Genomic DNA, 57,671 nt, shown 5'->3' with positions numbered 1-57,671 from the left:
ACAACAACGGCATGCGAGGCGGCAGGATCCGCGTGCGCGCCACCATTGAGAAGGTGGACAAAACCATGCTCATTATCCGGGATGTACCGTATGGCATCACGACCACAGGTCTGATGGAGTCGATCGTGAAAGCGAGCGAAAACAACAAGATCAAGATCAAGAAAGTGATCGATAACACTGCCGCCGATGTGGAGATACAGGTGCACCTGCCGGCCGGCGTGTCACCTGACCTGACCATGGACGCCTTGTATGCCTTTACGGATTGTGAGGTTTCCATCTCGCCGAACACCTGCGTGATCATAGAAGACAAACCGCACTTCATGAGTGTGGATGAACTGCTGCGGATTTCTACCTTCAACACCGTGGAGTTGCTCAAGCGTGAGCTCGAGATCCGGAAGGGCGAGCTGGAGGACAAGTGGCACCACTCCTCGCTGGAGAAGATATTTATTGAGAACCGCATTTACCGCGATATTGAGGAGTGTGAGACCTGGGAGGCCGTGCTCACCGCCATAGATAAAGGGCTGGACCCTTTTAAAAAGCTCCTGCGCCGTCAGGTAACAGAGGAAGACCTGATCCGTTTGACCGAGATCAAGATCAAACGCATTTCTAAATTCGATGCCTTTAAGGCCGATGAGTACATCCGGAAGCTGGAAGAGGAGATGGCTGAGGTAGACGATCATTTGGCAAACCTGATCCGTTACGCGATTTCATACTTTGAGAATCTGCTGAAGAAGTATGGGCAGGGGCGCGACCGCAAGACACAGCTCAAAACATTCGACGTGATCACGGCGCAGAAGGTCGCCATTGCAAACCAGAAGCTGTACATGAACGCTAAGGATGGCTTTATCGGCACCAGCTTGCGCAAAGATGAGTTTGTATGCGATTGCTCGGACATGGATGACATCATCGTGTTCCGGAAGGACGGCAAGTTTATGGTAACCCGGGTGGCGGACAAGACTTTTGTGGGCAAGGACATTCTGATGGCCGGCGTTTACAACAAGAACGACGAGCACATGGTCTACAACATGATCTATGTGGATGGGAAAACAGGCGTGTCTAACGCCAAGCGCTTTGCCGTGAAGTCCATTACCCGCGAGAAGGAATACGACCTGACCAAAGGCAACAAAGGCTCCAAGGTGCATTACCTAACGGCTAACCCGAACTCCGAGTCTGAGGTGGTTACCGTTACACTGGCACCCCAGTCTACGGCCCGTATCAAGTCGTTTGACTATGATTTTGCAGAGCTCATGATCAAGGGCAAAGGGTCGAATGGCAATATCGTGACCAAGTACCCTGTTAAGAAGGTGGTTCAGAAAAGCCTGGGCGACTCGACACTGGGAGGCCGCGAGATATACTATGATGAGGTGATCGGGCGTTTGAACACCGAAGGCAGGGGCCGTTACCTGGGCTCTTTCAACACCGACGATACGATACTGGTGGTGTTTGAGGATGGCAGCTATGAACTGACCTCCTTTGACCTGGCCAACCATTATGCCGTAGAAAAGATCAAGGTGCTACAAAAGTTTGAACCGGATCTGGTGGTGTCGGCTATCTATTTTGATGGCGAGAACAAGACCTATTATGTGAAACGTTTTAAAGTGGAGACTACCACGGTTGCCAAGCGCTTCACCTTTATCTCAGAGAACAAGAATTCAAGGCTTGAAGCCGTGTCGACACATCCTGAGCCCCTGGCTACCATTAAGTATAAGCTAAGCCTGCGCGGCGAAAAGGAAACTGAAAAACTGTTGCTGAGCGACTTTATAGATGTGAAGGGCTGGAAGGCGATGGGCAATAAGCTCAACTACTTTAAGATCTACGATGTGGAAGTACCTAAAATGGGTGTGGTAGATCAACCACAGGACGACAAGGGCAAGGCAAAAAAAGCAGCCTCTCGCAAAGCGCCGGTTAGCTTGCCTACGGAGTTGAGAGAGCTGGCAGAAGAGGCTGCCAGGAGCAGCAGCTCTCAACCTCATGGGGCCGATGCCGTAGAGAATAGCAGTGAGGAAGAGGCAGAAAAGAAAGCTTTAAAAGCAAAGAAACAGTTAGATCTATTCTGATGCCTTAAAATTCCTTTTGCGAAAGTCTTGAAAATTCTGTAGATTGATGGGAGCCAATAGCTTATGAAGAGACTTAACCTAGCATATTTGTTGCTTCTGTTCTGTTTAGTATGCCCTGCTGCCATGGCAGACGGCAATGTATCAGAAAACGAGAAGCTGTTGCAGCAGGCAGGTATGCTGGTGCATGCTTACAAAGATAGCGAAGCACTGCAGTTGTATGAACAAGTAATTGCGGAGTCGGCTTCTAATTACGAAGCGCTTTGCAAGGCCAGTTTCCTGCATTGCCGGATCGGAGACCGTTACGCTGACGAAACGCAGAAACACAATCATTTTACAAAAGCAAAGGAGTATGCCCAAAGGGCTTATGCTCTAAACCCTACAGATGCAGAGGCCAACTACGTTATGGCCCTGTCAATTGGGTGTAAAGCCATGATTGCAGGTCCTAAAGAGAAGCTGACAGGTATCTACCAGGTCAAATCGTTTCTGGATGCGGCCCTGCTATCTAACAGCCACCACGCGGGCGCCTGGCATATTCTGGGGCGCTGGTACTTTAAAATGGCGAATCTTAACTTTGCAGAAAAGACTGCCTCCAGGTTTATGTTTGGCGGCGTGTGTGAGACCGCCACAAATAAAGATGCGGCTGATGCTATTGAGAAGGCCATCATGTATGATCCGAACAATATCAGATATTACCTAGACCTGGCCAGCGTGTACCACGAGATGAAAGAGAATGCAGCTTTTCAAACCACTTTAGAAAAGGCCCTTACGCTTCAGGTTGTTACCACTGAGGAGCTTGAAATGAGCCGACGTTGTAAGGTCATGCTGCAGGAGAAAAGGAAAATCTGATCATTAGGGCATAAAAAAGAGCGCCTGCTGCCTTTCCGGTGGCAGGCGCTCTTTTTTATGCCTTTGCTGGCCCGAATCAGGCTGGAGTGTTTCAATTAACCTAAAATGTTTTAATTTAGCGCAAATTAGTGGTGCTGGCCGCCAGTATGTTCATATGCCGATAAAGGGAGTAACGTTTTTGTTTTTGTTAGTGGCTTGCATAATGTGTAGCTGTGAGCGGCATGAAGGCAAAAGCGAAAAAATGGTTGACCTGAACGAGGTGAAGGACAACCCGGCAGCGCAACTGGCCAGCTTGAATGCTTCGATCAGGCAATCGAAAGGTGATGGGAGCCTGTATGCCAGAAGAGCAGTTTTGCTTTTGCGGAAGGGAGAGCTGCAGGATGCACTGAAGGATGCCGATGAGGCGGTGCGCCTGACCAAAAGTGAGCCGTTCAGTCTCTTTGTGAAAGCGCAGGTATTACGGGCCATGGGCAAACCGCAGGAGGCATTGCCTTTTGCCCTGCAGGCAGAAAGGAATTTTTACCAGAACAGTTCGCTGTATATCCTTTTAGGTGAGCTATACCTGCAACAGCACGATTATACACAGGCAAGGGCATACCTGGAAAAAGCACAGCAAATGTCGCCGAACGATGCATTTGCTTTTTATTACAAAGGCAGGGTTGCTGAGGCAGTACATGACACCCTACGCGCCGTACGGAACTACAAGGCAGCCTTACAGCAGAAGCCAGATTTTAAGGAGCCGATGCGGGAGCTAGCAGGTATTCTGATCTCTCAGAAAGATTTTGCCGCGGGCAGGCTTTATTTGGATCGGGTAGCGGTGCCTGCCGGAAAGGACGCTTTGGCGTGGTATTACAAGGGTTTACTGTACCAAGGGGAGCAGAAGCCGGATAGCGCACAACTATTTTTCCGAAAAGCGGTAGCTTTAAACGACACCCTGCAAAGGGCACATTATAAGATCGGGCTTTGGAAGTATAACCATGAAGAGCCTACAGCGGCGCTGGATCATTTGCTTACCGCTTACCAGCAGTATAAAAACAGGCCGCCGTATCTCGTTACACTGGCAGGGGCATACGAACGAACCGGACAAACAGTAAAAGCGTTAGAAACATACCAGCTCCTGATGCAGCTGGAACCCCGCAGCACGCTCGGGAGCCAGGCCATCAACCGTCTGAAGTATAAAATAGCAAAACCAATACCTGATTCCACAACTGTGGGGCAGGACGAACCAGAACAACTAGATTAAGGATACATGATTAACATCACACTGCCAGATGGCTCTGTACGGCAATACCCAAAAGGCGTAACGAGTCATGAAATTGCCCAAAGCATTAGCGATGGCTTAGCCCGGAACGTGCTTGCTGCCAAAGTGAACGATACCGTTTGGGACAGCACACGCCCAATAGAGCAGGATGCTACCGTGCAGTTGCTTACCTGGAATGATGAGCTGGGTAAAAATACATTCTGGCATTCTTCGGCTCACTTGCTCGCCGAGGCATTAGAGGCGCTCTACCCGGGTGTGAAGTTTGGCATCGGTCCCCCGGTGGAGAATGGCTTTTACTACGACATCGATTTGGGGGACAAGACTTTCTCGCAGGATGATTTTGTCAAAGTAGAGCAGAAGATGCTGGAGCTGGCCCGAAATAAAAGTGAGTTTATACGCCGCGACGTGTCTAAGGAAGAGGCTCTGGCATACTTTACTGAAAAAGGGGATGAGTATAAGCTGGACCTGATCAAAGATCTGGATGACGGCACCATCACGTTTTATACGCAGGGCAACTTTGTGGACCTTTGCCGCGGGCCACACCTGCCCAATACGGGTTCTATAAAAGCTGTTAAGCTTATGAACGTTGCCGGCGCTTACTGGCGCGGGAACGAAAACAGCAAGCAGCTGACTCGCATCTATGGCGTCACGTTCCCGAAGCAAAAGGAGCTGAACGAATATTTGGAAAGGCTGGAAGAAGCTAAGAAGCGCGATCACCGGAAGCTGGGCAAAGAAATGGAGCTTTTCGCTTTCTCTGAGAAAGTGGGCATGGGTCTTCCGCTCTGGCTGCCGAAAGGTACTTTGTTGCGGGAGCGTTTAGAGCAGTTTATGCGCAAGGCGCAGGTAAAGGCGGGTTACCAGCCCGTGGTTACGCCGCACATTGGCAGCAAAGAACTCTATGTTACCTCAGGGCACTACGAAAAGTATGGGGCTGATTCTTTCCAACCGATCAAAACGCCGAACGAGGGCGAGGAGTTCTTCCTGAAGCCCATGAACTGCCCGCACCATTGCGAGATCTATAAAACCCGGCCACGGTCTTACAAAGAGCTTCCTGTGCGCTATGCTGAGTTCGGTACCGTGTACCGCTACGAGCAAAGCGGCGAGTTGCATGGCTTAACGCGCGTGCGCGGCTTTACCCAGGACGATGCGCATATCTTCTGCCGCCCGGACCAGGTGAAGGAGGAGTTTTTGAAAGTGATCGACCTGGTGCTTTACGTGTTCAAGGCCTTGGGCTTTGAGGATTACACGGCACAGATATCGTTACGCGACCCTGAAAACAAGGCCAAGTACATCGGAAGCGACGAAGCATGGGAAAAAGCTGAGGGTGCTATTATAGCGGCTGCCGCAGAGAAAGGCCTTCGTACTGTAACCGAACTGGGCGAGGCCGCGTTTTACGGACCTAAGCTGGACTTTATGGTGAAGGATGCGCTGGGCCGAAAGTGGCAGCTGGGAACTATTCAGGTGGATTATAACTTACCGGAGAGATTCCAGTTGGAGTACATTGGGGCAGATAACCAGAAGCACCGGCCCGTGATGATTCACCGTGCACCTTTCGGTTCGCTGGAGCGCTTCGTTGCCGTGCTGATAGAGCATTGTGGGGGTAACTTCCCGCTTTGGCTAAGCCCGGAGCAAGTGGTTATCCTGCCGATCTCTGAGAAATACCACGACTTTGCCCAGGAGGTTTACAACCGCCTGCAGGAAGAGGATATCAGAGGCTCCATGGATAACCGCGATGAGAAGATCGGACGCAAGATTCGGGATGCCGAAGTAGGAAAAGTGCCTTACATGCTGATTGTGGGAGAGAAGGAACAGGAGAACAACGCTGTTTCGGTTCGGAAACACGGCGAGGGCGACTTGGGCACGATGGCGCTTGACGAGTTTATTAGCTTCTTTAAGCTTAAAATAGCCGAAACGCTGAATAATTAAGAAAGATATTTTCTTTTTGATAGATAAAGTGCGATATTCGCACCCTAATTGTAGAAACTTTAAATTTTAAGGAGGTACAACCATAGCTACGCAGAACAGGCGCTACATCCCACGTGGAAAGGTGGAGGAGCCATACAAAGTCAACGATAAAATAACTGCCCGAGAAGTCAGGTTAGTAGGTGACAATGTTGAGCAAGGAGTATACTCAACCCGAGATGCTCAAAGGATAGCGAATGAGCAGAATCTTGACTTGGTTGAGATTTCACCAACAGCTAATCCACCCGTATGCCGGATCATCGACTACTCGAAATTCAAGTACGAGCAGAAGAAGAAAACGCGTGAGATGAAGGCGAAGGCGCAGAAAGTCGTGATCAAAGAAATTCGTTTCGGTCCTAACACGGATGATCACGATTTTGAGTTTAAGCTGAAACACGCCAAGGCTTTCCTGGAAAGTGGTTTTAAGATCAAGTCCTATGTGCATTTTGTCGGAAGAACGATCGTGTTCAAGGAAAGAGGGGAGATTCTCCTGCTTAAATTTGCACAAGCGCTGGAGGACCTGGCCAAGGTAGAGCAACTGCCCAAACTGGAGGGAAAGAGAATGTTTCTGATCCTTTCTCCGAAAGTGGCACCTGCAACAAAAGGTTAATTTTTTAAATCAATTATATAATCATGCCAAAAGTAAAAACTAAATCTGGTGCAAAGAAGCGTTTTTCTTTGACAGGTACTGGCAAAATTAAGCGTAAGCACGCTTATAAGAGCCACATCCTTACCAAGAAGACGACGAAGCAGAAGCGTAACCTTACGCACATTGGCCTTGTGAGCTCAGCTGACACGGACAGAGTAAAAGCAATGCTTAACATTTAATTATTTTAGGTTAACTATTTAGTACGAACCCAGTGCCTGGTCTTTTTGAAGATTAACCCAATCACCAGTCGCTAAAACTTTAAAGAAATGCCAAGATCGGTAAACGTCGTAGCAGCACGACACAGAAGAAAGAAAATGATGAAGATGGCCAAAGGTTACTTTGGTCGTCGTAAGAACGTTTGGACAGTTGCGAAAAACGCAATTGAAAAAGGTTTGGTTTATGCTTACCGCGATAGAAAAGCGAAGAAGAGAGACTTCAGATCTTTATGGATCCAGCGTATCAACGCAGGTGCGCGTGAGCACGGCTTGTCTTACTCTCAGTTAATGGGCGCTCTTAAGAAAGCAAACATCGACCTGAACCGTAAGGTACTTGCCGACCTGGCTATGAACCACCCGGATGCGTTTAAGAGCATTGTAGATAAGGTAAAGTAATTTACTAGCTATATAAAAACAGAAAGGGCTTAGCAAACGCTAAGCCCTTTCTGTTTTTATATCATGCGCGAACTAAACTTAAACACGTAAGTACTGTTATGCATAGAGACATTTTCTGAATGTAACACGTGTACCTAAAAATAACCCTATGAAAGCCAGTAGTATCTTGCTGAAAAGCAGGCCCAAGGGAATGCCGGAGGAGAGTATCTTTGCGCTCGAACACGTTCATGTGCCTGACCCGAAGGAAGGAGAGGTGTTGTTGAAAGCACTCTACATCTCCGTGGACCCTTACATGCGGGGACGCATGAGCGAGGCAAAGTCATACATTCCGCCATATACTTTAAACGAACCGATCGTGGGTGGCGTAGTTGCTGAGATCATAGCAAGTCGCCATCCGAAATTTAAAAAAGGGGACGTGGTTTTAGGCAACTTGCCCTGGTCCAACTACGCTTTATCCGATGGAAAAGGCCTGACGGTAGTCAATCCTGCCATTGCCCCATTAAGCTATCACCTGGGCATACTCGGCATGCCCGGCCTCACCGCGTACTTTGGGCTGCTTTACATAGGCCAGCCTAAAAACGGTGAAACGGTTGTGGTGTCGGGCGCGGCTGGTGCAGTAGGCACCGTAGTTGGGCAAATAGCCAAGCTAAAAGGCTGCCGGGTGGTGGGCATAGCAGGCTCCGACGAGAAACTGGACTACCTCACCAAACAGCTTCAGTTTGATGCGGGCATTAACTACAAAACGACCAGCAACATACAGGAGGCATTGGAAAAGGCTTGCCCCGACGGCATAGACATATACTTTGACAATGTTGGGGGCGAGATTTCTGACACCGTTTATACTTTATTAAATAAACATGCCCGGATTGCCGTTTGCGGCCAAATTGCCTTGTATAATGCTACGTTGACTCCTGTAGGGCCACGCGTAGAGCCGACCTTGCTAAAGAAGAGTTGTTTGATGCAAGGCTTTATCGTGAGCGACTATGCCGAAAAATTCGGTGAGGCGGCTACCGACCTGGCTGCCTGGCTGGCGGACGGGAAGTTAACGTACGAGGAAAGTATCACCCACGGATTCGAAAATCTCCCCAAAGCGTTCCTGGGTTTGTTTAAGGGAGAGAACACTGGCAAACAATTGGTTAAAGTAGCAGATCTATCAACTAAAGACTAATATATCAACGAATGAATAACTTCACATTTTACAACCCGGTTAAAATTCTTTTTGGAAAAGGGCAGATTGCTGCCATTAAGCAGGAAATTCCATCGGATGCCCACGTAATGCTGACGTATGGTGGCGGCAGTATCAAAAAGAACGGCGTATATGAGCAGGTCATGGAAGCCCTGAAAGACCATACAGTACTTGAGTTTGAGGGTATTGAACCTAACCCGCACTATGAAACACTGATGCAGGCAGTTGAAATTGCCAAAAGACAGCAGATTGATTACGTACTGGCCGTTGGCGGCGGATCAGTAATTGATGGCACCAAGTTTATCGTAGCTGCGATGGCCTACGAAGGCGATGATCCCTGGGATATCCTGGCGAAAAAAGCCCCCGTTACCCATGCCGTTCCATTTGGAGCCGTGCTTACCCTGCCCGCCACCGGATCGGAGATGAATTCAGGCTCTGTTGTTACGCGGGTAGAAACGCAGGAGAAACTCGCTTTCGGAAGTCCTTTTACTTTCCCTCAATTCTCGGTGCTTGATCCGGAAACAACCTTCACGCTGCCATTGCGCCAGATAAGTAATGGCATTGTGGATGCGTTTACGCATGTACTGGAGCAGTACCTGACTTATCCAGTGAATGCCCCCCTGCAAGACCGCTTGGCAGAATCTGTGTTGCTGACATTGGTAGAGGAAGGGCCGAAGGCATTGCAAAACCCGAAGGACTACGACACGATGGCAAACTTTATGTGGTGTGCTACTATGGCCCTGAATGGCGTGATTCGCGTTGGGGTGCCCACCGACTGGGCTACCCATTATATTGCGCACGAGCTCACAGCTCTACATGGCATAGACCATGCCCGTACCTTAGCTGTTGTGCTGCCTTCGTTGTTACGCTACAAAAACGAGTCTAAAAGAGAAAAACTGTTGCAGTATGGGGCCCGGATCTGGGGCGTGGACACCGGCACGAGTGATGAACGTATAGAGGCTACGATACAGGCTACGATAGCCTTCTTTGAATCATTGGACATACGCACGAAGTTGTCGGACTACGAGGTGGGCGAGGACACGGTGAAAACCATTGTGCAGCGCTTTAAAGAAAGAGAAGTTAAGAACCTGGGAGAGCGGGCCGATATTCAAATAGAGGACGTGGAAAAAATCCTGATGCAAAGCATTTAGGCAATTCCTGTTAGTGATCAAATAGAACTTATAAATATAGGAGGCCTTTGGTACTAAAACCCAGAGGTCTCCTGTTTTATTTTGACTGGTGCCCGTGGTTATTTTCTAAAATACCATGAAAGATGATATTTACCAATCCACCAAAAACATTTTCAGGGGTGGCGGGCATTCTGCTTGTAAGTTCCAGCGGGATCTGGTGCGTGAAATCAGGATTTAGAATAGTTTCCAGGGCACTGGCATACAGCAGAACGGCCAGCGAGATGTTAATGTCCTTGTGCACGAAGCCTTTTTGCATCCCCTCATCCAGTAACTTGTGAAAGCGCAAAAAAGCGGCCGACGCTTTGTAATCCTGCAGGAGTTGCCAGCTACGAGGGGAGTTATCCCTAATGTCGTTGAGCAGATAGGGGTTAAGCACATGCAGTTTCGTGCCTACGTATCGAAATATCTGGCTCACTTTTTCAGGAAATTCCAGGTCTACGCTAGCCATTAGTTTCTCCACGCCATTCTGTACTTCCAACTGATATTGTTTGATCACTACATGCAGGAGTTCCTCTTTCCCAGCAAAGTGTTGGTAGAGTGTTTTTTTGCTTATGCCCAGTTCTTTGGCTATGTGAGCCATTAAAACTTTTGTATATCCGTTCGCAAAAAAAAGGCTGCGGGCTTTACTTATTATTTTTTCTCGCGGTTTTGAGGGTGTTTCCATTAACTCTGTTTTAACAAGCGGAAAACGAATGATATGAATTCCATCTACATATCAGCCATGTTCAGGTTGAAGTTAAAAAGAATGTTAGAACAATTAAAGATAATAGAAGAAAAATAACTCGCTGCACGGCCTTCATTCTGTTATAATGAAATATATAGGGGTATATTAGGTCAAATACAGCACTAAAAAGAAATCTTTAAGATTTAAAAAAATTAGATTGAAAAATTACAAAAAAAAAAGAATTATAAAGTACTAATAATTATAATAATATAAATATAAAATTTTTTATTTATATATTTTTATATCAAATAAAAGTATCTGTATAGCAGCGGAAGTTTGGTCCACTTTTCGATATTTTAATCTTTTAAGGACTATCAAGGATGTATTGGTGCAACTTCCTCTATTTATAAGTACTAAGAATTCTTAACTGATAAATCAGCGACCTATGATTATGATATTATTAATTAATTGATATAAAAATTTGACATTGAGTAATCTGTCTGTTATCTTGCATTAAGCATATCGGTAAAAAGAGCTTATCTAAGTGTGTCAGAGAGAAGAAGTTGTTGATAGTTAGGTTTTGTTTTTCGGATTTAATAGCTGGCAATTTTCTCAAGTAATTAAGCTTATTAAAATTTTCGCAAATGATAGACATCATCAATTTTGTAGCGCTTTCAGGCATATTCAATGTTTTGTTTTTTTGGTACGCCTCTACCAAAATGCAGTCGAAGCCTGATCCTATCAAAACCTTGATTGTCTCATTTGTGTTTTCCATACCCCTTAGCTTCTTGTTGATCGGTGTGTACACCACGATGTTGGTCTATGCTGCCAAATCAGGCACCAACGAGGATGCTATGTGGGAGTTTATGGAACAGGAAGAAGTTCATTAGATTTAATTATTCCCTTAAATACAAAACGCCGCCGGAACCACGGCGGCGTTTTGTATTTAAGGGAATAATTATTTAATGGCTTCCTGCACTGCTGCCTATGTCTGAGCCGCCATCCTGCACGTCGGCACTTCCGCGGCTACCGCTTTTTTGCGAAGGCGCCCCGCCAACTTTCCCTTTTTTTATCTCTTCCTCATCTACGATCTCTGCTTTGCCGGTTGGGTTGATGTTTGGTACTTTGTTGCCCGTGTTAATGGTTTCGCTAAGATCTTCGTTCTTCAATTTTGTCTTATCTGCTTTGTCGGTTTTCATATTATTTGGTTATAAGTTTCTGGTTAATTTAACTTTATAAAATTTATACTTGCAGGTTGTCCGTTAATCGTTGCCGCCCTGATTTGAGTGATCAGAACGATAACGGCTTGCATTCTGCGTGTATTGGCCCGGCTCTGGGTGTCGGCTGGTGTAGTTGCCATGGTAGCTTCTTCGGTGGCCGCTCAGCGGATCGTATTGGCTGTTCCAATCGGGGTCATAATTGCTGCCTCCGTCGTAGCCATAACTTAAAGAACCGGCCATGTTGCCATAATTATCACCGCCTCCATTGCCGTAATGGTCAGGGCCATAATTCGCATTAAAGTTTCCGGCCCCATACGGGTCACGGTCCTCAATGCGGTTGTGCACACTCTGGTGCTTCTGAGAGCCTCTAGATCTGTTTTCGTAACTGTTGCTTCCTTGCCGGTCCCAATCATTCCAGTCGCTTCTGTTGCTGCTTCTATAGCCCTGATCTTCATCGCGGTAACGGCTGTCCCTGTTATAATTGTCAGGGTCGTACTGGCTGGGGTTTCCCGAATTATAGTTTCGGTTATAGTCCCGGTTGTAGTTCCTGTTGTAGTCCTGGTTATAATCCGATGAGCGGGAGCGGTAGTTTTTGGTGCTGCCATACCCATCCCAGGTAGACTCGTTGCGGTGATCACTGGAATTATCTAACCGATAGGCACCGCGGTATTGGTTCTCGTTTTCACGCTCGCCCTGATAGTTGTAGGGGCGGTCTCTATTTTCCCGTTCGCTCGGGTGCTTATAATCTTGATATCTGTTCATAGTCTTGGATTCGTTTTGTTATACTTTTAACGCACGATCAGGGCTTGGGTTTATCTCTTGCATCATTACACGGCTGAGAATTAACCCAATGCCCATCAGCTCCCGTAATTAAGTATACAATTATTTGATAACCTAAAGTAGCTAAGCGATGAGAAACGACAGAAATGAAAATTACAGAAACAGGGATTTTGAGAATGAAGATAGAGAGGCGCGGTGGCTGCATGGGCATCATAGCGGACAAAACTCAGACCGTGGCAACTATACCGTAGACACTCATTTTAACCGGGGGTATGGCGAGAGCGCTTACAGTCAGTTTGGCGTCGACAACAGTTTTAACAGCAGAGCCGACCAAAGCCAAATGTCGGGCCAAGGCCGGTTCTCGCCAGGTGGGGCGCACTACAGTGGGCAGGATTATACCAGAGGGAGAGATGAGGACGAAAATCCATATGGCATGTCTTATTTCCGCGATGACTCCTTTAACTCAGGCAGGCACTTTGACGCCCGGGCTGATTACAGTGACAATGACTACCGCTTTAACGAGAAGGAAACCCCAGGCGGCAATGATTACAGGAGGCGGGATGAGCGTTTTGGGCATAGTGTACGGCACGGCGGGGATGCAATGAACCAAGCCAGGGCCTCTAGGGGAGACTATGAATCTTACAGGCGCAATGAACAAGGCAACCCAAATTACGACAACAATTATAGTACCGGATTTTCGGGCCGCAATTATGCGCGAGGTAAAACCCATTATGGCGAAGGCAGCTATAATAGCAACCTGGATCGTTGGGAAGCATCAAATGACCGACCGTATGAGCGTTATATGCGTGAACGTGACAGGCGCAGCTAATCGTTCAAGCGATGCGGTCTCTAAAGCAACATGTAAAAAAATCTTACGACTGAAAACAATGAAAAACGATAAAAAGACAAATTACGGTAGCTATAGCCGACAGTATAACATGGAAGGCGCACACGATAGGGGCCCTTTTGATGGCAGGCGGCATGCTTATCTGGGTGACACCCGGCACGAGCCGCACGAGGATTACCGCTTGCAGCAAAGCCGTGAGTACGGCCAAAGGGGGGGAGAAGCCGGGATGAAGGAATTACGGTATCGCCAGATGTATGATATTAGTAACTATTCGGCCCAACCACGGCAAGAGGAGTATGGCCTGCCGGGAGCGGCAGAGAACGATCTGGATAGTATAAAGCATTATCCATATGCTCAGGAAGGGCAGTATGCGCCAGAAAAACGCCATTACCGCTACAACATGGGATACAATCCAAACTATGATAACCCAGAGGAAGGCGACCGGTACCGCGATTTTGAAAGCCGCGGGAACCATGGGTACAGACACGATGCCTCTTATGGAAATGAGGATGCTTTCCGCGATTTCGGCGACGACCACTACGGGAGCCGAGACAGAGTAGGAAGCCGTAACTACGGACATTTTTTTAGGTTTAACAGGTAATGCTATACTTTAGCTGATCTGTTAAAGGTTCTAACAATGCGATGCCTGCAGCCAAAGAGGTTTGCAGGCATTGCAGTGCTAGAGCGGAACTGCCTGCGCTCCTGTTGTTTCAAACACGGCTGCTTTTTGGTAGAGTTCACCCCTTTTAGCGCCAGCAGACAGAAATAGCGCCACGCGTGAGGTTTGGTAATGGTTTGAAAGATCTAAAAGCAGGTCCGGGATGCCATCCTTGTCTAGGTCACCGGCCCACAACAAGACATATATGGAGTCCTCAAAAAACGCATCCTCAGCCAGCTTCTGCTCAATTCTCTTCCCTTTTTTAATACCACTTACTTTCCAGCCATAATTTTGGTAGCTGTAATCGTTTGAAGGCTGCCGAATGCTGTCGCCGTAGGCCTGTATGGAGTAGGTTTTGCCTTTAAAAGAATATTGAAGGCTTTTGTTAGCCGGCAATACATTGGCGCTGTAAACGGCGGAGTCGATGAAGCCCTCCATTAGATTGCTTTGTCCGGTCAGGAAGAAAAGCGTGTTCGGATGCTCGCCTATCACCTCCCTCCCCGAAATTTTCTTTTTCCCGTTTGCCAATGCGCCCGCATCCAGGATAGGATCAAAAGCAGGCACCACTTGTAATGTTGTCTTGCGGAGCACATAGTGCTTGTTTTCGTAAAAAAGCCCCATCCAATCCTTCTTCTCTGCGCCGCGCCACACTTCCTGCTTATGGAAAGAACCCTCCATTAGTAATTTTAAGCCATGAACTGGCTCAGATGGCAATCCTACAGAGTCGACCTCGTAAGTTACAAAGGCCGTGTCCATTTCCTTCTCCGTTTCGTCAGTACGCTCTTGCTCTATAATGGTATGATCGGTTGGAGCAGTTTCTACTACGTTTTCTGATGCTTGCTTGCAGCCAAAGGAAATAGTTAAGACAGCCAGGAGGAGTTTATGCATAATTGTATCAGTCAGATCGCCATGCGAATGTAGCAAATAATTTAAAGGAAATCTGATCTGATCCGGAGCCAGGCTAACTTTTTATGAATGAGAGCTGTTAAAAAACCTGGGGTCTGTGAACGAATCACTTTCAACAATTCGTATACTATGTTTTACCTTTTGTGCATGAGAAAAGTGTTAGCTGGAATTTTAGTTTTGGTGCTTTCTTTCTGGGTATTCAGCGTGTCCGATACGGTTGATGCTCCCCTTGTGTCGCCGATTTCAGACACTTTAGCGGTACCAGCATCAGATAAATACAGGGGTGTAAGCTGGGTTGCCGGCGATTCGGTTACGCTTGAGCAGCTCCAGGTGCTAAAGCAGTATCATGTGAGCTGGATTGCGCAAACGCCCTTTGGCTGGCAGAAAGCGTACAACTCGCCGGAGGTGAGGCTGAGCAGCGAACGAGGGTACTGGGGCGAACGCGATAAGGGTTTGATCCAAACGACACAGCTGGCAAAGCAACTGGGCTTAAAGATACTCCTGAAGCCGCACATTTGGCTAAGGAACCATGATAACGACAAATGGCTGGCGGACGTGGAAATGCAAAGTGAACAGGAATGGCAGGAATGGTTTGCCAGTTACAGTAAGTTCATACTGCATTACGCAGTATTGGCCGAGGCCCAGCACATGGAGGCCCTGTGCATTGGCACAGAACTGTACGTGCCCGCCGTAACCAGAGAAAAGGAGTGGCGAAAGCTGATCGGGCAAGTACGGCAGGTGTATGGCGGGAAACTTACCTACGCCGCCAACTGGTACAAGGAATATGAGGAGATCCTGTTCTGGGATGCGCTTGATTTTATTGGAATTCAGGCTTATTTTCCCCTCACCAAGCAGGAGGAGCCCAGTATTGCCGATTTGCGGAAGGGGTGGGAGTCGCATCTAGCGGGCATTGAAGCCGTACGGATCAGGTATAATAAACCCGTGGTGTTTACCGAAGTAGGCTATAAAAGCACGCCGGATGCCGCCATTGAGCCCTGGAAATGGCCGGAAAGGAACTGGCAGCAAATGAGACTGTCTGAGCAAACACAGGCGAACGCCTATGAGGCCCTGTTCCAGCAATTCTGGCAGGAACCCTGGTTTGGCGGCACTTTTATCTGGAAGTGGTACCCGCGGCTGCGCGAAAACCGGAGAGACCACCTGGACTTTACCCCGCAAAACAAACCTGCCGGTGAGGTGATGGCCAGGTGGTACCGGTAATAGTGTTTTAAAGCAGTTTGTGCAAGCGGTCTTTCAATCCGGCAGAGGCCTCCAGCAAAGGCATGCGCACATAAGGCCCACAAACCCCAAAGCGTTCTAACACGGCTTTCACACCAACCGGGTTCCCTTCCTCGTACATCAGCGGGTTAATATCGATAAAGCCGTTTAGTATAGCGGTAGCCTCCTGAAACTGGTAGGCCAGTGCATGTGAGATCATTTTGCTGAATTTCTCGGGGAATGCATTGGCCAGTACCGAAATGACACCCTCTGCGCCAAAAGCCGCCATCGGAACCGTAAGGAGGTCATCCCCACTGATGAGCATAAAGTCAGTAGGCTTATGCTTGGCTATGTACATGCACTGTTCAATATTACCCGAAGCCTCTTTTATGCCAATAATCTGCTCGTGCTGTGCTAGTTTTAGCGTGGTTTCGGCAGAAACATTGCTGCCTGTGCGGCTTGGCACGTTATAAAGTATAATGGGTACCGGCGAGGCATTGGCAATTTGAAGATAATGCTGGTAAATGCCTTGCTGCGATGGCTTGTTGTAATAAGGGCTTACCGAAAGTATAGCCGTAATGCCTTGCAGGTCAATTTTTTCCAGGCTGTCCAGCACCTGTTGGGTATTGTTTCCTCCCAGGCCATATACAAGCGGCACGCGTTTATTCACACATTTCTTGACAAATTGTAAGATGGAGGCCTGTTCTGTAGCAGTAGTAGTGCCGGATTCGGCAGTGGTCCCGTTTATGACCAGGTAATTTACTCCACCATCCAAAACAAAATCGATCAGCTTTTCAAAAGCCGTGTAATCTATGGCTAAATCCTTGGAGAAGGGCGTTACCAACGCAACGCCTGTTCCTCTTAATTGCTCTCTAATCATTTTTTAAGAATTACGAAACGCAAAGTTCAGCTTATGAAACGGATTCTGCAAACTACCCCTCGTTTCATCTTTTGAATTACTGGATATTATTTTCCTCAACCCACTTCAGAAACTGTTCTTTGTATACTTCCCCGATGGGAATCTCTTTGTTCCCGACTTTTATGCGGCTTTTCTCAATGCTGTCTATCTTCTGTAACGATACAATAAAAGACCTGTGTACCCGCAGGAACTTAGTGTCCGGTAGTTTCTCCATCATCTTGTTCATCGACAGAAGGGTTATTATTTTATGCTCCTTCGTCTGGATGATGATATAATCTTTCAGCCCCTCGATCCAGAGGATGTCCTTAAAATCGACCCGGATCGTTTTATAGTCTGCCTTTACAAACATAAAATCCTGTTCCGCTCCCGTTGATGCAGAAACAGGATTAACCGTTTGCTTACCACTGCGTAGCAGACGCTCCTGGGCCTTTGTCACGGCTTTTAGAAAACGGTCGAAGGGGATGGGCTTCAGCAGGTAATCCACTGCGTCCTGGTTAAACCCTTCCAGCGCATAATCCGGGTAAGCGGTTGTGAAAATGATGAGCGGCTGGTGCTTTAAAATGTTTAAAAACTGAATACCGGTCAGCTCAGGCATTTCAATGTCCAGAAACATCAGGTCTACCTGCTCCTCTTGCAGCACCTGCATGGCCTCTGTGGCGCTGGAGCAGGTTTTTACAAGTTTGAGGTACGGAAGTTTACCCACATAGCTTTCGATAATATCAAGTGCCAGTGGTTCATCGTCAACAGCAATGCAGCGTATGGTCATAGTTTTATAGGTTAGGTTGGAAGTATATCTTTAAGGTAGCGAAAAAAGTGCCATCTTTCTCCTCGAAAACCAGTTCATGGCGGTTGTTGTACAACAGGTTAAGCCGCCTTTTCAGGTTCTCAAGCCCAATGCCCCCGAACTCCTTCTTTTTATGTGAACTGGTGTTGTTCATGGTACTGAAAAGTAGCGAACCCTGCGAAACCTTCAGGTTAAACAGGATGCCTACTTCATTCTTGCTGACAAGGCCATGCTTAAACGCGTTCTCAACCAGTGTCATCAGGAGCATAGGGGCGATCTGCTTTCCCTCGGGGTTCCCCTCAATGTTAAACCTGATACTGGTTTGTTCGCGCAGCCGAAGCTTCTGCAGATCAATGAAATTATGGATGTGATCCACTTCTTTTTCCAGGCTTACCAGCGTGTCATTGCTTTCATACAACATGTACCGCATCAGCAACGACAGCTTCATAATGGCATCGGGCGTATCCGGCGACTGTTTGTAAGCGAGTGAGTAGATGTTGTTTAAGGTGTTGAACAGGAAGTGGGGGTTTACCTGCGACTTGAGGTAAGCGAGCTCGGCACTCAGCTTCTGGTTTTCCAATTCTTTGTTGAGCCGCTCGTTACGGATATAGTTGCCGGTTACTTTAAGGGCCGAGCTGATAAAGACTGTAACCAGCCCGCTGATCACATACTGTAGCAAGCGCTCAGAACTGTATAAGGAGACCATCCCCTGGTTATACTTCGGGAAAATGTAATAATCTATCGGCGCCTGGAGCAGGGCCATGGCAAACAGCGTTGCCAGCACGGCGGCAATGTAATGGAATATCTTGTTTTTAGCCAGGAACCTGGAAATCAGGAAATACCAGTTAAAGTAAAAGAGGCCAACATGGAATAACAGGCCCACTAGCACATCCAGTCCTTTGCCAAAGGTCAGGGCCCGGGTAGAATATACGAGATAGAATATCCAGGCACCGAAAATAAGCCAACCTGCCGTGTGCATGGCCACGGTATAACGTTTCCGTAAGGGTATAATAGGTATGGAAATGGAAAAGTTGCTCACTTAATTTAATGTTTATCCGGAAGTAAATTGCCACCCCATGTGTTGCGGTGCTGGCCCTTTAAGTCGCTTTTGTAGCTTAAAGATAAGCAAAGTCCTTCATTATCACGATCAGGCAGTTTAAGGGATATACCAAGAATGGAAATGTAGCGATAAAAACTGCTATTTAAAGGATTAACAGCCTTTTGACAGGTATACGTGGGGGGTACAACCGGGTAATAACCTCAGATTTTGGGAGTGTTCTCTACATCTTTACTTACCAGGTAGCCATTCTAAACCAGGGTACTGCGAGCCGGAGCAGCAGGTGTAGGAAAATTCGTTCCATAAAGCGCGGTTAAAACCAGCCAGGGCCCATGCTCCGACACGGGCCCTGGCTGATATCTAAGTATAAACGACTTAGCTTATCATTTCCAGGAACTGGTCTTCGGAAAGGATGTTAATTCCTAGTTTTGAGGCTTTTTCCAGCTTTGCAGGCCCCATTTTTTCGCCTGCAACCAGATAATTTAACTTAGCTGAGATAGAGGACACCACCTTGCCACCGTGAACAAAGATGAGTTGCTGCAGCTCTTCCCGGCTGACGCTTTGAAATACCCCTGAAATAACAAACGTAGCTCCTCCCAGTTTATCGCTCTCTATTTCCGGGGCCGTGTTCTCAGCCTTAAAATGCAACCCTGCCGCCTGCAGACGCTCCACCAACTGCACATGCAGCGGGTCCTGAAAGTATTCCAGAAGCGAATTGGCAATGCGGTCCCCAATCTCATTGATGACTACCAGTTCCTCGTAACCGGCGCCACGCAGGGCTGCAAGGTCGGGTAACTGTTCTGCCAGCCTTTTAGCAACCGTACTGCCTACAAAGCGGATTCCTAAGGCAAACAACACGCGGTGGTAATGCGTGGATTTCGATTTCTCCAGACTATTTAGAATATTGGTGGCAGATTTCTCGCCCATTCTGTCCAGGTTGCATAACTGTTCAAATGTCAGGTCGTACAGGTCGGCGGCATCTTTCACCAGGCCAGTTTCATACAACTGCTCAATTGTTTCCGGACCCAGGCCATCTATGTTCATGGCCTTACGACTGATGAAATGCTCTAACTTCGATTTGATTTGTGGCGGACAGCCGCGGTCGTTGGGGCAGTAGAAGTTCGCCTCTCCGTCTGCCCGAATCAGGGTAGTAGCACAGGCGGGGCACTGCGAAGGGTAAACAATAGGCTGGCTACCGGAAGGACGTAGGTTAATATCCACGCCAGTTATCTTAGGAATGATCTCACCGCCTTTCTCCACAAACACGGTATCGCCAATGCGCAGGTCGAGACGCTGAATCTCGTTTGCATTATGGAGTGAAGCCCTTTTCACCACGGTTCCGGCCAGCTGCACTGGTTCCAGCAACGCGACTGGCGTAACCGCTCCGGTGCGCCCTATCTGGTATTGTACGCCTTGCAGTCGGGTGGCCGCACTCATGGCAGCATACTTGTAGGCAATAGCCCAACGCGGGCTTTTAGAGGTGAAGCCCAACTCTTGCTGCAGGACCAGGCTGTTCACCTTTACCACTACGCCATCGGTGGCGATGGGTAATTCAAACCGCTTTGATTCCCATTGATTGATGTAATCCAGCACCTGTTCGATAGAACTGCACTTCTGCCAGGTATCAGATACTTTAAAACCCCATTTCTGAATGGCCTGCAAACTCTCTGAGTGTGTATCGAATGGGTTTGGCGCACAATGAAAACCATAGGAGAAACAGCCGAGTTTCCTGCTGGCCACAATAGAAGAATCCTGTTGTTTTAGGGTGCCTGAGGCAGCATTGCGGGGGTTTGCTAACTGCTGCTCTCCTGTTTCCTCCCTTTCTGCGTTCAGCTGCTCGAATACCGTCAGCGGGAGATAAACCTCGCCGCGTACTTCAAACAACTCTGGCAGGTCCTGCCCCTGTACCTGCAAGGGCACATCCCGGATGGTGCGCACATTTGCGGTGATGTCATCCCCTCGCGTGCCATCCCCACGGGTAGCACCCTGCACAAACTGGCCGTTCTCATAGGTCAGGCTTATCGCCACGCCATCGAACTTTTGCTCGCAAACATACTCTACCTCACTGCCTATCGCTTTGCGCACGCGTTTATCAAACTCGCGCAACTCCTCTTCCGAGTAAGTATTGCCGAGCGAAAGCATAGGGTATTTATGAAATACGGACTTAAAATTTTTGGTGATCGTGCCTCCAACCCGCAAAGTAGGGGAGTTAGGGTGGCGCAGTTCCGGATGAGCTTCCTCCAGTTCGTGCAAACGTTTCAGCATCTTGTCAAACTCAAAATCAGATACCTCCGACACGCTATTCTGGTAGTATTGGTAATTTAGGTGGTTAATCCTTTTGGTAAGCTCCTTTATCTCCTGAGCCGCATCTTTTTCAATAGCCATCATAATCAGTTTATTCTTGCGTAAAAGTAGGAAAGAGATTCAATAAAATGAGGGTTGATTTTGAGCTAAACCCTTCTGCCAGGGTTCAGGTTTTCCGTTGTCTGTTTATGAAACCGGGCAATTTATAATTTGATAGCGCCTTTGTGCCAACAGAAATATAGCCCACGAAATTGGAGTGCCGTCGAAATAACCTTAAGTGTGCCAGCTGTTTAAAATAACTATGTTAAATGAAGACTTCTCGTGCTAAAACGTAAAGCAGGTTCTATTGCCACTGCGCAAGGCTATTTTAGTATTACGCCGTCTGCTACAAAACGGAGTTCCTGTATAGGAGAAGTGATGGTCGCAATCTCTGCCGCTGACTTTCCAGCATCTTTTGCAAAGTGCTTTTGGTCTTCAACGGAGATCTCTTCCTGCTGTGCAGTACCTGTAAAGACAACGGTGCGTCCTTTCAGATCTTCCACGGGCATGAAGAACCCATAATCGCGGAAGGTCACTTTCATGGTGCTATTGTCGGCAAGCTTTACATCCATCCAGCAACCTTTGGCCTGGCAGCTTTCTACTATTTGAGCAGACACGACGGCCTGCACAGTATCCTGGCCGGAAACCATTTTTTGTAAAGTAGAGGGACTGATCACGTTTTCCTCTGGAAAGGTTTGCCCGAATGTGTTAGGCGTTCCGGAAACAGGGGCAGCATTTGCCGAAGTGGTGCTTTCCGATACAAGTTCATTTTGTTTACAGCCTGTCAGGGCCATGGTTACAAAAAAAGCTAAAGCGATTCTGTTCATGTCAGGTAGAATTTACAGAGTAAATATAATCAAGAAATATGAAAGCGAGCCGGGCAGGCAAATTATTTGTTAAAAAGGGTGCTATGTATGTGTTGTGTATTAAACAGATACTTTAAAAATATGCTTTATTGTTTTGATAAATAAGAAGATATGATAAAATTTAAAATTATAAAAGATACGCTGCTTTTACACCATCTTGAAATGCCCGGTTACAAGATGCTGACCTATAGAATTCAGACAAAAGGCTAACTTACCCCATTTACCCTGCTAGCTCGAACAACAAGGGAAAAGCCTGTTTACACACGTTTTACACATTTTTCTGAGCGGACAATGCATCTGTTACATGAATAGGAAAAAAGAGGAGAGCTGTCAGTTCATACTGCTTATGGATGATGGTATTAAGTATAAATTATTGTTATTCAACTCAATCATAAAAATTAATGAGGTATAGGTTTAAGTATTCCTGAAGCTTATTGCTCATTCTAAGGCCCGATCCTGAAAAATCAGATAGCCAACATGAAACAAGATTCCCCAGCGTTTTGCTTTATCCTCATAGTAATTTAAACTGACAGCTATTGGTCCGAGTAGGCTGTGGTAAACCAGGCTGGTGCTGCCAATCACAGCCGTTCCTTTTAGCGATTTTCCGTAAACAGCCTGTTGTTCTTTTTGCTGCAGGATGGGCTGATAGGGTTGAAAAACATAAGCCTCTGCCCTTGCTTCCAGCCGCTGGCGAACCAAATAAATGTACTTTAAGCCAGAGGCCAGGTAGGTGTTATTTCTGAAGCTGTCCAGAAAAAGCGTTTTGCTGTCCGGGAGGGGGTAAAGGCCGATGCAGCTGTTAGGGTGGAGCGATAATTTAGAAAAGTTGGCTGGTTCGAGACCATGCCCTCTACAACGTACCCGAACCTATGTTTGCCATTCCCTACATAACTTTCGTAATTTGCCTTCAGCTTAAACCACTCATGCTCCTGTCGGGTAACACGGCTAACCGAGCTTGTGGAACCAGGATAAAGGGTCTCAGTACCATTGAAATAACTTATGGAGGAGGAAAGCTGCTTGCCAGCTGAAGCATACTGTTTTCGGTTCAGGTGGCCCCGTTTAAAAATTATTCCAGCAGCTAATGCATTGAAGTTGGTCTTATCCAGTGTATCGGTACTCAATATCTCTAACCGGTTACTATACCGGTCTATCGTCTGAATGAAACCCGCGTTAATAACCAGTTTCCCTTTATATGAATCTGTCAAACCCACGTTTACCTCAAAGTTACGGTCCGACTGTTCTATAAAAGGAAGTTTGTCTTTGTTCAGTAAAAAGCCCTTGGTGGAAAGGTAACTCCAGTTATTGAACGTAAAAGCTGGCTCCACATAAAAAGGAAAGCGGCTGGGTACATCCATCCTTATCCTTGCCTGTGCAGCCTGGTAGAACCTGCCTGTGTTAAAGCTGGTGGCAAATGTATAGAGTTGGTTCCCGAGCAGGCTGTATTCAAAACCCGCGAAAATATTGTCAATGGGCCTGGACGCCAGAACACCGCCTGTAGCCACTTTCAGGGCGTCATCATATTGCACATCAAGAATGAAATCGTAGTTCCGGTTAACAGGGTTGTATCGGATGGAAGGGTACAGGTTGCGGAAATTATTGGTAGAAGCCAGACGGAAGTATGACTTTTTGATCTCCGTCACGGTATACAAGTCATTTTCTTTCCGAAAGAATTTCCGCACAAAGGCGCTCTCTTTCTCTGAAACGCCCGTTATGGTGATCTCCCTGAAAGTAAGGGTGCTGAAGTCACTTCTGTACAGTTCCCTTTTCTTACTTATCTCAGCAGGCGTCACTTTCCTTTTCACTTTTTGCCTGATTTCATCAATTTTCTCTAAAGCAGCCTGATAACCTGCTTCATAAAGATTCTTAACCTCATGAAAATCGAGGGAGGTAAAATTGCCGATGTTAGGCTGCATGTAAATGTCACGGGGGCCGAGTTGTGAGGAGTCGCTGTTTGACATCATGGAGTAGAGCAGGGTTTGAGGGAGGTCAAAATCATCGTGCCCATACGGGTATTCCTTAAAAACCTTGGACGATACGTTAACGCCAATGATGATGTCCGGCTCAAACTCCTGACGCGCAATGTTTACCGGGAAGTTGTTATAGAGTCCGCCATCGTACAACAGCCGCCTGTCAATACGGATAGGCCTGAACACCAGCGGAACCGTCATGGTGGCCCTTACAGCGTCTGCCAGTTGGCCCTTTTTTAGAACCACCTGCTGCTGCGTGTAAATATCTGCAGCCAGGCTACGAAACGGCACCATCAGTTTATCAAAGTCATAGTTTGCCTTGGCGGCAGGCTGTGCCAGGAGCTGCGCGTAGGCAAAATTTAGGGAGGCACCATCTAGCAGGCTTGAGTTAAGGTGCATTTGCAGTGTGGAATCTAAGGCAAGGTTGAGGTGCAGGAGCGAAGGGGTGGGTTCTGAGTTAGCGAAATTATATGTAGAGTTCTCTTCCATGCGCCCGCGCGCCCAGTCCTGAAAAGCGTCGGTGTTGAACAGGTACTCGATCTCGGCGGGAGCGTAACCAGCTGCATACAACCCGCCTACCACGCCTCCCATAGAAGTACCCACTATGTAGTCTATGGGAATGTGGTGCTCTTCCAGCGCCTTTAAAACACCGATATGAGCTATCCCCTTCGCTCCGCCGCCACTCAGTACCAACGCTACTTTTTGCGCATAGGATGGTTTACATGGGCATGCTACGAACAGCAGGAGGAGCAAGATAGGGAAAAGCCGTAGCATAGTGCGTATCACCTTGGTAGTGGCATCTGATAATTTAATCCGTTAAAGCCTTTGCTTAATGTTATGCGGGCCTTATGAGGCTGTTCTGCTGCTTGCTTACCGCGTGTCAAAATTTATCCAGCGCGCATTACTGATCGTAATCACTACCCGACCCGTAAGAAGTGGAATGTACTTTAGGGGTAGGCTTGCCTCAAAGTTATCCAGCATCAGGTCGAAACTTGTGCTGAAGATAAACGCTCTGCTTTCAGGCGTGATGGCTAAGGGCAAAATGGTTTGATTAGAGGTGCCCTGTAAGGTTACAGTAGATTTTTTCTGGAGTATCTCCGAGTTTAAGTCAGTCGAGTACATTTTATCGAAGGGGGCATCAATAGTGATGACCAGGTCAGGGTACTTGGCTCCGAACAACACATCGTATGCCATTGAGGGCGGGACAGAATCATTGGCAGGATAGAGTGTGGCCACGTTTAGGACGCATTCAAGCTTCTGAGTCGTTTTATTATACCTGACTAATAATTGATCGGATGTGAAGCTGTACGGCTTGGTGATACCGTCAAAACGCACGAAAACCCTGTTGTCGCTTGAAAAAGCAGCATTTGATTGCGCAAGAACCGGCTGGCCGACAATAAAGGTAAATAAAAGTAACAGTATTAAATTAACGCGTATAGATTTTCTCATTATATAGTGGGATAAAGTATATACATCTACGAATTTCTGTCGAGAAAGGTAAAATGATTTGTTTTTACCCCTTGCTTGTGCATCTCATGTTATGAAGGAAGGCTTCCTAACCTCTGCATGCAGTGGCAGCGACGGATGGGGGACTTTTTCGTGGGAATTAATTTGATTCAATTATAAAACTATACACCGACACGAACGGTATAAAGGAGTAACACAGGAGTAAGGAAAATTAATTTCCATCGCTACCGTTATAGCAGATGGAGGACCCGCATGGATTCTGACAAAAAAAATAAAATAGACTCGAAACAGCTCTCAGCCTTCAGAAAGATTGAGCGTATGCATCCGATCAGGATGCTGCTCTACCTGAGTATGATTGGCATAGGTATTTTATTTTTTATACTGATCATTGCCTTTGCCCGAACGGGCGGTTTTTACAACGACAGTTTTGAGTTGCCTAAGTTCTTTAGTGTAAGTACCTTGCTGCTACTTTTCAGCAGTTACACGATCAGTAAGGTGCCGGGTATTTACCGCCGGGACAAGCTTAAGAAGATGACCCGCTTCCTGGGCATTACCTTGTGTCTGGGCATTTTGTTTGTAGGAGCGCAATTGATCGGGTGGAACGAGATGTCGAGATCGGGGGTATACTTTACGGGCAAAGCATCCGGTACGTATTTATACCTGATTTCAGCCTTACACATCCTGCATTTGCTGGGTGGGCTTATCTTCCTTTCTTTCCTTTTCTTTAAAACTGCACACGTTGCCGCGGATGGCGTGCGGAGCCTGATCTTTATCCGTGACCCTTTTCGCCACCTGCAACTTTCGATGCTTAGAAGCTATTGGAACTTTATGGATTTTCTGTGGCTGGGGTTATATCTGGTTTTCCTGTTTATGGCCTGAGCCGAGTTTTCGGCCCCTTAGCGCACCAACGTAACCGCTCCTTTGAATGTGGTGGTGCCAAAATCGATCACGTAAAAATATACCCCATCGTTCACGCCCTTTCCATCCCAACGGAACCTGTTTGACTGACTTATAAAAACCTCTTTGCCCCAACGGTTATAAATCTTAATACTAGCGAACTGCGCTGTGCAGAAGTTTTCGGGAAGGGCAGGTATTTCAAAATAGTCATTTAGGCCGTCGCCGTTAGGGGTAAAGATGTTAGCTGGCACAAAATCGGCCAGAGCGGGTGCTTTCACACGGAATTCCATTATAAGCTGTTCGTCCGGTGCTGGGGAGCAGGCCTGTTCATTCAGGCTGACCGTTACGCGCACCACTCCTTTTTCTGCTGCCAGGCAGTTTGCCTGCCATACCAGCTTACCCGTGGCAGTGCCCTTGCCGCCCTGACTGGTAAACATCATGCCCAAATCTTCCAGGCTGCTGCCATTGCCTGTAGCGGTAAGGCTAAGCTGATTCAGATCTATATCTTTCCCGAAAAAGTTAGCCTCAAAGGCTTCCCCCAGCGCCAGGTCAAAAACAAGGGCCGGTTTGTCGGTGGTGAGCGATGGCGGTGTATTCGGGGCCGTAATCCGGAACTCAAATTCCAGCACTTGGTCCGGAGAGGGATTGCAGGCCGTTTCCTTGAGGTTAAAAATAACGCGCAGGTTTTGGGACTGCGGCCCCTGACAGGTAGCAACCCAGCGGAACAAGCCCTCGGCATTGCCCGGGCCCCCTGTGCTGGTAAAGGTCATGCCCAGGTCTGCCAGGCTGAAGCCTCTGCCAGAGGCCTGTAACGCAAGCGTGTTCAAATCTAAATCGCTGCCAAATAGCTTTGCCTCAAAAAGCTCCCCGACAACCAAATCAAACACACGCGCCTGCTTGTCGGTGGTCAAAGTAGGAATGTTATTGGTGTTATCAGGCCGAACCTCAATCGTCTCGGTTCGCCGTACGGTTTTGTTGCAAACCACTGTGCTGACGATAAAATCAATTTTATAACTGTCTTGTTGCAACGTGCTGCAGTTAATATCCCAGCGAAAGGGGGAGCTAACCTGACCGGGTGCAGTTTTAGGTTGGAACGTGATCTGTTGTGAGCTAAGCAAGAAATTCTGCCCTTCCGCCGTTATAGTAACATTGTCGTTATCTGTGTCAAAACCCAATGCATCAAATGAAAGTACGTCCCCGTTCCTCACATTAAAAATCCTTTGAGGCGTAGAGAGGTTAACGGTAGGCGGCGCATCCGGAATCGGTTCCACGATGAAGCTCAGGCGTAAGGTGTCCTGGCGGGGAAGGCTGCAACCGTCATCTTTCACAATCAGATCCAGTAAGTAAACTTTTCCTTCGGTATCAAAACATTCTTTGAAACACAGGGTGGCTTTTAGTGAGTCAGTGGAGGCGCCTTGGTTGATCATGCCGCTTGTTACGCCTTGCAAAGTATAATCCTGGCTCGAGAAATTTACAGGACGGGCACGTAGGGCAACAAACTCAGATCTGTCGGGGTCAGTAAAGAAAACATCGATGCAACGGTTATCGGTAGAGGCAATGCGCAACACCTCACCTTTTTTATAAAATGATTTTTTCCCCTTGGGTCTGGCCGCCACGGCAGGCGATGCGTTTCTTGGGCAGTCAAGCACCAGCACCTGAAAGTCGCGGCGCACTTCCCCTATCTTTACTCCAGCTCTGAACTCCTGAGCCCTTATCCCGAACACATACAAACCTTTTGAGGTCGGTCTCATGGTCAGCTGGCCGGTGTTTCTGTCAATATTTATGGCAGGGTTTCCCTGTACCTGCATGTTTGGGCCGTAACCTGGCAACCAACTGACGGGCGGATAGGGGGCGGGTCTTGGCGTACCGGCATATACGGGCATATCAGGGGTTGTATATCCATTTAGCGGTGTTACCATGTCATACACAATGGAGTCGCCATCGGGGTCAGTGCCGTTAAACTCAAAATAAAAGAGTTCGTTAACACAGGCATAATCACTTAAAGGAGGGAACAGGATAGGGGAAGAGTTCCGAAAAGCGCTGCCGTTTTTAACCACGGGAGGAAACTCCATGTAGAACGTCTGTGCTGCGTCCTCGGGCCTGACAATGTTGTTGATGGTGCGGTTTCTACAGCACCTCTCCCAGGTTACATAATACCCCTGCGGACTATTAAAAATAGCCGGATTTAGGAAGATGGTCTCGTAATACACGATCTTGCTGGTTTTCAAACTCCCAATCGTACATTCAATGTTAGTGTAATTGACTGGAGTTCGGGTGCGCAGAAACATCTGTTGCGTCATGATGAGTCTGTTGCTCGCCTTCTCAAAAAAGTTAACAGTTATTGTTTGATCTAGTGCACCGGGACTACCGTTAATATCATCGAAATATAAATTTAAGGATAACTTGTAGTTAAAGTTAGCTTGGTGTTGCAGCTCAAATTCTCCGCCAACTATGTGCGTGGCAAAGGATTTCATACAGAACAGAAGGGCAAGGGATAAAAGAAGTACACGTAGTCCCATAAAACAAAACTTAAAGTGCAAAGTCAGCTGCTCCTTAAATATATCTAAAAGGAATGAGATAAAAAAAAGCCTTCAAATTATTAAAAAAAGAAAATTTTATGCCAAGCCGCTTTCGCAAGGCCTCTCATTAGGCTGCAAAACCTTTTCTAGTAGCTCTGGAAAAGGCTGTGGGGTGCTAAAGTATACATCCGCATACGAATTTGCAGTAAACCGGATATACCCCGGGCGCTTGTTTATTAGGATGAACTCGATAATGATGTTGCCAAACATTTGATTGCAAAGATGGCTGCCTGGCAGGTCGGAGGCGGGAGGTAACAAAAAATAGCGCTCCACTTGCTCCAGGTAGCGGATGTGCCGTACTTCCTGTTGGTCTGAACTTCGTAGCTTATAACCAAGAGAGCACACACGCTGTTGCAACAGATCAAATAAAAAACTGAAATTATTTGCTCCAATAGAAGGATCGTAAAAGAAAACAACACCTTGGCGGTGCTCTTCCGCAATTAGCTGCACCCTTAAGTCACTTCTTAATTGCGCCTTCTGATAATGGTAGGCCTTAAAAAATGGTCCGGTCCAATTCATGTATTTCCTGTCCGTAATCCATGCCCGAAAAGCAGACTGGTAGGCTGCGTTGCGGTGAAGTTTCTTGCAAGTTGTAAAACCCTTGCCCAACCCTAACAAATGGGAAAAAAAATCGTTAAATGACATTTATTAATTTACTCTAAAACATGTTTTAATCTAAATAGTTTTTGCTTGCATATAGCTTTCATAAGAAATAATGCAGCTTTGTTTTAGATTTCAGGTTGAAATCAGCGGAAGCTCTACATGTTGTTGGGGCCAACACTAGTAGCGGGAACACTTAGCCAGACTTATAATTAAAGGGAACAAACTACTATGGAAATATTAGCACAAGAGCTAGAAACTAAAAAACGCTTGCTTCAGGGAAGCATTCAGGTTCTGACAGGGCAGATAAACGCGGCCAGGGAGGCGATGGACGAGGCTCAGCGCAGTGCTAACGAACATCAGGGTGCCATGGAGGACAAGTTCGAGTCTTTCAGGGAAAACTGCCAGATTCAGCGCGACATGTTTGCAAGGCAGTTGGATGAGCTCATGACCACCATGGGTTTGTTAAGGCGGATAAACGCTACAAAATTAAACAGCGAGGTGGGGTTTGGAGCGGTTGTGCATACTGGGTTACAGCATTATTTTATCGGCGTAAGCCTGGGAGAGTTAAAAGTTGAGGGCGAAACATTTTTCGCGATCTCCTGCATGTCCCCTATTTACAAGGCGATGGCTGGAAAAAGAGCAGGAGACACGTTTGAGTTCAGGGGCAAAATATATACTATTCAGCAGGTGTTTTAAAAACTCACACAACCTTTTAAGGTATTTCTGGGTTATATAACTTGTAAAGGGTTGATTAAAAGAAAGGGCGGCAATTATGCCGCCCTTTCTTTATCAAAGTAGATCCCCCTTAATTGGTTGAGGCCGTTCCATCCACGCGGTTCCAGGTTTGGGCGCGTCCAATTAATGAAATACCAATATACCCTTTAACCTCCATCTTATCTTTACCCAGCATTTTAATGTAACAAGAATAGGTTTTGCCACTTTCAGGATCATAGATAGTGCCTTCATCCCATTTGTTGTCTCCGTCATACTCAAAGCCTTTTAAAAACTCCAGCCCCAGTAGCGGACGGGTGCGCGCGCCTTTGTTCGGGTTGTTGTCATCCATCTTAGGCTTACCATTGCGGTTCGGTTCACGAAGCGAGACAATCTTGCCGCACAGTTTATCGCCGCATTTGTAAATCTCAAATTTAGCCTTCCCATCTTCATTCGTCCATACCCCAAGAGGTGACAACTTTTGGGCCCACGCACATGTGGCGAAGAGCATGAGCAAGGCAAGGGTTAAAAGGTTCTTTTTCATTTTATGTCAGATTAGTTGCAATGTGCAACGTAATTTAAATAAAAAAATTCAATTAAAACAAAATTTTAATTTCCAGTTTCTGTCCCTCGTGAAACCCGTACACCAGTGAGTACAGGACGTCTTTCATGGGTCATATGCAGGACATGCCAAGGGGTAAAGCTAGTACTGCCTCTATGCCAGGTAGGCTTAAGTTGTAATATTCTGAATTAATTGCCCATGAAAATTTTTTAAAACTCGGAAAAAGGGCTCAAACCTTGTGAACTTTTAAGCGTTAATTTATCTTTAAAGTACGGTAGCGAGTGCTGCAGCTCCTTTTTAAACACATTCTTAAGGAATGCAGGAGTTTATGTTGTATTAAAGAGAAAGGAGGTGCTATGTCTAATCCATCGGTCGTCTTAGTAAGCCCAGGTAATAAAGTTCACTCAAAAGGTGGACAGGCTTAGTAAGCAGTGTAGCTACTGCTTGCGCGGATAGCGACATTACCTCGGGTTCTTTATAGGATGGTGAAGCTGAAACCCAGCTCGCCGCTTACTCTGAAATTGAGGGATTCCTGAAACACCTGATGTACCTTGACGGGCTGCATCAGGTGTTTCTTTTTATGATTTTGTAAGAACTGATTTGCTGCGTAGAACGACTGATTCGGTAACCTTTACAAGTCGTCTTTGTAAATTGAGTTATCCTTAATACGCCTTTCCCGCAGAAAACTTCCCACAAAAAAAGCTGCCGACACAAAGCAGCTTATCCCCATTAACAGCATCAGGATATGCTGTTGTTTCCATTCAAAACGATCAGGGTTAAGGGGCAAAATGATAAGGATGCCTGCAAGTATGGTTAAAGCCATAACCGTGTGTGTTACAAACCGATTGTGTTTTTTTAGATGATAGGAGGCTGCTAAAAGCAAAACACCGAATGCAGGTATTAGCAGAGCAGTGTGCGTGGTCGTTGCATCTGAAAAATAAGCAATCAAACCGGCTATTATAAGGATGAGGGCATTAATCGTATTTATAACGTAAGGATGTCGCATAGCGAAAGTAATGAAACGTTTTAAAAAGCTTTTATGGCTTTATGTACGGAAAAAGGAAGAAGTGTTACACTTCTTCCTTTTTCCGTGAGCTAATAAGGAAGAAAATCCTTTCTACAAAACGCGCCGGATTTCTAAAAACCGGGTGTCGTACCGCGTTCCCTCCACCTTGCTGACTTTAACGCCTCCATTCGACGAGGAGTGCACAAACTCTATGGTATCTCCAGGGGAAGAAATTACGATGCCAACATGGCCCGGTTCCCGTATAGCCGGATTAGTGCCGGTAAAAATAACCAAGTCACCAACATTAGCCTGCTCTCGGCTTACCCAGGCGCCTTCCTCTGCTTGCATCGCTGAAGAGTGCGGAAGCGTCGTTCCGAAGTTTTTGAACACGAATGTTATAAAACCAGAACAGTCAAAACCCTCGGGACTCATGCCGGCATACACGTAAGGCGTGCCCATGAACGTTTTTGCATAGGCGATCAGATCCTGTTGATTTTTTCCGGAAGCGGAACTCTCTCTAAATGACGTGTTTACTTCATAGGCCCCTTTGGGTACAACTCTATCCTGTTTATCGCTTACTGTTCGCACAGGGATAGCGGGATATTTGTTGGCTTGCACTACAGGTAGAAAACCTGTCCAGACTAAAATCACTAAAAGGAGCAAGGGAGAGGACATTAATATAATTTGTTTTTTCATAGATAGTGCGCTTGAGTTCATCTATTACTATGGAAATACCATGCCAATTTGTAGCGTTTATAGGGAGGATATACCAGCGACCATATAAACGCCTTGCTTAAAGGTAAACACTAAAAAGCTACAAAAAAGTTTACTTCCACAAAAAGGCGGTTTACCCTTCCTATAAATACGTTTACTTGATAATTTAAGAAATAGAAACGATTATGCATAATTATTACCTTAACAAGGTAGTTAGCTAATATTTTAACAGCAAGAATGGTGACGGGGTATGCGATGAAAGTGTATAGTGCAGACTCTCTGGAGATTGAATTTGACGTTGTAAAGAAGTGGCTGTTACTGCATTGTTCAGACAAATTAGTATCTGAGGATTTTAAAGCCAGTCTGGAAAAAGCCCTGCAGTTTGCGGAACAGCATCAGGTAAAGCAGTGGTTGCTTGATTTCAGAGAGATCGGGTCGCTCAGCGAGGCGGAGGATATTTGGCTGCAGACCCATTTGTTTCCACAAATTATGATGCGTCTGGGCAAATCAAACTTTATCGCTATAGTTTTATCGAAGAAGTGTTATCACGCATTGCTACTTGAAGCTGGTAAGTTTGGGCTTAAAAGTTACAATTCCTTTATCATCATCAATACATTTTGTCAGAAAGATGAAGCGGCAGAATGGTTAAAAGCGAACTGGGTAAAAGCAGCGTCATAAATGCCATTTAAGCTGCTTGAGCAAACTTGGGATTTTGAAAAGCACGGTTTTTGTTGTAAAATGCCAAAGCATTCATTTACAACTAAACTACAAGCATGTTCAAACAAAAAATACGAAGCCCTTTCTTCATATTAATCCTTTTTCTTTTTTTTGGGAATTTATCAGCGTCATTTGCGGCGGAATTGCGGTATGCCCTTTCTATGCCAGCGCCACATACGCACTATTTTGAAGTAGAAGCCCAACTCTCGGGAGTGAAGAAAAAGTATGTGGATTTCACGTTGCCAGTATGGGCCCCGGGTTCGTACCTGGTTCGCGAATTTGCCAAAAATATTGAGGACTTTAAGGCAACCGGTGAAAGCGGGCAGCCGCTGAAGTCGGAAAAGATTGACAAAAACACCTGGCGCGTTTACTCCAAACAAGCTGATGTGGTGCGTGTTCGCTACAAAGTGTATGCGTATGAACTTAGCGTGCGTACCAGTTTTCTGGATGCATCGCATGGCTATGTGAACGGAACCAGTGTTTTTATGTACCCAGAAGGTTATCAGAACATCAGCGGTACGTTGCAAGTGAAGCCTTACGGAAACTGGAGCCAGGTGTCTACCGGTCTGAATAGCACAGGACAGTTTTCGTACACCTTCCCTAATTACGACATCCTGGCTGACTCCCCTTTAGAGATTGGTACCCACGAGGTGTACAAATTTACGGCAGCGGGTGTTCCTCACGAAATTGCCATGTATGGAGAAGGCAATTATGAGCCCAAGCAGTTGATGGCGGATATGACCAAGGTTATTGAGCAGGAAGTAGCGGTAATGGGTGAGCTGCCGGTAGAACGCTATGTGTTTATCGTGCACAATCTGAGCCGTGGAGGGGGCGGACTGGAGCACCTCAATTCCACTACGCTGCAAACCTCGCGCTGGAACTATGGCACAGACGCCGGTTACACAGGGTTTCTAAGTCTTGTAGCCCATGAGTATTTTCACCTTTGGAATGTAAAGCGCCTGCGCCCATTGCCCCTGGGGCCGTTTGATTACAACCAGGAAAACTACACCGATCTGTTGTGGGTATCGGAAGGGATCACCAGCTATTACGACGACCTGGTGGTGCGACGCGCCGGTTTTACCACACCGGAACGTTATCTGGATGTGGTAGCCGGTAGCGTGAACGCGGTGGAGAACACGCCGGGTAACAAAGTTCAGGCTGTGGCTGAATCAAGTTTCGATGCCTGGATCAAGTACTACAGGCGCAGTGAGAATTCCAACAATGCAGAAGTATCCTATTATACCAAAGGCGGCGTGCTGGGGCACATGCTTAACATGGAGGTGATGGAAGCTACCAATGGTCAGAAGAGTCTGGATGATGTGATGCGCTACATGTATAATCGCTATTATAAAGAGCTGAAAAGGGGATTCACGACAAACGAGTTTAAAAGCGCCTTAGAGAAAATATCCGGACGTAACCTGGATGCTTTTTTCAGGGATTATGTAAATGGCACTCATACCCCTGACTACAATACTTATTTCGATGCGGCTGGCCTGCGTTTAGTAGACGTAAACCAAGGCAGAAAGTCTACAAGTTGGGGGGCTTCTACGAGCGTATCGGATGGCAAGCTGGTGGTACGTTCTGTAAACCGCGGTAGCAGTGCCTACGATGCTGGATTAAACGTTAACGATGAGATTATCGCTGTGGATGGTTATCGTGTGGGCGAAGACATTAACCGCTTGGTGAATGATAGAAAGATAGGTGAAAAGCTGGAAGTACTGGTGGCACGCGACGGAAAAATAGTAAAGTTGGAAGTGCCCATGCTGCAGGACGACAGCGTTCGCTACCGCTTTGAGCGCGTACAGAACCCCACGGAACAGCAACAGGAGATATTTAAGAAGTGGTTGGCGTTAAGCAACGTTTAAACTTAATTCCTGATAATTAAAAAGGGCTGTGAAATTTATACTTCACAGCCCTTTTTGTTTCACAAATAAACGGGTAACGTGCTAGTCTAACCGAAAGGAAGCATTTACGACGGCCGTGATCTCCTTGTTAATAGACGATACATCGTTGATGCCGTAATCTGAAACCAGGTTCGAGTTGACGGGGGTGATCTGTAGTACGCCCATTCTGGCGCTGGTTATTGGACCAAGGTCGCTCCCGGTTGCCTCGGCTATTTTTCTTGCACGATCAAGGGCGTCTTTTGCCGCATCAGCCTGAATGTCTATTTTCAAGTCGGCAAGTTTAGTGTAATAATACTCTGGAGGATTAATTGAAAAATCTATCCCTTGGTTTACAAGGGAGGTTATATCAAGCGATACGGCTTTAATTTTTGCCACGTCCCTGGATTTAACCTCGATCATCTGGAAGGCTCTGTATTCAATTACCCGGTTTGTGGTAAAGCCCTGGTTATTGAGTTCGTATATAGGGTTCAGCGAAATAGTGGATAATTCAGTATCCTGCTCCAAGAAGCCCTTCCCTTTTAAATAAGCGAGTACTACGGGGCGCTGTTTTAGCAAGCCCTGATAGGCGGCTTCAGCACTCAGCCCGGAGGCTTGTAGATTACCGCGTAAAATACCCAGATCTGAAGAGATGTCACGTTTAGCTGAACCGGTTACGTTTATTGTCTGGTTTGCCTGGTCTCTGTACCTCATAAACATCACAAACAACCCCATACAGACTATCAGGCTGCTACTGATGATGAACGTAGGCAAAATCAGGTGGTTGGTTCCCATGTATTGCGAAGTCTTTAAATGCTAAAATACTTTAAATACGTAAAAGCTTAAAAAATTAGTATGTCAAACCTCGATAGAAAAGGCTTTGTGCTGCTTGGGCTTTCATTTTATATATGAAGCAAAGCTTTCCATTAAGCTAAAATCAATCAAATACCATAAGTTCCCCAACGCAAAGAAGGTCAGAATGCCTGATTGTCTCCAATCGCACCCTGACCCTATTGCTTGGAAAGTATAGTTTCGTTTATGGAAATATACCCAATGATTCGTAACTGACCCCGATCTTCTCAATGGCTGTTAAAAAAGCTGCTGTGCGCAGGTCCGGTATGTTCTTTTCGATCATCACATCCCGTATCTCGTGGTAGGCATTGATCATGGTGTCTTCCAGACCAGAACGAACAAGGCTTATCTCATCTGAGCCCTTGGTAAGCAAAGCGCGCTCGTTGGCCGTCATAGTTTTTCCAGACGATGACTCGATGGCATTTACTAAACGGCGGTAACTGGCTTCTTCAGCGCGTTTACCCATACGCCCGAAACGTACATGCGAAAGGTTCTTCAGCCATTCAAAGTAGGACACGGTTACCCCGCCGGCATTCAGGTACAGATCGGGTAGGATGATGATGTTGTTTTTGAGCAGTACAACTTCAGCCTCCCTTGTTACAGGGCCATTTGCACCCTCTGCAATAATTTTTGCTTTGATGCTGCCCGCGTTCTTTTCATTTATCTGATTTTCCAGAGCTGCCGGCAACAATATATCGCAATCGTAGGCTAACAGGTCAGTGGATTTTTCAATGTTCTTGCAGTTCTGGAAGTTTAAGATCGAACCTGTTTCGCTGCGGTGTTTAAATGCCTCCTGCACATCTATGCCTTCTTCATTGAATATACCACCTTCGCGTTCTGCAATTCCAGTGATAATCGCCCCATCTTTCTGGCAAAATAAAGCAGCATGAAAGCCAACGTTTCCAAGACCTTGCACGATAATGCGTTTACCTTCCATGGTCGTACCTTTCAGGCCGCTGTTTTTTAGCAGGTCTGTGTCAAGCAGCGCTTCTCTGATGCCAAAATAAATGCCCAAGCCGGTTGCTTCTGCTCGACCTCTTATACCACCTTGCCCTACGGGCTTGCCCGTAACACAACCCAGCGCACTAATCTCGCCATACTGAAAGGCTTGATAGGTGTCAGCAATCCAGGCCATTTCTCTGCTTCCTGTGCCGTAATCCGGGGCAGGTACATCAATGCCCGGGCCTATTAAGTTCTTTTTAATAAGTTCGGCCGCATAGCGTCGGGTAACCTTCTCCAGGGTTTTAACAGAAGTCGTGCGTGGATTGATCTTTACCCCCCCCTTTGCTCCTCCAAAAGGTACATCGACCACGGCGCATTTAAAAGTCATGAGGGAGGCAAGGGCTTTCACTTCATTCTCGTCCACTTGCATACTATACCGAATACCGCCTTTAGAAGGAAGCTTGTGATGGCTGTGCTGTACCCGGATGCCTTCAAATACCTCTATTTTTCCGTCTACTTCAACCGGGAAAGATACTTTATAGACGCTGTTACAGGCTTTGATCTGTGCAAGAATACCTGGATCGAGGCGAGAGAATTTAGCAGCATGGTCAAAATACTCGTGTACACTGTCTAAGAATTTCTGGCCTTCATTCTGGCTATTTCCCATACATGTTTGTTTTTTTGGAGTGAGTTAATGGTTTAAGAACGGTTCCTGATAGGTTTTGTTTAGGTATGTTAAAAATACGATATATATTCCGGATAATGTTTAAAATAAAATGATTTTCATGCCGTTTACTATTCAAAGATGCCCTTATTTCTGTTTTTAAATTGTTTATATTTTAATTAATCTTGTTTATTAACAATTTTAACCGCATCTTTGGCCACAGATAAAGTTATGCGCTGCACTCCTTATGTCGCATGTATCTTGGGGATTATCTAGTTTTTTTTGGAATAAGTATTTTAAGTAATTTATGGTGAGACTCAATTTTAATGCGTCTGGCGCCTTCCACCTTTCTGATTTTAATCTAAGAGAAGTTTACCTAGCCGATAAACTGCACGCTACATACGAACCCGACACTAAAACACTAGAAGTTAAATGGCAAGGGGTAATTAATCCACAAGAATTGCGGGAAGGGTATGAAGCTATCATGGATTTAATAATTGATTTTAAGCCTGGAAAGTGGCTAATAGACCTGCGTGAGCGCGAACAAATCCGTAGTGCGGACCAGCGATGGGTATTTAGGAATATATTTTCCAAAGCCTTGAGTAGGCTACGCTGCGATATTTTTGTGGCCCTGATACTTCCTGTTCATTCCTACTCCAGTTTAGTGCATCATCTGAATGGGGATGAATTGATTCAGGATGGGAATCTGCTGATTATCAACCATTTTATGTACCAGGAAGAGGGCAGGAGATGGCTGGAAGATACCGCCAGGGTTAGTGAGCGGGCATAAGTTTAATTATCAACAAAAAGTCCCCTTGCGCTTACATGCAACGGGACTTTTTAGTACAGTTTTCCTGTTAAGATCTATACGTTCAGGAAGCAGGTTTTTAGTCTACTGAGATCAGTTCTACATCAAATATAAGCGTAGAATTAGGACCTATGATATCGCCGGCACCCTGGGGGCCATACGCCAGATTTGCTGGGATATAAAGTCTCCATTTTGAGCCTTCCTGCATCAGTTGCAGGGCTTCGGTCCATCCGGCAATTACCCCATTTACCGGAAAGCTGGCTGGTTGCCCACGGTCAAAAGATGAGTCGAACACAGTGCCATCGATCAGGGTTCCTCTGTAGTGAACCGTAACCTTGTCGGTAGCCGATGGCGACTTGCCGTTTCCTTCTTCTATTACCTGGTACTGGAGTCCGCTTTGCAGCGTTTTAACACCTTCTTTGGTTTTGTTCGTTGCCAGAAACTCCTCTCCGGCCTGTTGGTTTACATGGCCGACAGCACCCTGTTTCTGGGTCATTTCCTGCTGCAGCGCCATCATTGCCTGCTGTACTTCCTCCTGCGAAAGGGAGGAAGGTTTGCCTTCCTGTACCTCTTTTAAACCTACCAGAAATGGGTCTGCTTTTACTTCAATTCCTTGCTTCGCAAGATTGGTTGCCATATCGCGGCCAATGATGTAACTGATCTTCTCTTCTAAATTCATAACATGTGTTTATGCACGTAATTGTGCTGTAAAAAATACGCCAATGCGCTTATTCAATTACAAAATTACGCAATTTGAGCTAAAATGCCGTAATTAATCTGGTTTTGAAGCCAAAAACGGGCACCAGGTTATAGGTTTGTATGATGAAATCAACACGACAGAAACGGCCAGGTGGGTATTAAGCTGTAGCTAACCAAAATCTTTCAAAACCGGAAAATTAGCATAGATAAAGCATGATAGTATAAGTAAGGGGTCATAGGCTTTTGCCTACTACCCCTAAAAAGCAAATACCTGCGCGGTCAAAACACCGCTTAAATATTCTTTCTTTTACAGGTAATCCTCGTTGTGTTCGTCGTGCGTATCGATCTCAAATTCTCCCTTGTCGAAGCTGTTGTATACGAACAGGCTGGCAGCGGTTGCGCATAAAAGCACAGTTCCTAAGATCACTAACAGTGGAGTGTTACGTGGTCGTTTCATAAGCTTTTCACTTCATTATTAAATAGGTTTATACGCCTCGGTTGCCTAATCGTTCATACCACAACAGGTGAATCTACTGAAATTAAAAAAAGGGAAACCGCCAACTCGCTGGTTCCCCTTATTTAAGTGCTAAAATCTAAATATCAATAACTTACATGTTTCGTCTGTACTGGCCACCCACCTCAAACAGGGCATTGGTAATCTGGCCAAGCGAACAGAACTTTACTGTGTCCATCAGTTCCTCGAAAATGTTGCCGTTGTGAATGGCCACTTGCTGCAAGCGCTTTAACAGTTCCCCAGCCTTGTCTGTGTTCCGTTCCTGTAACTGATGTACCATGTTGATTTGATATACTTTTTCTTCCTCTGTCGCCCGGATGACTTCAGTGGGCAACACAGTGGGAGAGCCAGTGGAAGAAAGGAAGGTGTTCACGCCGATTATTGGATACTCGCCGGTATGCTTCAGGGTCTCGTAGTATAAACTCTCTTCCTGAATCTTGCCGCGCTGGTACATGGTTTCCATGGCACCCAGCACACCACCGCGCTCTGTTATGCGGTCAAACTCCGTTAACACTGCCTCTTCTACCAGGTCGGTCAGTTCTTCTATAATAAAGGAGCCTTGCAGCGGGTTCTCGTTTTTGGCCAGTCCCAACTCACGGTTAATGATCAGCTGAATGGCCATGGCACGGCGCACCGAGGCCTCCGTCGGGGTAGTGATGGCCTCATCGTAAGCGTTGGTGTGCAGCGAGTTACAGTTGTCGTAGATCGCGTAGAGCGCCTGTAGTGTGGTGCGGATGTCGTTGAAGTCGATCTCCTGCGCGTGCAGCGAACGGCCGGAAGTCTGAATATGGTACTTCAGCATCTGCGAGCGGGCATCTGCGCCATACTTCATTTTCATGGCTTTGGCCCATATCTTACGCGCCACACGTCCGATCACCGCATACTCCGGATCGATGCCGTTGGAGAAGAAGAAACTCAGGTTTGGCGCAAACTTGTTGATGTCCATGCCGCGGCTTACGTAGTACTCCACAAAGGTGAAGCCATTGGCCAGCGTAAAGGCCAGCTGCGAGATGGGGTTGGCCCCGGCCTCGGCAATGTGGTAGCCCGAAATGGATACGGAGTAGAAATTACGAATGCTCTTGTCGATAAAGTACTGCTGCACATCGCCCATTAAGCGCAGGGAGAACTCCGTTGAGAAGATGCAGGTGTTCTGTGCCTGGTCCTCTTTCAGGATATCGGCCTGCACGGTGCCACGAACAGCCGCCAGCGTACGCGTTTTTATCGGCTCATAAACTTCGGTTGGTAACACCTGGTCGCCGGTTACACCCAGCAGCATCAGTCCCAGGCCATCGTTGCCTTCCGGCAGACTGCCCTGGTAGGCCGGACGCTCAGCGCCATTTTCCTGATAGATGGCGGCGATTTTCTGCTCGATCTCCTCCTCCAGTCCTTGTTCTTTTATGTATAGTTCGCACTGCTGGTCAATGGCGGCGTTCATAAAGAAACCGGTCAGAATAGCGGCCGGCCCGTTGATGGTCATGGACACAGAGGTCATGGGGTCCGCCAGGTTAAAGCCGGAATAAAGCTTTTTGGCGTCGTCGAGGCAGCAGATGCTTACGCCCGAGTTACCGATCTTCCCGTAAATGTCGGGCCGGTAATCCGGGTCCTCGCCGTAAAGCGTAACCGAGTCGAAGGCCGTGGACAGGCGTTTGGCCGGCATCCCGAGGCTTACGTAATGGAAACGCCGGTTTGTGCGCTCCGGTCCGCCTTCACCGGCGAACATGCGAGTAGGGTCTTCGCCTTCGCGCTTGAACGGGAACACACCCGCGGTGTAAGGGAATTCCCCGGGCACGTTCTCCTGGAGGTTCCATTTCAAAAGGTCGCCCCACGCCTCGTAGCGCGGTGTGGCCACTTTCGGAATCTGCAGATGAGAGAGCGATTCGGTGTGTGTTTTTATTTTGATCTCCTTGTCGCGTACTTTAAAGATGTAGAACTCATTTTTATAAGCCTGCACCTTCTCTTTCCAGTTCTCCAGTATCTTCTTGTTCTGCCCGTCCAGGTTCAGCTCCACTTCGGCATAGGCCTGCTCCAACTGCTTCACCAGACGGTCTTTGTCTTCTACTTCTATACTTTGCACGGCCTCAATGGATTTCCTGATGCCATACAGCCGCTGGGCCACCTCTGCCTGGTCCTTGCTCCATTTGTCGTAGCTGCGGATGGTTTCTGAAATCTCGGAAAGGTAGCGCGTACGAGCGGGCGGGATGATGAACACTTTCTCCGACATCTCTTTGGAGGTAGGCAGGTTAGAGTCGAATGCTACCCCCGTTTTCTCAGCTATCTTGGCCATCAGGGCGCGGTACAGCTGGTTCATGCCCGGGTCGTTAAACTGCGAGGCAATGGTGCCGAAAACCGGTATCTCCTCGTCCTGCACGTCCCAGAGCTGGTGGTTGCGCTTGTACTGCTTCTTCACGTCGCGCAGGGCATCCAGGGCACCGCGCTTGTCGAACTTGTTTAGGGCGATCACATCGGCGAAGTCCAGCATATCAATCTTCTCCAGCTGCGTGGCAGCGCCATACTCAGGGGTCATTACGTACAGGCTGGCATCCGAATGCTCGATGATCTCGGTATCGGACTGGCCTATGCCTGAAGTCTCCAAAATGATCAGGTCGAAATTGGCAGCTTTCACAATATCCACGGCATCCTGCACATACTTGCTCAGGGCCAGGTTGCTCTGGCGCGTGGCCAGCGAGCGCATGTACACCCGGTCGTTTGAGATGGAATTCATGCGGATCCGGTCACCCAGCAAAGCCCCACCGGTTTTGCGCTTCGAAGGATCGACGGATATTATGGCAATCTTTTTGTCAACGAAATCCATCAGGAAACGTCGCACGAGTTCATCTACCAGCGAAGATTTACCGGCACCACCCGTGCCTGTGATTCCTAATACGGGCGTGTTGATGGTTTTTGCCTGCTCTTTTACCTCATTCAGAATGCTGCGCGCTTCCTCAGGGAAGTTCTCAGCAGCAGAGATCAGGCGGGCAATCGCTTTCGGGTTTTTGTCCTTTAGCTGGGCTACCTCCCCGTTCAGGTTCTGGCCTGTTGGGAAGTCGCATTTTTGCAACATGTCGTTGATCATACCCTGCAAACCCATGGCGCGGCCATCGTCGGGAGAGTAAATGCGCGAAATGCCGTAACCCTGCAACTCCTCAATCTCAGAGGGGAGAATCACACCGCCGCCGCCGCCAAACAGGCGGATATGGCTGCTGCCACGCTCCTGCAACAGGTCAAACATGTACTTAAAATACTCCATGTGGCCCCCCTGGTACGAGGTAATCGCAATGGCCTGGGCATCCTCCTGAATGGCGCAGTCCACGATTTCCTGTACCGATCGGTTGTGGCCCAGGTGGATTACTTCGGCTCCCGAGGCCTGAATGATACGCCGCATGATGTTGATGGCAGCATCATGCCCATCAAAAAGGGAGGCAGCCGTAACGATACGAATATGGTTGACAGGCTTATAGGGTTCTACAGTTGTTGCTTGCATGAGTAGGTAACAAGTTTTTTCCTAATTTGATGCGAATATAGGCATTTAAGATCAGTTTTTACAGAGACAGCGGGAGTAGTGTACCGTTAAATGGCCCCATAAAACTATTTTTGAACCTTAGGGTAATTTTTTGAGCGAAAGGTACCGTACAGGTAGGTTTACCATTTAATCGCTCTTGCAGAAGCAATCAGAAGGTGTACTTATAGGATGAATTTAAAAGGCCAAAGCCTGTTTAAAAATGATTTTCGACGCGAAAGCAGTAAGAGAGCCACTTTATTCTTAACTTTGTTCTCGTATTGATATTATATGAAGAACATTCGTAATTTCTGCATCATCGCCCACATCGACCACGGAAAAAGTACCCTGGCCGACCGTCTGCTTGAGTTTACGCAAACAGTTGCGGAGCGAGAAATGCAACACCAGCTATTGGATAACATGGATCTGGAGCGGGAGCGCGGCATCACCATCAAGAGCCACGCCATCCAGATGAACTACCATTACAAAGGCGAGGATTATGTACTTAACCTCATTGACACGCCCGGCCACGTGGATTTCTCTTATGAGGTTTCCCGTTCTATAGCAGCCTGTGAGGGCGCGCTCCTGATCGTGGACTCCTCCCAGGGAATTGAGGCGCAGACTATTTCTAACCTGTACCTGGCCATTGGCAACGACCTGGAGATCATCCCAGTGCTGAACAAGATCGACTTGCCTCATGCCATGCCAGAGGAGGTGTCGGATCAGGTGATAGAACTGATTGGCTGCGACAAAGAGGACATCGTGCTTGCCTCCGGAAAAGCCGGTATTGGCATAGAAGAGATCCTGAACGCGATCTGCGACAGGATCCCGGCTCCGCAAGGAGACCCTGAGGCACCTTTGCAGGCCTTGATCTTCGATTCTGTTTTTAACTCGTACCGGGGCATTGAGGTATACTTCCGTATTTTCAACGGCACGCTTAAAAAAGGGGAGAAGGTGAAATTCATTAACACCGGAAAGACCTATGAAGCCGATGAGATCGGGGTGCTGAAGCTGAACCAGGAATCCAGAAAGGAAATGGGGGCCGGCAACGTGGGCTACCTGATCTCTGGAATTAAAAACGCTAAAGAGGTTAAAGTAGGGGATACCATCACGCACGTGGATCGTCCGGGAAAAGGCATCCAGGGATTTGAAGACGTGAAGCCGATGGTATTTGCCGGTATTTACCCGGTTGAAACCAGCGAGTATGAGGAGCTCCGCGGCGCCATGGAAAAGCTGCAGCTTAACGACGCCTCGTTGGTGTGGGAACCGGAAACTTCTGCCGCCCTTGGTTTCGGATTCCGTTGCGGGTTTTTAGGCATGCTGCACATGGAAATTGTGCAGGAGCGCCTGGAGCGTGAGTTCGACATGACCGTGATCACTACTGTGCCGTCGGTGCAGTTCCATGCCTACGATACAAAAAACAACCTGCTAAAAGTAAATGCCCCGTCCGAAATGCCGGACCCGAGCTTTATCAGCCATATCGAAGAGCCCTTCATCAAGGCGCAGATCATCTCTAAGTCTGACTATGTAGGCCCTATCATCACGCTCTGCATGGACAAGCGCGGCATCCTGAAAAACCAGACCTACCTGACCAGCGACAGGGTGGAGCTTACCTTCGAGATGCCTCTGGCCGAGATCGTGTTCGACTTCTTCGACAAGCTGAAAACGATCTCCCGTGGCTATGCCTCCCTGGATTATGAGCTGATCGGTTTCCGACAGGCCAACATGGTAAAGCTGGACATCATGCTGAACGGGGAGAAGGTGGATGCGCTGAGCGCCATTGTGCACCGCGACAAAGCCTACGACTGGGGCAAGCGCCTTTGCGAAAAACTGCGTGAGTTATTGCCGCGCCAGATGTTCGAGATTGCTATCCAGGCTGCCATCGGGCAAAAGATCATCTCCAGAGAAACGGTGAAAGCTATGCGCAAGAACGTGCTGGCCAAATGTTACGGCGGTGATATCTCGCGAAAGCGCAAATTGCTGGAGAAACAGAAAAAAGGAAAGAAACGCATGCGCCAGGTTGGCAATGTGGAAATTCCGCAAGAGGCCTTCTTGGCCGTGCTTAAACTTGACTAACATATAAACAAGCCCCGACGTGCCTCCGCGCTTCGGGGCTTGTTGTTTTACAAGCATGCCGGATTCTGTAAAGTTGTACACCGATAGTACCATTAAAGCACGTTGCGCCGATCATGCAGCCATAGAACGTATACTGGAACTGCATAACGCCGACTATAAAGGGTTAGACAGGCAGACGGATACCTACTATGAGGTAGCATATGGTAAGTTGAAGTTGCGGCAGGGAAACATAGAGCACGTGCTGATCCATTACCACCGCAAAGATGTGGCTGATAAGAAACAAACAGAAGTGTTGCTGTATCTGGAAAATCCGGATAAGGACACGGTAAATAAGTTTTGTGGCGGACTCACGATTGTAGCGGAAGTGAGGAAACTGCGAAAAATATACTTTATCGGGAACGTTAAATTCCACCTGGACCAGGTGGAAGGCCTTGGCGGATTTGTCGAAATTGAAGCCTTGGATGTAGACGGAACGCTTGGCGCAGCCCGGGTACACCAGCAATGTGCCTATTATAAAACGCTCCTGCAGCTAGACGACAAAGACCTGATCGATGCTGCTTATGTTACAATGTACGAACGCTTAAATCATACCTATACATTAAAATATGACTCTGCTCGACGGTAAAAAAACATCAGAAACTATCCAGCTGGAGATAGCGGAAGAAGTAACGAAGATGAAAGCCAATGGTGATAAGGTGCCCCATTTGGCTGCCGTGCTGATTGGCAACGACGGCGGTTCCGTAACCTACGTGAACAACAAGGTGCTGGCCTGTGAGCGCATCGGGTTCGGATCAACGCTTATCCGCTACGAAGACTCGATTACGGAGGTAGAGCTGCTGCAAAAGATCAAGGAACTGAACGAAGATGAGAGCATAGATGGCTTTATCGTGCAGCTGCCCTTGCCAAAGCACATAGACACGGAGAAGGTGCTGGAGGCCATAGACCCGCGCAAGGATGTGGATGGTTTCCATCCGACCAATGTCGGGCGCATGGTGGCCGGTTTACCAGCCTACTTGCCAGCCACGCCAGCAGGTATACTGCAGTTGCTGAAACGCTACGAGATAGAAACTGACGGCAGACATTGCGTGGTTATCGGGAGAAGCAACATAGTCGGCTCCCCGATGAGCATTTTGATGGCAAAAGCTGCTTACCCCGGAAACTGCACCGTAACGCTTTGCCACCGCAACACCGTAGACCTGGGTTATTACACGCGCCAGGCTGACATCATCATCACAGCTGTTGGAAAACCCGGCCTTATAGGTCCGGAGATGGTGAAAAGGGGCGCCGTGGTGATCGATGTGGGCACGACCAGGGTACCCGACGATACACGCAAGTCCGGGTACAGGCTGCGCGGCGATGTTGACTTTGAGGCCGTGGCACCCAAATGTAGTTACATTACCCCGGTGCCGGGGGGCGTAGGTCCGCTTACCATTGCCATGCTCATGCGCAACACCCTGAAAGCGGCCAGAAAGGAGATTTACGGTTAAACCGCTTTGTTCGGAACTTGCAAAGGACACCGAAATATAATGTCCTCTGCAGGTAAATTTTATATGCGAGATGTTACTCAGGAAGCCAGCCCAGTAGAAGGCAGGGAGTTGATGTAGGTTTCCAAGTGCTGCAGGAACAAGTGAATGTGGTATCCATCGGCCAGCGCATGGTGCACACGTATACTTAGCGGCAGTATCACCTTTTTCTCTCGCATCTCCAGTTTGCCAAACGCCAGTTTTGGAATCGAGTCGTCTGCATCGGCGGCGTGGGCATGCTCCATGCCGTTAAGTTTAAACCAGGGCAGGGTAGTGGCGTGTATCAGGTCGGGCCCGTTGTAGCCATAAAACAGGGACTTGCTTCGCTTCGCTTCTGCTATAATGCCGGAAGCCTCCCGGCAGAAAGATTCAAGCTCGGGGTGGTGCGGTAACTGAACAAAAGATACGGTCATGTTATCTTTCAGGATCGTGGTTGAAATATCCACCCCTTCATACTTCACCACCTGGCCACACTCCAGCCGCAGCATAAAATTTTCGGTTTGGCGTGCAGCCACTGTGGCTGCGTGCAGGTAGCTCAGAAAAACAGACTGATTGCTGGTCTTACAATAATTGTAGAGCCTGGTGAGCTCTATTTCGGTGTGCACATTAAAGAAAGGCTGCGCAAAGGTTCTGAAAAAGTGGAAATGCTCCTCCCGCGCCCATCCAGTTGTCTCAAAGCGGGATTTAGCGTATTTCGTGTTCATGCTCATAGCGCAAAGCTACAACCTGCCAGGGCAAAGCGAAAATACTTTTAAAAAAGTCAGCGGGACAGCCTTCTAAACGGGTCACCTTACAGCAGTTGGGCATCGTGCAGGCGCATACGGTAAGCGTTCATGGCTGTGTTGCCGAGTTTCTTAATGAGCCGGAAATTAACGACAGCCCCTATGGGTGCGCCTACCAGCGGAATTAGCTGGGCCATTTTAACCAGGTCGATGTAATCACGGTATTCCTGCTGAAATGCTCTCCAGTCAAACTGATGGATGTCTTCCGGCAGTTCGTGGGCCCTTTTTTGCCAATCTGCTATTTGCAGGTAAACAGCACGCCGATGCTGCTGACTGCTGAACGCAAGTTGAAATATATGCAGCAGGTATAACCGTTCCCGGTAATCATTGGCATCGTAACCGTAGCAGGCGGCGATTTCAAATAGCAGTTTCAGTTTTAGGCTGAGCAGCAATGGAAAGTCCGCTAAGCCCAGAATAAAACCCCCGGCCCCGGTCGCAGCCCCTTCAGCGGCGGCAGTTTTTTGATAAAATCGGATGCGTTTCAAGACCTCCGTTTCACGCGCCTCTAAAGTCAGGCCTGCCAATGGAAGTTTGGTGATCTTGCCTGCCCCAAACAACATGGCCCGGATCATCTGTTTGATGGAGGCGGTAACAGCACGGTGTACCTTATCCGGTATAAAACTGTTCAGTTTTGTTTGCACCTGCCTTGACAAGGCGTTAAAGAACGACGGCGATCTTAACATGGTGTGTTGCCAATGCCTCAGTTCCGCCAAGGCTTGGAAGTTATAGGTAGTTGGAATGCTTTTCATATTTGATTTAACTGCATGGAATACGGAGAAACCAATCAATCTGGCAAAAGCTAAACTCTTGGCAAATCCTGCTTTATATTATTTGAAACTTAAAAAGCTAATTCAATGTATATACATCAAATGTATGTACTTTACAGCTATGCTATTTTATCCTTTGTTATGAGACCTTTTGGGACCTTACGGATAAAAGCTGGCTGACTTTAAATGGTACATCCAATTTAAGACAAATGCTTCTAAACCAGTAAATTTAAATCATAGCTATTATGGCAATAACTAAATGGGCAGTAGACCCAACCCACAGCGAAGTACAGTTTAAAGTAAAGCACCTGATGATCACCACTGTAACCGGGTACTTTGGCAAGTTTAATGTGGAGGTAGAAACAGAGGGCGATGACTTTGCGCATGCTTCTAACGTGCTTTTTACGGCCGAGGTAGACTCTATCAGCACCAACAACGAACAACGGGACACGCACTTGAAATCCGCTGACTTCTTTGATGCCGAAACCCACGAGCAAGTAGTTTTCAAAGGAAAAGATTTCGATAAGGTATCGGAGGAGGAATACAAATTGCATGGCGATTTGACCATACGCGGCACCACCAAACCTGTAACCGTAAACGTGGAGTTTGGCGGCATTGTGGTAGACCCTTATGGTCAAACGAAAGCAGGTTTTACCGTTACCGGTAAAATTAACCGAAAAGACTTTGGTCTAACCTGGAACGCGGTAACAGAGGCAGGCAGTGTGGTGGTAAGCGACGAAATTAAGTTGCAGGCAGAAATACAGCTTGTGAAACAAGGCTAACTTTACGAAACCATATAGAGACAGAGGCGCCGCTATATATGCTGTAGCGGCGCCTCTGGTTTTTATTTTAACACAAATTTTGAATAGCGTCTGCAATTTGTCCTCGCAGCGTCAGGTCATACTTTGGAGAAAACATAGAACATCTCCCTACCAATGTGCAGGGTGCTTTCCCTGTATTTTTGCTTCTGTAGCGTTGTTGCGTCGTATAACTTTGGATCATCGTATGAAATGGAGATGCGTTCTTCTGCGCCAGGTATAAACGGGCATCCCTGATCAGCCTCGGAGCAAGTCATGATGGCACAAAAGTCAGAGGTTGGGTTTTCAACGTAATCATATATTTTGGAGAAAACTGTGAGTGGAACTGTATTTGTTGCATATCGAACCTTGTAAGTTGGATTTATACTTTTGTTTTCCATTTCAATTTCGAAACCTACTTCTTTTAATGCTGCTATTGCAAACGGGTGAAAAGCCGTGACTTCAGTTCCGCCGGAGAAAAAACTTATCCCGTCGAGGTGATAGTAAAAAGCAGCAACCTGCGACCAAAGCTGGGCCATGTGGCTACGGCGAGAATTATGTGTGCAGATGAAGACAAGGGCTACAGACTCACCTTTTTCTTTTTTCTTTCTGATATATCTGGAAAGCTGTTGGAGCATACGCTTTCTATCCGGAGGTATAACCTGAAACGTTGACGCCAGACATTGCGCTGTGTGGTAAAGGTCAGGAAGTAAGTTCATGGACTGAGTTATTAACGGTTGTTCTAAATAATTTTCGCCTTAACCAAAAAGCCAATTTTACCATAGCAATTAAAGCAGGTACTTCCACAAGTGGGCCAACTACGCCGGCAAATGCTTCTCCTGAATTAATTCTGAAAACAGTTATAGCAACCGCAATGGCAAGTTCAAAATTATTTCCGGATGCAGTAAAAGCAATAGCAGTTGTTTCTGAATACTTAGCGCCAGAACGTTTACTCATCAAAAAGCTTATAATAAACATTATTACAAAGTAAAGCACCAGAGGCACTGCTATGCGCACTACATCAACAGGAATGGTCACTATTAATTCGCTTTTCAGACTAAACATGACAAGAATTGTAAATAGTAAAGCCAGGAGTGTAATAGGGGAGATGGCAGGTAAGAATTTGGATTGGTACCATTCCTGTCCCTTTATAGGTACTAATACAACACGGCTTAGCAAACCAGCCAGGAAAGGGACACCAAGGTATATGCCGACGCTTTTGGCTATTTCTCCCATCGAAATATTTATGGCAACTCCTTTGAATCCGAAAATAGGAGGGAGTTTTGTGATAAATATCCAGGCATAAAGGGTATATAAAAGAACCTGAAATATACTATTCAAAGCTACTAAGCCAGCAGCAAACTCCTTATCCCCATCGGCCAGATCATTCCAGACAAGTACCATGGCAATACAACGAGCCAAACCAATTAAAATAAGGCCTGTCATATACTCCGGATAATCATGTAGAAATGCTATTGATAGTATAAACATCAGTACGGGGCCGACTATCCAATTGAGTACTAGCGACAATCCAATCAACTTTACATTGTTGAACACTTTTGGCAATAATCTGTAATTTACTTTAGCCAGAGGAGGATACATCATGAACATAAGCCCCATAGCAATAGCCTGGTTTGGCGTATCTTTAGGCAAAGAATCATGATAAACCAAGCTTTTCGGGAAAAAATACCCGAGTGCTACCCCTGAGATCATAACCAGAAATATCAAAAGCGATAAGTAGCGATTTAAAAAACTCAGGCGCTTCCTTTTCAAGCCAATTCGATTGCTGGCCGCCATAAACTGGTATTTTAACGTTAAAATTCAATTAACAACAAGCTACCCCTGGTTCGCAGCAGGAGGTCTTCTCCGGCTTATCAGCATATACCGTGATGCTGTAGATTCCAGTCTGGCTAGCACGGAATTGCTGTATCTCCTGATCGGTTAAGTAATCGCGTAGTATCTCATCAGGCACATGGATCGCTTTTTCTTTTTGCACCGCAATGTTCCTGAAACCGGTTGCATGAATGAGCGCCAGGTACGCATCTTTTTGGATGGCTCCCGAAACACAGCCGGCATACATTTCACTGGCTTTCACTAAACCTGCCGGCAAGTCGCCTACCAGCACCACGTCAGAAATACTAAAATGCCCACCTGGCTTCAGAACACGGTACGTTTCGGAGAAGGCTTTCTGCTTATCCGGCACCAGGTTCAGCACACAGTTGCTGATCACTACATCCGCTTCGTCAGCAGCGATAGGCAACTGCTCTATCTCACCCTGCCGGAACTCCACGTTGTTAAAGCGTAATTTGTCGGCATTCAGACGGGCTTTGGCTATCATAGCCTCAGTCATGTCCACACCAATTACTTTGCCTTCGACGCCAACCAGGGCGCGGGCCACAAAGCAGTCGTTCCCTGCACCGGAGCCAAGGTCCACCACAGTGTCTCCCACACTAATCCGGGCAAATTCGGTCGGCACCCCACAGCCAAGTCCCAAGTCGGCGTCGGGGTTATAGCCAGCTAGTTCTGTGTAGTTGTCGGCAAAAATGGCATAGTCTACTGTTGAACAGCCTGTGGCACCACAGCACGAAGCTTCGTTCTGCGCTTTGCTCTGCAGCGCGATCTCGCTATACTTGTCCTGAACTATTTTCTTTAATTTTTCAGTATTTTCCATACGCTTAAAAAGAATTTAAATTATCGGTATATTGCGATTAAAAAAATCAAAAAATTAGCAACAGCTGGTGTTGCAGGGCGTAAGCTTTCCAAAAAGAACTTGTAGCAGTTTTCCGGCCTCTTCCCATACTTTCTCATCGATGCAGTAACATATTTTCTTGCCAGCAATATCCCCTTTAATCAGGCCGGCATCCTTAAGCTCCTTCAGGTGCTGCGAAACCGTGGATTGCGATAGCGGGAGTTCGGCTACAATGTCGCCGCAGATGCACGATGACCGCTCCAACAACAAGCGCAGGATAGCGATGCGAGCAGGGTGTGCCAGGGCTTTCGCATATTTGGCCATCACTTTGTCAGCCAGCTTAAACTCTTCAGTTTTGGTTTGTCCCATACAATTATTTATAATCGTAAAATTACGATAAAATTTTTCAGGTCAAACATTTTTCATTTAAATGTTTGTTTAAAGTATAAAAGGCCGGCATGAGCAGGATGCTAGTGCCTTATGAAATGCCAAAAAAAAGCCCGGAGATAAATTTCCGGGCTATGATGTGATGTCAGGATTGCTTTAAGCAATAGTTTTACGCTGAAGCGAGCTGATCTGCTGGTTAAGCTCTTCGATGCGATTCATCTCAGTCTGAAGGTCTCGCTTTAATTTCAGCTCCCGCTCCCGGGCATTTTTCTTCACCTCATTCAACTCCAGGTCGATTTCATCAAAGGCCCTCTTTTTTTCATCAGTTACCTGCTTGCTCCTCTTGAACTGGAAATAAATTACGGCCAGTACAAGTAGCAGTACAGCTATAACAGAAACCATCATGATGACGAAGGCTTGCTTGGGAATATAAAACAGCCCAAGTACAGAAATGCTGTCGCTTTTCTGTACTTCTTCCTCTTTCAGGGCATTGTCTTGCTGCAGGGCTGCTATTTGATTCTGCTGCGAAGCAATTTCAGACTGGGCTGACGCTAATTCAGCTTTAGAGCCACTGCGTGCTTTGATTAGCTCGGTTTCCGTGGCTTTTATGTTGCGTTCCACACTGTTCCAAAAAGCATCAAGAGAGCCGACACTTACAACTTTATACTCTGTTTTGCCTTCTCTGTAGTTGTTGGCATTTTCTTTCAGACTATTAAACTGGCTCAGTAGTTTTTGAGATGCTTTAGCCTCTTCTGTCGCCGTTTCCTGTGCATTTACTACTGTTAATGAGGATGCAAAGAGCAAGGATAAAAAGAATGCTTTCATACTAGTTTATGTAAATTGATAAAAAGGATACTACAATTAAGTAAAAAGATTCGAAAGTAAAGGCATTTAGATGCGCAAAGGCTACTCCACTTTTCTTCTAGCTAAACTTTACAATGCTTTTTTTATTGCATTTAGTTCGCTTCAAGGTTTTTTAGCATACCTTAGACTGGCATTGGATTACTAAAAACTGGCTGATTTAAACTGCGAGGATAGGTAAAGCTAAAACTAACCCGCAAATATTTAACACCGTATCTTATTGTTATTGCGCTCCAGCCACGTAGGCATTGTAAATAGTTTTTTTGCACCATGGAACAACCACTGATAGCTTTTTTAAACGATGCCTTTATCCCGTTAAAAGATGCAAAATTGCATGTGAGTGACCTTGCCATCCAGCGGGGCTACGGAGTGTTTGATTTTATAAAAGTACAGCAGCGTACGCCCCTGTTTCTGGAGCGTTACCTGGATCGTTTTTTTGCCTCGGCCCAAGCGCTGAACCTGCAAGTGCCTTATAAGCTAGAGGATCTGAAAAGTATTGTGCAGCAACTGGCAGAGAAGAACAACTTGCTCACCTCAGGCATAAAGCTCATCTTAACAGGGGGCTATTCCTTAAACGGCTATGACCCGGCGGCGCCGAATCTGCTGATCATGCAACAGCCACTTACCCTTCCGGCTTTTGATGTTTTAGAGGCAGGAATAAAGGTCATCACGCATGCCTTCGCCCGCGAATTGCCCAGGGTAAAAACAATAAACTATACCATGGGAATCAGGTTGCAAACAGAGATTGTGGAACAGCATGCCGATGAGGTCTTGTACCACCATAGGGGCGTGGTATCGGAGTTTCCGAGGTGCAACTTTTTTATTGTGACTGAGGATGGCACATTAGCCACCCCCGCTCAAAACGTGCTTTTAGGGATTACCAGGGGTAATGTTATGCAGGTGGCTGCTCAAAAGTATGAGGTAAAGGAAACGGGTATTACACTACAGGATGTATTTAGGGCAAGAGAAGCCTTCCTAACCAGCACTACAAAACGGATAGTACCTGTCGTGTCCGTAGATGGGGTGCGCATAGGAGCGGGGGTTCCCGGAAAAATGACGCACGATCTGCTACAAATGTTGGTGACACTGGAAAATGAGGACTTCGTCGCTAATTCTTCAGAACATAGGGTGTAAACAGATATTCTTATTGTAAATTATGAAAAGGAATACTTACTTCTATTGATCTTCGTAGTAAAATGGTAGTAACTTGCAATTTTTCCTTTGGTTATTGCTAATATTTGGTTTTTACTTTTTTTATTCCCAAAACCGTGAGAATTGACCAGATCACATTCACCCGATTTGTTGCGGCGCTCTCCATCGTAGTCTTTCACTTTGGCAGGGGAATTTTTCCGTTCAACCACAGCTCTGTCGCTTTCCTGTTTCAACATGCCAACATTGGGGTAAGTTATTTTTTTATACTTTCCGGCTTTGTGATGATCATTGCCTATGGAACACAAACCAGGGTTAACGCCCCGGCCTATTTCAAAAGCAGGTTTGCCCGCATTTATGCGGTTTACCTACTGGCCATTGTCCTGTTGGGTGCCTATGATTTAAGCTCCGGGAAAACATTGGATTATAGCGGTGTCTTTTTCAACCTGCTGGCCATACAGGCCTGGTTGCCCGGAAAGGTGCTTTCGTTTAACTATCCAGGCTGGTCTTTGTCAGTGGAGATTTTCTTTTATGCCGTGTTCCCTTTGCTGTTCAACCAAATCTACCGCAAGCTAAGTTTTAAGCGGCTGGTGGTGCCTCTGCTTTTTTTCTGGCTACTAAGTCAGGCAGTGTTGCATTGGGGCTTTCACTCCGGGTATTATGGGGGCTCCGCTTCTAAGTTCAGCGATTTTATATTTTATTTCCCACTGCTGCACCTCAACGAGTTTCTGATTGGGAACCTAGCCGGTTTCTTTTTTTTATACAGGTGCAGTGCCCAAAAAGGGAATTACGATTTGATGATTCTCCTGCTTGTGGCAGCTGTTTACCTTGTGCTTAAATACCCAAGCGGCCTGTTGTATCAAAATGGTCTGTTGGCCTTCCTGTTTGCACCTATCATAGTCCTGATCTCACTTAACACAGGTTGGCTGGCAACAGTGTTTAAACTAAGGCTTCTCATTCTTTTGGGCGAGGTCAGCTATGGGTTTTATATTTTACAGGTGCCCGTCTTTAACTGGTCTCGCAAAGCATTGTATGTTCTTGGTATTCAGGCCCAAGCAACAGTGTTCTATACTTCGCTCTGTGCCCTGCTGCTGGTATCGTTTACAAGCTATTTTCTGATTGAAGTGCCTTTTAGAAACTACATTAAAAACGCCGCGTTGCTAAATAATATCCCCTGGCCCTTAAAATTTAAGATGCAGCGCGGAAAAGTGCCGCAAGAGCCTGCACCGTGATGTTGCCTTTTCGGGGGCTCCGGGTTTATGCCACCTTCCGGTAACTGCTGCGTTTAAAACTTATGGAGTTGTTTGTACCTAAAGGTTCAGTTGTCAGGGAAATTTGGGGTAAAAGCGATACGGTGCTTTTTATTTTTGCCGGCGCATCGGCAGAGTTTGCCCTGAACAAAGCGGTCGACTGGCTTTATTTTACAGGTAAGCTGCCAGCTGATCCGCCCGGACGCTTGTTTTCCACCGTCGTTTATGCACAAAAGATAGTTTTTTCGTCAAGAGCCAGGGCGCACGAGGCCATCGATGCCATGGCGGCCATACATGCCGGGGTGGAGGCGGCACGAGGCATGTCAATACCCGATTGGGCCTACCGCGATGTGCTTTTCATGCTCATCGATTATTCCATTCGTGCCTATGAGTTATTGGAACGGAAACTGACACCTGCTGAAAGGTCCGAGATTTTTGAAGTGTTCCGGCAGGTAGGCAGTCGCATGGGCATTAACGGGTTACCTCACACTTTTGCAGCATGGCTGGTGGCGCGGCACGAGCACCTGGCACACGACCTGGCCAGAAGCCCCTATACGGCAGATCTTTATAAACAGTACAAAAAGCACCTCGGCCACATTCGGTACAAACTTTTACTGGAAGCACAGAAGCTGGTAGTGCCTCGTTTGGTAGGCCGCCTGCTTGGTTTTAATACATTACCCTATCTGATTCCTGTGTTGAAGGCCTACAAGCTCAGCCGATTTGTACAGCTCGATGATCTGTTGAAAGCGATCATTTTGCCTGCCGCCTATAAAGCTGAAATACGTGCACTGGAAAATGTTACGTAAGAGAAAATACCCCTCGGGAGCATAGAGTGGCAGAAAATCATTGTTTGAGCTTTCACAGTTAATAGGATTAAAAGCCGAATTCAGTTATTATTGTAAATAAATAGTGCTTTGGCGCGTTTATGTCTTTGATAGTTTCTTGGCCAACCTCACTTGCAGGCAGTTTGATAGCCGCAGTGGAAAGGCCTGTAAATAACCATGCATGTTTGTAGCTGTTAGTATATTTGAAGTGGCCAATGATATGGCCGAAGAAGTAAAAAACGCCTTCGTATCAAGACCACACCTGGTCGACAAGGCACCGGGGTTTAAGGAAATGAAAGTGCTCTCGCCTCAGGAAAACCTGAATGAAGTATGGGTAACGACTTTCTGGGATCAGGAAGAAAACTACCAGGCTTGGTACAAAAACCACATGAAAGAATCTCACCAGGGCATTCCAAAAGGCCTGAAGTTAGTGCCAGGCAGCATGAAGATCCGCTTTTTTGATCAAGTGACCACTTAACTCATTCGTCCTACCTTAAATTAACTAAACTTTAATGTTTGTTGTGCAGTATGGGTAAGTTAGCCAGAAATCCATTATTCTTCTAATAGGCTCAAGTTCTGCGCTGATCATAATTTTAGGTAAAGCCCAGTTTATAGATAGAAAGAGCTCTAAGATTGCGCTGCCGGCAATAGCAACATTATTTTATGGAAGACAAAGCAATGGGGGCATACCAGGCCGTCACAAAAAACTACGATTCTGAATTTTGCGGAAGCATCCCGCTTCACCTGGTTAACCTGATACAACCGTATGGTTGTCTGTTGGTTTTGGAAAAATCCAAGCTTGCCATCACCCAGGTAAGCGAGAATATCACGGATTTTCTGGCTCTGTCCGTTGATGAGATTCTCGGGCGCCCGTTGGCCGAATTAATTAGGCCAACGGAGTTAAAGGACCTGGTTGAGAAGATACAGCACCAACAGAACGAGGAGCGAATCCCTGTCAGTTTAACCTTTACAGTAAAAGGTTCAGCAAAGTGCTTCACTGCCTTGGTGCACCCCAGAAAGGAGCAAGTGCTGGTGGAACTGGAGGAAAGCCGAGAAAATGAAACCAACGCCACTTCTTTTTTAGAGCTTTACCGGCAAGTGCAGTTCATCACCTCGCTGCTTAAAAATGCTTCCACGACCACAGAGCTCAGCCAAATCGCGGCTGAAGCTATCAAAAACCTGTCCGGCTTCGATCAAGTGTTGGTTTACCAATTTGATGCCAACTGGAACGGAACCGTTATCGCCCAGGCACGGGAAGCGGGAATGCCCGATTACATGGGCCTTATTTTCCCCGCTTCCGACGTACCCCGGCAGGCTCGCGACCTTTACCTCAAAAACCCATACCGGCTCATTCCTAACAGATCGTATACACCTGTTCGGCTAATACCCGTGATAAATCCTATCACGCAGCGTTTTACCGATCTGGCAGATTGCAACCTGCGTAGCGTAGCCACGGTGCATCTGGAG

55 protein-coding genes (2 of these 55 cut by a window edge) are annotated in these 57,671 nt (G+C 46.9%); 27 read left to right on the top strand and 28 right to left on the bottom strand.

The window, feature by feature from the left end; genetic code table 11:
• From AC4BAN_RS00520 to AC4BAN_RS00480, 9 genes are all read left to right on the top strand, one after another.
• Positions 1–2,057 carry the 3' portion of a DNA gyrase/topoisomerase IV subunit A gene (locus tag AC4BAN_RS00520; protein ID WP_490562399.1) on the top strand. 712 nt of this gene lie to the left of the window's left edge, so only the last 2,057 of its 2,769 coding nucleotides appear in the window; its start codon lies beyond the left edge, outside the window; it ends in the stop codon at positions 2,055–2,057.
• 63 nt (positions 2,058–2,120) lie between these two features.
• Positions 2,121–2,903, top strand: a complete 783-nt coding sequence (locus AC4BAN_RS00515; protein ID WP_490562398.1) for a tetratricopeptide repeat protein — start codon at positions 2,121–2,123, stop codon at positions 2,901–2,903.
• A gap of 241 nt (positions 2,904–3,144) precedes the next feature.
• Positions 3,145–4,146 carry a tetratricopeptide repeat protein gene (locus AC4BAN_RS00510; protein ID WP_490562397.1) on the top strand — a complete coding sequence of 334 codons (1,002 nt, stop codon included), beginning with the start codon at positions 3,145–3,147 and terminating at the stop codon, positions 4,144–4,146.
• A gap of 6 nt (positions 4,147–4,152) precedes the next feature.
• Positions 4,153–6,090 carry a threonine--tRNA ligase gene (gene thrS, locus AC4BAN_RS00505; RefSeq protein ID WP_490562396.1) on the top strand — a complete coding sequence of 646 codons (1,938 nt, stop codon included), beginning with the start codon at positions 4,153–4,155 and terminating at the stop codon, positions 6,088–6,090.
• 82 nt (positions 6,091–6,172) lie between these two features.
• Positions 6,173–6,736, top strand: coding sequence for a translation initiation factor IF-3 (gene infC / locus AC4BAN_RS00500; RefSeq protein WP_490562980.1), 564 nt, complete (start codon positions 6,173–6,175; stop codon positions 6,734–6,736).
• Between the two features lie 23 nt (positions 6,737–6,759).
• Positions 6,760–6,954, top strand: coding sequence for a 50S ribosomal protein L35 (gene rpmI, locus AC4BAN_RS00495; protein ID WP_241642560.1), 195 nt, complete (start codon positions 6,760–6,762; stop codon positions 6,952–6,954).
• Between the two features lie 87 nt (positions 6,955–7,041).
• Positions 7,042–7,386, top strand: a complete 345-nt coding sequence (gene rplT / locus AC4BAN_RS00490; RefSeq protein WP_490562395.1) for a 50S ribosomal protein L20 — start codon at positions 7,042–7,044, stop codon at positions 7,384–7,386.
• Positions 7,387–7,534: 148 nt separating this feature from the next.
• Positions 7,535–8,554, top strand: coding sequence for an NADP-dependent oxidoreductase (locus AC4BAN_RS00485; protein ID WP_490562394.1), 1,020 nt, complete (start codon positions 7,535–7,537; stop codon positions 8,552–8,554).
• Between the two features lie 11 nt (positions 8,555–8,565).
• A complete protein-coding gene (locus AC4BAN_RS00480; RefSeq protein WP_490562393.1) occupies positions 8,566–9,723 on the top strand; it encodes an iron-containing alcohol dehydrogenase in 1,158 nt (385 codons plus the stop codon).
• Positions 9,724–9,799: 76 nt separating this feature from the next.
• Here AC4BAN_RS00480 and AC4BAN_RS00475 read toward each other — a convergent pair whose 3' ends face one another.
• The gene (locus AC4BAN_RS00475) at positions 9,800–10,426 is read right to left on the bottom strand and encodes a TetR/AcrR family transcriptional regulator (protein ID WP_490562392.1); all 627 of its coding nucleotides are present in this window, start codon (positions 10,424–10,426) and stop codon (positions 9,800–9,802) included.
• Positions 10,427–11,070: 644 nt separating this feature from the next.
• On the opposite strand from AC4BAN_RS00475, the gene AC4BAN_RS00470 reads away from it, so the two are divergent.
• Positions 11,071–11,316: a hypothetical protein gene (locus AC4BAN_RS00470; protein ID WP_490562391.1), complete on the top strand. Its 246-nt coding sequence runs from the start codon at positions 11,071–11,073 to the stop codon at positions 11,314–11,316.
• Positions 11,317–11,388: 72 nt separating this feature from the next.
• On the opposite strand, the gene AC4BAN_RS00465 is transcribed toward AC4BAN_RS00470, so the two are convergent.
• The gene (locus AC4BAN_RS00465; RefSeq protein WP_490562390.1) at positions 11,389–11,625 is read right to left on the bottom strand and encodes a hypothetical protein; all 237 of its coding nucleotides are present in this window, start codon (positions 11,623–11,625) and stop codon (positions 11,389–11,391) included.
• A 63-nt stretch (positions 11,626–11,688) separates the two neighbouring features.
• On the bottom strand, positions 11,689–12,408 hold the full coding sequence (locus AC4BAN_RS00460; RefSeq protein WP_490562389.1) for a hypothetical protein: 720 nt from the start codon (positions 12,406–12,408) through the stop codon (positions 11,689–11,691).
• A 148-nt stretch (positions 12,409–12,556) separates the two neighbouring features.
• On the opposite strand from AC4BAN_RS00460, the gene AC4BAN_RS00455 reads away from it, so the two are divergent.
• Positions 12,557–13,255: a hypothetical protein gene (locus AC4BAN_RS00455; RefSeq protein ID WP_490562388.1), complete on the top strand. Its 699-nt coding sequence runs from the start codon at positions 12,557–12,559 to the stop codon at positions 13,253–13,255.
• A gap of 58 nt (positions 13,256–13,313) precedes the next feature.
• Positions 13,314–13,874 (top strand): hypothetical protein, encoded by a 561-nt coding sequence (locus AC4BAN_RS00450; RefSeq protein WP_490562387.1) that lies wholly within the window; start codon positions 13,314–13,316, stop codon positions 13,872–13,874.
• 78 nt (positions 13,875–13,952) lie between these two features.
• On the opposite strand, the gene AC4BAN_RS00445 is transcribed toward AC4BAN_RS00450, so the two are convergent.
• Positions 13,953–14,819, bottom strand: coding sequence for a hypothetical protein (locus tag AC4BAN_RS00445; protein ID WP_490562386.1), 867 nt, complete (start codon positions 14,817–14,819; stop codon positions 13,953–13,955).
• Between the two features lie 165 nt (positions 14,820–14,984).
• Here AC4BAN_RS00445 and AC4BAN_RS00440 point away from each other — a divergent pair, with 165 nt between their 5' ends.
• Positions 14,985–16,055 carry a glycoside hydrolase family 113 gene (locus AC4BAN_RS00440; RefSeq protein ID WP_490562385.1) on the top strand — a complete coding sequence of 357 codons (1,071 nt, stop codon included), beginning with the start codon at positions 14,985–14,987 and terminating at the stop codon, positions 16,053–16,055.
• 7 nt (positions 16,056–16,062) lie between these two features.
• Here the strand turns inward: AC4BAN_RS00440 and dapA are convergent, their stop codons facing one another.
• The 7 genes from dapA to AC4BAN_RS00405 form a co-directional block, all read right to left on the bottom strand.
• On the bottom strand, positions 16,063–16,932 hold the full coding sequence (gene dapA, locus AC4BAN_RS00435; protein ID WP_490562384.1) for a 4-hydroxy-tetrahydrodipicolinate synthase: 870 nt from the start codon (positions 16,930–16,932) through the stop codon (positions 16,063–16,065).
• A 76-nt stretch (positions 16,933–17,008) separates the two neighbouring features.
• Positions 17,009–17,737, bottom strand: coding sequence for a LytR/AlgR family response regulator transcription factor (locus AC4BAN_RS00430; RefSeq protein ID WP_490562383.1), 729 nt, complete (start codon positions 17,735–17,737; stop codon positions 17,009–17,011).
• A gap of 4 nt (positions 17,738–17,741) precedes the next feature.
• The gene (locus tag AC4BAN_RS00425; protein ID WP_490562382.1) at positions 17,742–18,794 is read right to left on the bottom strand and encodes a sensor histidine kinase; all 1,053 of its coding nucleotides are present in this window, start codon (positions 18,792–18,794) and stop codon (positions 17,742–17,744) included.
• 393 nt (positions 18,795–19,187) lie between these two features.
• Positions 19,188–21,197, bottom strand: coding sequence for an NAD-dependent DNA ligase LigA (gene ligA / locus AC4BAN_RS00420; protein ID WP_490562979.1), 2,010 nt, complete (start codon positions 21,195–21,197; stop codon positions 19,188–19,190).
• A 281-nt stretch (positions 21,198–21,478) separates the two neighbouring features.
• Positions 21,479–21,982, bottom strand: coding sequence for a DUF4920 domain-containing protein (locus AC4BAN_RS00415; RefSeq protein ID WP_490562381.1), 504 nt, complete (start codon positions 21,980–21,982; stop codon positions 21,479–21,481).
• Between the two features lie 749 nt (positions 21,983–22,731).
• Positions 22,732–24,762: a patatin-like phospholipase family protein gene (locus AC4BAN_RS00410; RefSeq protein WP_490562380.1), complete on the bottom strand. Its 2,031-nt coding sequence runs from the start codon at positions 24,760–24,762 to the stop codon at positions 22,732–22,734.
• Positions 24,763–24,858: 96 nt separating this feature from the next.
• Entirely contained in the window at positions 24,859–25,224 is a 366-nt protein-coding gene (locus tag AC4BAN_RS00405) for a hypothetical protein (RefSeq protein ID WP_490562379.1), read from the bottom strand.
• Between the two features lie 483 nt (positions 25,225–25,707).
• Between AC4BAN_RS00405 and AC4BAN_RS00400 the strand changes: the two genes are divergently transcribed.
• Positions 25,708–26,334 carry a cytochrome c oxidase subunit 3 gene (locus AC4BAN_RS00400; RefSeq protein ID WP_490562378.1) on the top strand — a complete coding sequence of 209 codons (627 nt, stop codon included), beginning with the start codon at positions 25,708–25,710 and terminating at the stop codon, positions 26,332–26,334.
• Between the two features lie 17 nt (positions 26,335–26,351).
• Here AC4BAN_RS00400 and AC4BAN_RS00395 read toward each other — a convergent pair whose 3' ends face one another.
• Positions 26,352–28,652 (bottom strand): T9SS type B sorting domain-containing protein, encoded by a 2,301-nt coding sequence (locus tag AC4BAN_RS00395; RefSeq protein ID WP_490562377.1) that lies wholly within the window; start codon positions 28,650–28,652, stop codon positions 26,352–26,354.
• A 315-nt stretch (positions 28,653–28,967) separates the two neighbouring features.
• A complete protein-coding gene (locus AC4BAN_RS00390; protein WP_490562376.1) occupies positions 28,968–29,450 on the bottom strand; it encodes a hypothetical protein in 483 nt (160 codons plus the stop codon).
• 312 nt (positions 29,451–29,762) lie between these two features.
• Between AC4BAN_RS00390 and AC4BAN_RS00385 the strand changes: the two genes are divergently transcribed.
• Complete coding sequence (locus AC4BAN_RS00385) at positions 29,763–30,230, top strand: hypothetical protein (RefSeq protein WP_490562375.1); 468 nt, start codon at positions 29,763–29,765, stop codon at positions 30,228–30,230.
• 109 nt (positions 30,231–30,339) lie between these two features.
• Here AC4BAN_RS00385 and AC4BAN_RS00380 read toward each other — a convergent pair whose 3' ends face one another.
• The 3 genes from AC4BAN_RS00380 to AC4BAN_RS00370 form a co-directional block, all read right to left on the bottom strand.
• Positions 30,340–30,789 (bottom strand): DUF2147 domain-containing protein, encoded by a 450-nt coding sequence (locus AC4BAN_RS00380; RefSeq protein WP_490562374.1) that lies wholly within the window; start codon positions 30,787–30,789, stop codon positions 30,340–30,342.
• Between the two features lie 649 nt (positions 30,790–31,438).
• Positions 31,439–31,630 (bottom strand): hypothetical protein, encoded by a 192-nt coding sequence (locus AC4BAN_RS00375; RefSeq protein ID WP_490562373.1) that lies wholly within the window; start codon positions 31,628–31,630, stop codon positions 31,439–31,441.
• A gap of 294 nt (positions 31,631–31,924) precedes the next feature.
• Entirely contained in the window at positions 31,925–32,509 is a 585-nt protein-coding gene (locus AC4BAN_RS00370) for a C40 family peptidase (protein ID WP_490562372.1), read from the bottom strand.
• Positions 32,510–32,782: 273 nt separating this feature from the next.
• On the opposite strand from AC4BAN_RS00370, the gene AC4BAN_RS00365 reads away from it, so the two are divergent.
• Positions 32,783–33,205 (top strand): hypothetical protein, encoded by a 423-nt coding sequence (locus tag AC4BAN_RS00365; protein WP_490562371.1) that lies wholly within the window; start codon positions 32,783–32,785, stop codon positions 33,203–33,205.
• Between the two features lie 95 nt (positions 33,206–33,300).
• Complete coding sequence (locus AC4BAN_RS00360) at positions 33,301–35,109, top strand: M61 family metallopeptidase (RefSeq protein WP_490562370.1); 1,809 nt, start codon at positions 33,301–33,303, stop codon at positions 35,107–35,109.
• An 81-nt stretch (positions 35,110–35,190) separates the two neighbouring features.
• Here AC4BAN_RS00360 and AC4BAN_RS00355 read toward each other — a convergent pair whose 3' ends face one another.
• Both AC4BAN_RS00355 and AC4BAN_RS00350 read right to left on the bottom strand, forming a co-directional pair.
• Positions 35,191–35,919, bottom strand: coding sequence for an SIMPL domain-containing protein (locus AC4BAN_RS00355; protein ID WP_490562369.1), 729 nt, complete (start codon positions 35,917–35,919; stop codon positions 35,191–35,193).
• 241 nt (positions 35,920–36,160) lie between these two features.
• Entirely contained in the window at positions 36,161–37,585 is a 1,425-nt protein-coding gene (locus tag AC4BAN_RS00350) for a Glu/Leu/Phe/Val family dehydrogenase (RefSeq protein ID WP_490562368.1), read from the bottom strand.
• Between the two features lie 304 nt (positions 37,586–37,889).
• Here AC4BAN_RS00350 and AC4BAN_RS00345 point away from each other — a divergent pair, with 304 nt between their 5' ends.
• Positions 37,890–38,372 carry a hypothetical protein gene (locus AC4BAN_RS00345; protein WP_490562367.1) on the top strand — a complete coding sequence of 161 codons (483 nt, stop codon included), beginning with the start codon at positions 37,890–37,892 and terminating at the stop codon, positions 38,370–38,372.
• A gap of 97 nt (positions 38,373–38,469) precedes the next feature.
• On the opposite strand, the gene bamJ is transcribed toward AC4BAN_RS00345, so the two are convergent.
• From bamJ to AC4BAN_RS00330, 3 genes are all read right to left on the bottom strand, one after another.
• Positions 38,470–39,069 carry a BamJ family beta-barrel-assembly machinery protein gene (gene bamJ / locus AC4BAN_RS00340; protein ID WP_490562366.1) on the bottom strand — a complete coding sequence of 200 codons (600 nt, stop codon included), beginning with the start codon at positions 39,067–39,069 and terminating at the stop codon, positions 38,470–38,472.
• Between the two features lie 327 nt (positions 39,070–39,396).
• A complete protein-coding gene (locus AC4BAN_RS00335) occupies positions 39,397–39,546 on the bottom strand; it encodes a hypothetical protein (protein WP_490562365.1) in 150 nt (49 codons plus the stop codon).
• Between the two features lie 151 nt (positions 39,547–39,697).
• On the bottom strand, positions 39,698–43,084 hold the full coding sequence (locus AC4BAN_RS00330) for a methylmalonyl-CoA mutase family protein (protein ID WP_490562364.1): 3,387 nt from the start codon (positions 43,082–43,084) through the stop codon (positions 39,698–39,700).
• 306 nt (positions 43,085–43,390) lie between these two features.
• Here AC4BAN_RS00330 and lepA point away from each other — a divergent pair, with 306 nt between their 5' ends.
• From lepA to AC4BAN_RS00315, 3 genes are read left to right on the top strand one after another with little or no spacing between them, the layout of a single operon-like run.
• Positions 43,391–45,175 carry a translation elongation factor 4 gene (gene lepA / locus AC4BAN_RS00325; RefSeq protein ID WP_490562363.1) on the top strand — a complete coding sequence of 595 codons (1,785 nt, stop codon included), beginning with the start codon at positions 43,391–43,393 and terminating at the stop codon, positions 45,173–45,175.
• Between the two features lie 55 nt (positions 45,176–45,230).
• A complete protein-coding gene (locus AC4BAN_RS00320) occupies positions 45,231–45,800 on the top strand; it encodes a class IV adenylate cyclase (protein ID WP_490562362.1) in 570 nt (189 codons plus the stop codon).
• On the top strand, positions 45,781–46,662 hold the full coding sequence (locus tag AC4BAN_RS00315) for a bifunctional 5,10-methylenetetrahydrofolate dehydrogenase/5,10-methenyltetrahydrofolate cyclohydrolase (RefSeq protein ID WP_490562361.1): 882 nt from the start codon (positions 45,781–45,783) through the stop codon (positions 46,660–46,662). Before AC4BAN_RS00320 ends, AC4BAN_RS00315 begins: the two co-directional genes overlap by 20 nt.
• A gap of 77 nt (positions 46,663–46,739) precedes the next feature.
• Here the strand turns inward: AC4BAN_RS00315 and AC4BAN_RS00310 are convergent, their stop codons facing one another.
• Together AC4BAN_RS00310 and AC4BAN_RS00305 are read right to left on the bottom strand one after the other, a co-directional pair.
• Positions 46,740–47,408 (bottom strand): CatA-like O-acetyltransferase, encoded by a 669-nt coding sequence (locus AC4BAN_RS00310; protein ID WP_490562360.1) that lies wholly within the window; start codon positions 47,406–47,408, stop codon positions 46,740–46,742.
• An 80-nt stretch (positions 47,409–47,488) separates the two neighbouring features.
• The gene (locus AC4BAN_RS00305; RefSeq protein WP_490562359.1) at positions 47,489–48,229 is read right to left on the bottom strand and encodes an EcsC family protein; all 741 of its coding nucleotides are present in this window, start codon (positions 48,227–48,229) and stop codon (positions 47,489–47,491) included.
• A 263-nt stretch (positions 48,230–48,492) separates the two neighbouring features.
• Here AC4BAN_RS00305 and AC4BAN_RS00300 point away from each other — a divergent pair, with 263 nt between their 5' ends.
• Positions 48,493–49,029 (top strand): YceI family protein, encoded by a 537-nt coding sequence (locus AC4BAN_RS00300; RefSeq protein ID WP_490562358.1) that lies wholly within the window; start codon positions 48,493–48,495, stop codon positions 49,027–49,029.
• A gap of 116 nt (positions 49,030–49,145) precedes the next feature.
• On the opposite strand, the gene AC4BAN_RS00295 is transcribed toward AC4BAN_RS00300, so the two are convergent.
• The 5 genes from AC4BAN_RS00295 to AC4BAN_RS00275 form a co-directional block, all read right to left on the bottom strand.
• Positions 49,146–49,763 (bottom strand): low molecular weight phosphatase family protein, encoded by a 618-nt coding sequence (locus AC4BAN_RS00295; RefSeq protein WP_490562357.1) that lies wholly within the window; start codon positions 49,761–49,763, stop codon positions 49,146–49,148.
• Positions 49,747–50,841 (bottom strand): ACR3 family arsenite efflux transporter, encoded by a 1,095-nt coding sequence (gene arsB / locus AC4BAN_RS00290; RefSeq protein WP_490562356.1) that lies wholly within the window; start codon positions 50,839–50,841, stop codon positions 49,747–49,749. Before arsB ends, AC4BAN_RS00295 begins: the two co-directional genes overlap by 17 nt.
• A gap of 28 nt (positions 50,842–50,869) precedes the next feature.
• Complete coding sequence (locus tag AC4BAN_RS00285; RefSeq protein ID WP_490562355.1) at positions 50,870–51,715, bottom strand: arsenite methyltransferase; 846 nt, start codon at positions 51,713–51,715, stop codon at positions 50,870–50,872.
• A 54-nt stretch (positions 51,716–51,769) separates the two neighbouring features.
• On the bottom strand, positions 51,770–52,102 hold the full coding sequence (locus tag AC4BAN_RS00280; protein WP_490562354.1) for an ArsR/SmtB family transcription factor: 333 nt from the start codon (positions 52,100–52,102) through the stop codon (positions 51,770–51,772).
• A 174-nt stretch (positions 52,103–52,276) separates the two neighbouring features.
• Complete coding sequence (locus AC4BAN_RS00275; protein WP_490562353.1) at positions 52,277–52,945, bottom strand: hypothetical protein; 669 nt, start codon at positions 52,943–52,945, stop codon at positions 52,277–52,279.
• 306 nt (positions 52,946–53,251) lie between these two features.
• Here AC4BAN_RS00275 and AC4BAN_RS00270 point away from each other — a divergent pair, with 306 nt between their 5' ends.
• The 5 genes from AC4BAN_RS00270 to AC4BAN_RS00250 form a co-directional block, all read left to right on the top strand.
• Positions 53,252–54,115: an aminotransferase class IV gene (locus AC4BAN_RS00270; RefSeq protein ID WP_490562352.1), complete on the top strand. Its 864-nt coding sequence runs from the start codon at positions 53,252–53,254 to the stop codon at positions 54,113–54,115.
• 134 nt (positions 54,116–54,249) lie between these two features.
• The gene (locus tag AC4BAN_RS00265; RefSeq protein ID WP_490562351.1) at positions 54,250–55,362 is read left to right on the top strand and encodes an acyltransferase family protein; all 1,113 of its coding nucleotides are present in this window, start codon (positions 54,250–54,252) and stop codon (positions 55,360–55,362) included.
• A 62-nt stretch (positions 55,363–55,424) separates the two neighbouring features.
• A complete protein-coding gene (locus AC4BAN_RS00260; RefSeq protein ID WP_490562350.1) occupies positions 55,425–56,186 on the top strand; it encodes an oxygenase MpaB family protein in 762 nt (253 codons plus the stop codon).
• Positions 56,187–56,385: 199 nt separating this feature from the next.
• Positions 56,386–56,682 carry an antibiotic biosynthesis monooxygenase family protein gene (locus AC4BAN_RS00255; RefSeq protein WP_490562349.1) on the top strand — a complete coding sequence of 99 codons (297 nt, stop codon included), beginning with the start codon at positions 56,386–56,388 and terminating at the stop codon, positions 56,680–56,682.
• A gap of 185 nt (positions 56,683–56,867) precedes the next feature.
• Positions 56,868–57,671 carry the 5' portion of a GAF domain-containing protein gene (locus tag AC4BAN_RS00250; protein WP_490562348.1) on the top strand. The gene runs 756 nt beyond the window's last position, so the window shows 804 of its 1,560 coding nt (coding positions 1–804); it begins with the start codon at positions 56,868–56,870; its stop codon lies off the right edge, out of view.

The organism is Pontibacter sp. GD13 (assembly GCF_058216355.1).
The sequence above is the reverse complement of the archived record's forward strand: the minus strand, read 5'-3'. Positions and strand labels throughout refer to the sequence as shown.

Coding starts and splice junctions, on each gene's coding strand:
- thrS (WP_490562396.1), top strand. CDS start 4,153: ATGATTAACATCACACTGCCAGATGGCTCTGTACGGCAATACCCAAAA.
- AC4BAN_RS00395 (WP_490562377.1), bottom strand. CDS start 28,652: ATGACGCAACAGATGTTTCTGCGCACCCGAACTCCAGTCAATTACACT.
- dapA (WP_490562384.1), bottom strand. CDS start 16,932: ATGATTAGAGAGCAATTAAGAGGAACAGGCGTTGCGTTGGTAACGCCC.
- AC4BAN_RS00365 (WP_490562371.1), top strand. CDS start 32,783: ATGAAAGTGTATAGTGCAGACTCTCTGGAGATTGAATTTGACGTTGTA.
- AC4BAN_RS00480 (WP_490562393.1), top strand. CDS start 8,566: ATGAATAACTTCACATTTTACAACCCGGTTAAAATTCTTTTTGGAAAA.
- AC4BAN_RS00465 (WP_490562390.1), bottom strand. CDS start 11,625: ATGAAAACCGACAAAGCAGATAAGACAAAATTGAAGAACGAAGATCTT.
- AC4BAN_RS00305 (WP_490562359.1), bottom strand. CDS start 48,229: ATGAAAAGCATTCCAACTACCTATAACTTCCAAGCCTTGGCGGAACTG.
- AC4BAN_RS00315 (WP_490562361.1), top strand. CDS start 45,781: ATGACTCTGCTCGACGGTAAAAAAACATCAGAAACTATCCAGCTGGAG.
- rpmI (WP_241642560.1), top strand. CDS start 6,760: ATGCCAAAAGTAAAAACTAAATCTGGTGCAAAGAAGCGTTTTTCTTTG.
- AC4BAN_RS00380 (WP_490562374.1), bottom strand. CDS start 30,789: ATGAAAAAGAACCTTTTAACCCTTGCCTTGCTCATGCTCTTCGCCACA.
- AC4BAN_RS00355 (WP_490562369.1), bottom strand. CDS start 35,919: ATGGGAACCAACCACCTGATTTTGCCTACGTTCATCATCAGTAGCAGC.
- AC4BAN_RS00275 (WP_490562353.1), bottom strand. CDS start 52,945: ATGAAAGCATTCTTTTTATCCTTGCTCTTTGCATCCTCATTAACAGTA.
- AC4BAN_RS00285 (WP_490562355.1), bottom strand. CDS start 51,715: ATGGAAAATACTGAAAAATTAAAGAAAATAGTTCAGGACAAGTATAGC.
- AC4BAN_RS00430 (WP_490562383.1), bottom strand. CDS start 17,737: ATGACCATACGCTGCATTGCTGTTGACGATGAACCACTGGCACTTGAT.
- ligA (WP_490562979.1), bottom strand. CDS start 21,197: ATGGCTATTGAAAAAGATGCGGCTCAGGAGATAAAGGAGCTTACCAAA.
- AC4BAN_RS00510 (WP_490562397.1), top strand. CDS start 3,145: ATGGTTGACCTGAACGAGGTGAAGGACAACCCGGCAGCGCAACTGGCC.
- AC4BAN_RS00400 (WP_490562378.1), top strand. CDS start 25,708: ATGGATTCTGACAAAAAAAATAAAATAGACTCGAAACAGCTCTCAGCC.
- AC4BAN_RS00295 (WP_490562357.1), bottom strand. CDS start 49,763: ATGAACTTACTTCCTGACCTTTACCACACAGCGCAATGTCTGGCGTCA.
- AC4BAN_RS00335 (WP_490562365.1), bottom strand. CDS start 39,546: ATGAAACGACCACGTAACACTCCACTGTTAGTGATCTTAGGAACTGTG.
- AC4BAN_RS00255 (WP_490562349.1), top strand. CDS start 56,386: ATGTTTGTAGCTGTTAGTATATTTGAAGTGGCCAATGATATGGCCGAA.
- AC4BAN_RS00440 (WP_490562385.1), top strand. CDS start 14,985: ATGAGAAAAGTGTTAGCTGGAATTTTAGTTTTGGTGCTTTCTTTCTGG.
- rplT (WP_490562395.1), top strand. CDS start 7,042: ATGCCAAGATCGGTAAACGTCGTAGCAGCACGACACAGAAGAAAGAAA.
- AC4BAN_RS00300 (WP_490562358.1), top strand. CDS start 48,493: ATGGCAATAACTAAATGGGCAGTAGACCCAACCCACAGCGAAGTACAG.
- AC4BAN_RS00375 (WP_490562373.1), bottom strand. CDS start 31,630: ATGGCTTTAACCATACTTGCAGGCATCCTTATCATTTTGCCCCTTAAC.
- AC4BAN_RS00460 (WP_490562389.1), bottom strand. CDS start 12,408: ATGAACAGATATCAAGATTATAAGCACCCGAGCGAACGGGAAAATAGA.
- AC4BAN_RS00260 (WP_490562350.1), top strand. CDS start 55,425: ATGGAGTTGTTTGTACCTAAAGGTTCAGTTGTCAGGGAAATTTGGGGT.
- AC4BAN_RS00370 (WP_490562372.1), bottom strand. CDS start 32,509: ATGAAAAAACAAATTATATTAATGTCCTCTCCCTTGCTCCTTTTAGTG.
- AC4BAN_RS00390 (WP_490562376.1), bottom strand. CDS start 29,450: ATGAATTGGACCGGACCATTTTTTAAGGCCTACCATTATCAGAAGGCG.
- AC4BAN_RS00350 (WP_490562368.1), bottom strand. CDS start 37,585: ATGGGAAATAGCCAGAATGAAGGCCAGAAATTCTTAGACAGTGTACAC.
- AC4BAN_RS00360 (WP_490562370.1), top strand. CDS start 33,301: ATGTTCAAACAAAAAATACGAAGCCCTTTCTTCATATTAATCCTTTTT.
- AC4BAN_RS00320 (WP_490562362.1), top strand. CDS start 45,231: ATGCCGGATTCTGTAAAGTTGTACACCGATAGTACCATTAAAGCACGT.
- AC4BAN_RS00345 (WP_490562367.1), top strand. CDS start 37,890: ATGGTGAGACTCAATTTTAATGCGTCTGGCGCCTTCCACCTTTCTGAT.
- AC4BAN_RS00445 (WP_490562386.1), bottom strand. CDS start 14,819: ATGCATAAACTCCTCCTGGCTGTCTTAACTATTTCCTTTGGCTGCAAG.
- AC4BAN_RS00270 (WP_490562352.1), top strand. CDS start 53,252: ATGGAACAACCACTGATAGCTTTTTTAAACGATGCCTTTATCCCGTTA.
- AC4BAN_RS00475 (WP_490562392.1), bottom strand. CDS start 10,426: ATGGAAACACCCTCAAAACCGCGAGAAAAAATAATAAGTAAAGCCCGC.
- AC4BAN_RS00470 (WP_490562391.1), top strand. CDS start 11,071: ATGATAGACATCATCAATTTTGTAGCGCTTTCAGGCATATTCAATGTT.
- AC4BAN_RS00410 (WP_490562380.1), bottom strand. CDS start 24,762: ATGCTACGGCTTTTCCCTATCTTGCTCCTCCTGCTGTTCGTAGCATGC.
- AC4BAN_RS00485 (WP_490562394.1), top strand. CDS start 7,535: ATGAAAGCCAGTAGTATCTTGCTGAAAAGCAGGCCCAAGGGAATGCCG.
- arsB (WP_490562356.1), bottom strand. CDS start 50,841: ATGGCGGCCAGCAATCGAATTGGCTTGAAAAGGAAGCGCCTGAGTTTT.
- AC4BAN_RS00515 (WP_490562398.1), top strand. CDS start 2,121: ATGAAGAGACTTAACCTAGCATATTTGTTGCTTCTGTTCTGTTTAGTA.
- AC4BAN_RS00450 (WP_490562387.1), top strand. CDS start 13,314: ATGAAAAACGATAAAAAGACAAATTACGGTAGCTATAGCCGACAGTAT.
- bamJ (WP_490562366.1), bottom strand. CDS start 39,069: ATGAATTTAGAAGAGAAGATCAGTTACATCATTGGCCGCGATATGGCA.
- lepA (WP_490562363.1), top strand. CDS start 43,391: ATGAAGAACATTCGTAATTTCTGCATCATCGCCCACATCGACCACGGA.
- AC4BAN_RS00385 (WP_490562375.1), top strand. CDS start 29,763: ATGGAAATATTAGCACAAGAGCTAGAAACTAAAAAACGCTTGCTTCAG.
- AC4BAN_RS00310 (WP_490562360.1), bottom strand. CDS start 47,408: ATGAGCATGAACACGAAATACGCTAAATCCCGCTTTGAGACAACTGGA.
- AC4BAN_RS00280 (WP_490562354.1), bottom strand. CDS start 52,102: ATGGGACAAACCAAAACTGAAGAGTTTAAGCTGGCTGACAAAGTGATG.
- AC4BAN_RS00415 (WP_490562381.1), bottom strand. CDS start 21,982: ATGAACAGAATCGCTTTAGCTTTTTTTGTAACCATGGCCCTGACAGGC.
- AC4BAN_RS00455 (WP_490562388.1), top strand. CDS start 12,557: ATGAGAAACGACAGAAATGAAAATTACAGAAACAGGGATTTTGAGAAT.
- AC4BAN_RS00330 (WP_490562364.1), bottom strand. CDS start 43,084: ATGCAAGCAACAACTGTAGAACCCTATAAGCCTGTCAACCATATTCGT.